51 protein-coding genes and 2 tRNA genes (1 of these 53 running past the window's edge) are annotated in these 57,671 nt (G+C 39.2%); 32 read left to right on the top strand and 21 right to left on the bottom strand.

The window, feature by feature from the left end:
- A protein-coding gene (gene treF, locus QZ738_RS15785) for an alpha,alpha-trehalase TreF (RefSeq protein WP_293788696.1) crosses the window boundary here: on the top strand, nucleotides 1-725 show its 3' end. 850 nt of this gene lie to the left of the window's left edge; only the last 725 of its 1,575 coding nucleotides appear in the window; its start codon lies beyond the left edge, outside the window; its stop codon occupies nucleotides 723-725.
- 127 nt (nucleotides 726-852) lie between these two features.
- Here the strand turns inward: treF and QZ738_RS15780 are convergent, their stop codons facing one another.
- The 6 genes from QZ738_RS15780 to QZ738_RS15755 form a co-directional block, all read right to left on the bottom strand.
- A complete protein-coding gene (locus QZ738_RS15780; protein WP_293788695.1) occupies nucleotides 853-2,361 on the bottom strand; it encodes a RagB/SusD family nutrient uptake outer membrane protein in 1,509 nt (502 codons plus the stop codon).
- Nucleotides 2,362-2,379: 18 nt separating this feature from the next.
- Nucleotides 2,380-5,406: a SusC/RagA family TonB-linked outer membrane protein gene (locus QZ738_RS15775; RefSeq protein ID WP_293788694.1), complete on the bottom strand. Its 3,027-nt coding sequence runs from the start codon at nucleotides 5,404-5,406 to the stop codon at nucleotides 2,380-2,382.
- Between the two features lie 105 nt (nucleotides 5,407-5,511).
- Nucleotides 5,512-6,405, bottom strand: a complete 894-nt coding sequence (locus QZ738_RS15770) for a carbohydrate kinase family protein (RefSeq protein WP_293788693.1) — start codon at nucleotides 6,403-6,405, stop codon at nucleotides 5,512-5,514.
- Nucleotides 6,406-6,410: 5 nt separating this feature from the next.
- The gene (locus tag QZ738_RS15765; RefSeq protein ID WP_293788692.1) at nucleotides 6,411-7,601 is read right to left on the bottom strand and encodes a hypothetical protein; all 1,191 of its coding nucleotides are present in this window, start codon (nucleotides 7,599-7,601) and stop codon (nucleotides 6,411-6,413) included.
- A complete protein-coding gene (locus QZ738_RS15760; protein WP_293788691.1) occupies nucleotides 7,594-8,949 on the bottom strand; it encodes an MFS transporter in 1,356 nt (451 codons plus the stop codon). Before QZ738_RS15760 ends, QZ738_RS15765 begins: the two co-directional genes overlap by 8 nt.
- Nucleotide 8,950: 1 nt before the next feature.
- The gene (locus QZ738_RS15755; protein ID WP_293788690.1) at nucleotides 8,951-10,714 is read right to left on the bottom strand and encodes an alpha-glucosidase; all 1,764 of its coding nucleotides are present in this window, start codon (nucleotides 10,712-10,714) and stop codon (nucleotides 8,951-8,953) included.
- A gap of 265 nt (nucleotides 10,715-10,979) precedes the next feature.
- On the opposite strand from QZ738_RS15755, the gene QZ738_RS15750 reads away from it, so the two are divergent.
- Nucleotides 10,980-11,969, top strand: coding sequence for a LacI family DNA-binding transcriptional regulator (locus QZ738_RS15750; protein WP_293788689.1), 990 nt, complete (start codon nucleotides 10,980-10,982; stop codon nucleotides 11,967-11,969).
- Nucleotides 11,970-12,023: 54 nt separating this feature from the next.
- Here QZ738_RS15750 and QZ738_RS15745 read toward each other — a convergent pair whose 3' ends face one another.
- On the bottom strand, nucleotides 12,024-14,159 hold the full coding sequence (locus QZ738_RS15745) for a S9 family peptidase (protein ID WP_293788688.1): 2,136 nt from the start codon (nucleotides 14,157-14,159) through the stop codon (nucleotides 12,024-12,026).
- A 215-nt stretch (nucleotides 14,160-14,374) separates the two neighbouring features.
- On the opposite strand from QZ738_RS15745, the gene QZ738_RS15740 reads away from it, so the two are divergent.
- Both QZ738_RS15740 and QZ738_RS15735 read left to right on the top strand, forming a co-directional pair.
- A complete protein-coding gene (locus QZ738_RS15740; protein WP_293788687.1) occupies nucleotides 14,375-15,379 on the top strand; it encodes an aldo/keto reductase in 1,005 nt (334 codons plus the stop codon).
- An 8-nt stretch (nucleotides 15,380-15,387) separates the two neighbouring features.
- Nucleotides 15,388-16,275 carry an AraC family transcriptional regulator gene (locus QZ738_RS15735; protein ID WP_293788686.1) on the top strand — a complete coding sequence of 296 codons (888 nt, stop codon included), beginning with the start codon at nucleotides 15,388-15,390 and terminating at the stop codon, nucleotides 16,273-16,275.
- A gap of 85 nt (nucleotides 16,276-16,360) precedes the next feature.
- Here QZ738_RS15735 and QZ738_RS15730 read toward each other — a convergent pair whose 3' ends face one another.
- Together QZ738_RS15730 and QZ738_RS15725 are read right to left on the bottom strand one after the other, a co-directional pair.
- Entirely contained in the window at nucleotides 16,361-16,639 is a 279-nt protein-coding gene (locus QZ738_RS15730; RefSeq protein ID WP_293788685.1) for a helix-turn-helix transcriptional regulator, read from the bottom strand.
- Between the two features lie 4 nt (nucleotides 16,640-16,643).
- Nucleotides 16,644-17,399, bottom strand: coding sequence for a hypothetical protein (locus tag QZ738_RS15725; RefSeq protein ID WP_293788684.1), 756 nt, complete (start codon nucleotides 17,397-17,399; stop codon nucleotides 16,644-16,646).
- Between the two features lie 9 nt (nucleotides 17,400-17,408).
- On the opposite strand from QZ738_RS15725, the gene QZ738_RS15720 reads away from it, so the two are divergent.
- On the top strand, nucleotides 17,409-18,218 hold the full coding sequence (locus tag QZ738_RS15720; RefSeq protein WP_293788683.1) for an NAD(P)/FAD-dependent oxidoreductase: 810 nt from the start codon (nucleotides 17,409-17,411) through the stop codon (nucleotides 18,216-18,218).
- Here the strand turns inward: QZ738_RS15720 and QZ738_RS15715 are convergent, their stop codons facing one another.
- From QZ738_RS15715 to QZ738_RS15700, 4 genes are all read right to left on the bottom strand, one after another.
- Nucleotides 18,219-19,112 carry an IS982 family transposase gene (locus QZ738_RS15715; protein ID WP_293788682.1) on the bottom strand — a complete coding sequence of 298 codons (894 nt, stop codon included), beginning with the start codon at nucleotides 19,110-19,112 and terminating at the stop codon, nucleotides 18,219-18,221. It lies immediately after the preceding gene.
- A gap of 312 nt (nucleotides 19,113-19,424) precedes the next feature.
- Nucleotides 19,425-19,511: transfer RNA gene (locus QZ738_RS15710), tRNA-Ser, on the bottom strand.
- A gap of 395 nt (nucleotides 19,512-19,906) precedes the next feature.
- A complete protein-coding gene (gene pyk / locus QZ738_RS15705) occupies nucleotides 19,907-21,337 on the bottom strand; it encodes a pyruvate kinase (protein ID WP_293788681.1) in 1,431 nt (476 codons plus the stop codon).
- A gap of 149 nt (nucleotides 21,338-21,486) precedes the next feature.
- Nucleotides 21,487-21,906, bottom strand: coding sequence for an IPExxxVDY family protein (locus QZ738_RS15700; protein WP_090984244.1), 420 nt, complete (start codon nucleotides 21,904-21,906; stop codon nucleotides 21,487-21,489).
- A 157-nt stretch (nucleotides 21,907-22,063) separates the two neighbouring features.
- On the opposite strand from QZ738_RS15700, the gene QZ738_RS15695 reads away from it, so the two are divergent.
- The 3 genes from QZ738_RS15695 to rnc all read left to right on the top strand — a co-directional run bounded on the left by QZ738_RS15695 (nucleotide 22,064) and on the right by rnc (nucleotide 24,398).
- Nucleotides 22,064-22,300, top strand: a complete 237-nt coding sequence (locus tag QZ738_RS15695) for an acyl carrier protein (protein ID WP_008508386.1) — start codon at nucleotides 22,064-22,066, stop codon at nucleotides 22,298-22,300.
- Between the two features lie 21 nt (nucleotides 22,301-22,321).
- On the top strand, nucleotides 22,322-23,575 hold the full coding sequence (gene fabF / locus QZ738_RS15690) for a beta-ketoacyl-ACP synthase II (RefSeq protein WP_293788680.1): 1,254 nt from the start codon (nucleotides 22,322-22,324) through the stop codon (nucleotides 23,573-23,575).
- A gap of 94 nt (nucleotides 23,576-23,669) precedes the next feature.
- Entirely contained in the window at nucleotides 23,670-24,398 is a 729-nt protein-coding gene (gene rnc / locus QZ738_RS15685; protein WP_293788679.1) for a ribonuclease III, read from the top strand.
- 209 nt (nucleotides 24,399-24,607) lie between these two features.
- Here the strand turns inward: rnc and QZ738_RS15680 are convergent, their stop codons facing one another.
- Genes QZ738_RS15680 through QZ738_RS15670 form a run of 3 tightly spaced genes read right to left on the bottom strand, consistent with a single transcriptional unit; the run spans nucleotide 24,608 to nucleotide 26,757 of the window.
- On the bottom strand, nucleotides 24,608-25,318 hold the full coding sequence (locus QZ738_RS15680; protein ID WP_293788678.1) for a hypothetical protein: 711 nt from the start codon (nucleotides 25,316-25,318) through the stop codon (nucleotides 24,608-24,610).
- A gap of 6 nt (nucleotides 25,319-25,324) precedes the next feature.
- Entirely contained in the window at nucleotides 25,325-26,041 is a 717-nt protein-coding gene (locus tag QZ738_RS15675) for a hypothetical protein (RefSeq protein ID WP_293788677.1), read from the bottom strand.
- The gene (locus QZ738_RS15670; protein WP_293788676.1) at nucleotides 26,038-26,757 is read right to left on the bottom strand and encodes a hypothetical protein; all 720 of its coding nucleotides are present in this window, start codon (nucleotides 26,755-26,757) and stop codon (nucleotides 26,038-26,040) included. Before QZ738_RS15670 ends, QZ738_RS15675 begins: the two co-directional genes overlap by 4 nt.
- 546 nt (nucleotides 26,758-27,303) lie before the next feature.
- On the opposite strand from QZ738_RS15670, the gene QZ738_RS15665 reads away from it, so the two are divergent.
- The 6 genes from QZ738_RS15665 to QZ738_RS15640 all read left to right on the top strand — a co-directional run bounded on the left by QZ738_RS15665 (nucleotide 27,304) and on the right by QZ738_RS15640 (nucleotide 32,036).
- Nucleotides 27,304-28,167 (top strand): YicC/YloC family endoribonuclease, encoded by an 864-nt coding sequence (locus tag QZ738_RS15665; protein ID WP_293788675.1) that lies wholly within the window; start codon nucleotides 27,304-27,306, stop codon nucleotides 28,165-28,167.
- 58 nt (nucleotides 28,168-28,225) lie between these two features.
- The gene (gene gmk / locus QZ738_RS15660; protein WP_293788674.1) at nucleotides 28,226-28,792 is read left to right on the top strand and encodes a guanylate kinase; all 567 of its coding nucleotides are present in this window, start codon (nucleotides 28,226-28,228) and stop codon (nucleotides 28,790-28,792) included.
- Between the two features lie 70 nt (nucleotides 28,793-28,862).
- Nucleotides 28,863-29,231 carry a four helix bundle protein gene (locus QZ738_RS15655; RefSeq protein WP_293788673.1) on the top strand — a complete coding sequence of 123 codons (369 nt, stop codon included), beginning with the start codon at nucleotides 28,863-28,865 and terminating at the stop codon, nucleotides 29,229-29,231.
- Nucleotides 29,232-29,262: 31 nt separating this feature from the next.
- Nucleotides 29,263-29,859, top strand: a complete 597-nt coding sequence (gene nadD / locus QZ738_RS15650; protein ID WP_293788672.1) for a nicotinate (nicotinamide) nucleotide adenylyltransferase — start codon at nucleotides 29,263-29,265, stop codon at nucleotides 29,857-29,859.
- Between the two features lie 112 nt (nucleotides 29,860-29,971).
- The gene (locus tag QZ738_RS15645; protein WP_367268601.1) at nucleotides 29,972-31,672 is read left to right on the top strand and encodes a glycoside hydrolase family 3 protein; all 1,701 of its coding nucleotides are present in this window, start codon (nucleotides 29,972-29,974) and stop codon (nucleotides 31,670-31,672) included.
- Between the two features lie 154 nt (nucleotides 31,673-31,826).
- A complete protein-coding gene (locus QZ738_RS15640; RefSeq protein WP_293788671.1) occupies nucleotides 31,827-32,036 on the top strand; it encodes a hypothetical protein in 210 nt (69 codons plus the stop codon).
- Nucleotides 32,037-32,129: 93 nt separating this feature from the next.
- On the opposite strand, the gene QZ738_RS15635 is transcribed toward QZ738_RS15640, so the two are convergent.
- Entirely contained in the window at nucleotides 32,130-32,663 is a 534-nt protein-coding gene (locus QZ738_RS15635; protein WP_293788670.1) for a thioredoxin family protein, read from the bottom strand.
- 219 nt (nucleotides 32,664-32,882) lie between these two features.
- Between QZ738_RS15635 and QZ738_RS15630 the strand changes: the two genes are divergently transcribed.
- The 7 genes from QZ738_RS15630 to QZ738_RS15600 all read left to right on the top strand — a co-directional run bounded on the left by QZ738_RS15630 (nucleotide 32,883) and on the right by QZ738_RS15600 (nucleotide 45,318).
- On the top strand, nucleotides 32,883-33,539 hold the full coding sequence (locus tag QZ738_RS15630) for a TatD family hydrolase (RefSeq protein ID WP_293788669.1): 657 nt from the start codon (nucleotides 32,883-32,885) through the stop codon (nucleotides 33,537-33,539).
- A 46-nt stretch (nucleotides 33,540-33,585) separates the two neighbouring features.
- Nucleotides 33,586-34,377, top strand: coding sequence for a tRNA threonylcarbamoyladenosine dehydratase (locus QZ738_RS15625; protein WP_293788668.1), 792 nt, complete (start codon nucleotides 33,586-33,588; stop codon nucleotides 34,375-34,377).
- A gap of 76 nt (nucleotides 34,378-34,453) precedes the next feature.
- Nucleotides 34,454-37,672 carry an exodeoxyribonuclease V subunit beta gene (locus QZ738_RS15620; RefSeq protein ID WP_293788667.1) on the top strand — a complete coding sequence of 1,073 codons (3,219 nt, stop codon included), beginning with the start codon at nucleotides 34,454-34,456 and terminating at the stop codon, nucleotides 37,670-37,672.
- 1 nt (nucleotide 37,673) lies between these two features.
- Nucleotides 37,674-40,535 (top strand): PD-(D/E)XK nuclease family protein, encoded by a 2,862-nt coding sequence (locus QZ738_RS15615; RefSeq protein ID WP_293788666.1) that lies wholly within the window; start codon nucleotides 37,674-37,676, stop codon nucleotides 40,533-40,535.
- 205 nt (nucleotides 40,536-40,740) lie between these two features.
- A complete protein-coding gene (locus tag QZ738_RS15610; RefSeq protein ID WP_293788665.1) occupies nucleotides 40,741-41,298 on the top strand; it encodes a GNAT family N-acetyltransferase in 558 nt (185 codons plus the stop codon).
- Between the two features lie 353 nt (nucleotides 41,299-41,651).
- Complete coding sequence (locus tag QZ738_RS15605) at nucleotides 41,652-42,638, top strand: pyruvate dehydrogenase complex E1 component subunit beta (RefSeq protein ID WP_293788664.1); 987 nt, start codon at nucleotides 41,652-41,654, stop codon at nucleotides 42,636-42,638.
- 385 nt (nucleotides 42,639-43,023) lie between these two features.
- The gene (locus QZ738_RS15600) at nucleotides 43,024-45,318 is read left to right on the top strand and encodes a Tex family protein (RefSeq protein ID WP_293788663.1); all 2,295 of its coding nucleotides are present in this window, start codon (nucleotides 43,024-43,026) and stop codon (nucleotides 45,316-45,318) included.
- Nucleotides 45,319-45,381: 63 nt separating this feature from the next.
- Here QZ738_RS15600 and QZ738_RS15595 read toward each other — a convergent pair whose 3' ends face one another.
- Both QZ738_RS15595 and QZ738_RS15590 read right to left on the bottom strand, forming a co-directional pair.
- A complete protein-coding gene (locus QZ738_RS15595; protein WP_293788662.1) occupies nucleotides 45,382-45,837 on the bottom strand; it encodes a hypothetical protein in 456 nt (151 codons plus the stop codon).
- A 251-nt stretch (nucleotides 45,838-46,088) separates the two neighbouring features.
- A complete protein-coding gene (locus QZ738_RS15590; RefSeq protein WP_293788661.1) occupies nucleotides 46,089-47,168 on the bottom strand; it encodes a mechanosensitive ion channel domain-containing protein in 1,080 nt (359 codons plus the stop codon).
- 145 nt (nucleotides 47,169-47,313) lie between these two features.
- Here QZ738_RS15590 and pnuC point away from each other — a divergent pair, with 145 nt between their 5' ends.
- The 10 genes from pnuC to frr all read left to right on the top strand — a co-directional run bounded on the left by pnuC (nucleotide 47,314) and on the right by frr (nucleotide 55,093).
- Nucleotides 47,314-47,976 carry a nicotinamide riboside transporter PnuC gene (gene pnuC / locus QZ738_RS15585; RefSeq protein WP_293788660.1) on the top strand — a complete coding sequence of 221 codons (663 nt, stop codon included), beginning with the start codon at nucleotides 47,314-47,316 and terminating at the stop codon, nucleotides 47,974-47,976.
- Between the two features lie 68 nt (nucleotides 47,977-48,044).
- Nucleotides 48,045-48,578: an ORF6N domain-containing protein gene (locus QZ738_RS15580; protein WP_293788659.1), complete on the top strand. Its 534-nt coding sequence runs from the start codon at nucleotides 48,045-48,047 to the stop codon at nucleotides 48,576-48,578.
- 186 nt (nucleotides 48,579-48,764) lie between these two features.
- Nucleotides 48,765-49,208: a 50S ribosomal protein L13 gene (gene rplM, locus QZ738_RS15575; RefSeq protein ID WP_039481184.1), complete on the top strand. Its 444-nt coding sequence runs from the start codon at nucleotides 48,765-48,767 to the stop codon at nucleotides 49,206-49,208.
- A 3-nt stretch (nucleotides 49,209-49,211) separates the two neighbouring features.
- A complete protein-coding gene (gene rpsI, locus QZ738_RS15570) occupies nucleotides 49,212-49,598 on the top strand; it encodes a 30S ribosomal protein S9 (RefSeq protein WP_039481187.1) in 387 nt (128 codons plus the stop codon).
- 18 nt (nucleotides 49,599-49,616) lie between these two features.
- Nucleotides 49,617-50,450 (top strand): 30S ribosomal protein S2, encoded by an 834-nt coding sequence (gene rpsB, locus QZ738_RS15565; protein ID WP_090982964.1) that lies wholly within the window; start codon nucleotides 49,617-49,619, stop codon nucleotides 50,448-50,450.
- A 112-nt stretch (nucleotides 50,451-50,562) separates the two neighbouring features.
- Nucleotides 50,563-51,408: a translation elongation factor Ts gene (tsf, locus tag QZ738_RS15560; RefSeq protein ID WP_293743265.1), complete on the top strand. Its 846-nt coding sequence runs from the start codon at nucleotides 50,563-50,565 to the stop codon at nucleotides 51,406-51,408.
- 189 nt (nucleotides 51,409-51,597) lie between these two features.
- Nucleotides 51,598-52,689, top strand: a complete 1,092-nt coding sequence (gene nagA / locus QZ738_RS15555) for an N-acetylglucosamine-6-phosphate deacetylase (protein WP_293788658.1) — start codon at nucleotides 51,598-51,600, stop codon at nucleotides 52,687-52,689.
- The gene (locus tag QZ738_RS15550) at nucleotides 52,676-53,662 is read left to right on the top strand and encodes an MBL fold metallo-hydrolase (protein ID WP_293788657.1); all 987 of its coding nucleotides are present in this window, start codon (nucleotides 52,676-52,678) and stop codon (nucleotides 53,660-53,662) included. The genes nagA and QZ738_RS15550 overlap by 14 nt, the downstream gene beginning before the upstream one ends.
- A gap of 123 nt (nucleotides 53,663-53,785) precedes the next feature.
- The gene (gene pyrH / locus QZ738_RS15545; protein WP_293788656.1) at nucleotides 53,786-54,490 is read left to right on the top strand and encodes a UMP kinase; all 705 of its coding nucleotides are present in this window, start codon (nucleotides 53,786-53,788) and stop codon (nucleotides 54,488-54,490) included.
- A gap of 39 nt (nucleotides 54,491-54,529) precedes the next feature.
- A complete protein-coding gene (gene frr / locus QZ738_RS15540; RefSeq protein ID WP_293788655.1) occupies nucleotides 54,530-55,093 on the top strand; it encodes a ribosome recycling factor in 564 nt (187 codons plus the stop codon).
- A 57-nt stretch (nucleotides 55,094-55,150) separates the two neighbouring features.
- On the opposite strand, the gene QZ738_RS15535 is transcribed toward frr, so the two are convergent.
- Entirely contained in the window at nucleotides 55,151-56,170 is a 1,020-nt protein-coding gene (locus QZ738_RS15535) for a LacI family DNA-binding transcriptional regulator (RefSeq protein WP_293788654.1), read from the bottom strand.
- A gap of 141 nt (nucleotides 56,171-56,311) precedes the next feature.
- A tRNA-Asp gene (locus QZ738_RS15530) sits at nucleotides 56,312-56,456 on the bottom strand.
- A 348-nt stretch (nucleotides 56,457-56,804) separates the two neighbouring features.
- Here QZ738_RS15530 and QZ738_RS15525 point away from each other — a divergent pair.
- Nucleotides 56,805-57,281, top strand: coding sequence for an Lrp/AsnC ligand binding domain-containing protein (locus tag QZ738_RS15525; RefSeq protein ID WP_025145395.1), 477 nt, complete (start codon nucleotides 56,805-56,807; stop codon nucleotides 57,279-57,281).
- The last annotated feature ends 390 nt before the right edge of the window (nucleotides 57,282-57,671 follow it).

Raw genomic sequence — 57,671 nt, 5'->3', positions numbered from 1 at the left:
CCACCAGACAAGTTCCAGCTACCTTTTTAAAAAATGTACGTGCAGCCGCAGAATCGGGTTGGGATTTTAGCAGCAGGTGGTTTGCTGATGGTAAAAGTTATAACCAGATTATCACTACTGATCTGCTTCCCGTTGATTTAAATACTTTATTGTATAATCTTGAAATGGCTATTGCTATGGCAAACAACGAAGCTGGTAACAAAATAAGAGCTGCTTCATTTAACCAAAAAGCCAGGCTGCGCAAAACCGCTATCATGAAATATTTCTGGAACAAAAAACAAGGCTTTTTTACCGATTATAACTGGAAAAACCGATCATTTTCTAATCAGCTCACGCTTGCAGCAGCATTTCCGCTGTATTTTAAATTGGCAACACCATTGCAGGCCAAAGCTGTGAAAGAAAAACTGGCAAGAAACTTTCTTAAAAAAGGTGGGCTAATTACGACATTGACCACTACGAAAGAGCAATGGGATGCACCTAATGCATGGGCACCACTGCAATATATCAGCATTGTGGGATTGCGCAATTATGGATACCATAAATTGGCCGATACGATTAGTACCAGGTGGATAAACCTTAATATTTCGGTATTTAAAGAAACCGGGAAATTGATGGAGAAATATAATGTGGTACAACCGAATAGCAAAGGCGGTGGCGGAGAATATCCGCTACAGGATGGATTTGGCTGGACAAACGGTGTACTGTTAAAGCTGATGGGGAAATAATTCAAATGATAGGTTCTCCTTATAATGCTTAACAGAAAACAGCTATTATCTAAAAAACAGAGGCTGAACCAAACAGACAGAAAAAATCGGTTAATGGTTGCAGCCTCTATTAAAAGAGTGTTAAATTTTAATACCCGGGATTTTGTATCAGATTAGGATTACCCAATTGATTATCCGGGATAGGGAAAAGCAGATATTTAGCTTCGCTTGCAGGTTTTTCCTGCCATGCGGCGAGAAATTTCCCAAAACGGATTAAGTCTTGCCTCCTAAAACTTTCCCAATACAGCTCACGGCCGCGTTCATCCAGCAGGATATCCAATGTGAGGCCTGGTAAAATCGAAGCACCCCTCATTGTCCTGATCGAATTTACAATGGTTAGCGCAGCTGCTGTTTGCGACGCCCTTAATTGTGCTTCGGCTTTCATCAATAATACATCAGCGTAACGGAAGTAAACCCAATCATTATCGGGTTTTCTTGAACCTGCATTCGCATAGTCTATCGGGTATTTGATTACCCTAATGCCTGCGACTTCCAGATGGTTCGGATCACGTTCAATAATTGATACTTCTGGTGTAAAGGCTAAAGGATTACCTTTTCTGTCTTTTAAGGCTACTCCGTTTTGGTTTACCTGTTGACCAACCAAAAAGCCAACCCTTATACCGGCAACGTTGGTTTGCCCGGCATAAGATCCGCCTCTTCTCTTATCGGCAGCTTCAAATTTATTGTAAAAGTCTGATAAGGTTGAAAAACCGTTATACCCACTTGGATCCTGGTTATAGTGTGTAGTACATTTCCATTGCCCATCTAAATCGCTCCCACTTACCCCCCCTAAATTTTGTGCGGTAAAAATATTTTCGGTTGAAAGCACATCGTTTGTTGGCGCAAAATTATCGAAATAGTTTGGGGTAAGCACATAACCGCCTGCTGCTATTTCATCAGCGAGTGAAATTACCTTCGCCATATCAGCAGCATCAAAAGTTGGTGTGCTACGGTTTAAAAAAGCACCTTTGTTAAGGTAAATTTTCATTAACAAAGTCCTGGCTGCATTTTTATTGGCCATATTCGCAGGACCAACCGGTAAATCGGGGATAATAGCATTTAATTCGCTGATTAAGTAGGCAATTTCGTCAGCGGCATTCCGAACACGGGATGGTTTGGTTACACCTTCTCCCGGATCACGGTATGGAACCTGCCCCCAGCCATCCAAAATTGAAAACTGGGCAAATGCACGTAGGAAACGTGCCTGTGCGGCCTGAACAGCATTCGGATTGGCATTTAAAACACTGGTGGCTACGTAAGAAATGCTGTTTAAATCCCTGAACACATCCGAAATACGGGTATGATCAGGTGCCCATTTATGCAAATGCAGCGCCCGCCAGGCACCATTATCATCCCAATCGCCTGCACGCGTAGGCACTATAATTTCATCGGAGGTTACTTCCTGCAACGCAGCCCAATTCCAGGGTGCCTGGTAAGGGCCAATCATGGCGGCATAAGTGGCCCCTAATACTCCTGCAACATTATTGGATGATACTGCGCCACTACCAACCTGGCCATTCAGGTTTTCATCCAGCTTGGTACAGCCAGAAAAACCTAAGGCAACCATAGCGAAAGTGAAAATATATTTATTTTTCATGTGATTATAGTTAAAAGATTAAAGAGAAAAATTAACACCAAAATTGAAGGTTCTTGCCGTTGGATAAGCTGTATAATCTATACCCGCTGATGGAACCCCGCTTACACTTTTGTTTACATTCACCTCCGGATCGAAACCGGTATATTTTGTAATTACAAATAGGTTTTGGCCATTCACATAAACATTAAGCGACTTTATCGATTTACCAATGTTGCCAATGTTATAGTTCAGTGTGGCATTGGCCAGTTTTAGGTAATCACCTTTTTCGATATATCTTGATGAAGCAGCGATCGGATTGGCAAGCGACTCTTGTATGGGCGAATTGATCAAAGCTGCAGAGATATTGCGCTGGGCACCCAGGTTGGATATGGCCAGCACCGAGTTTGCGGTGTTGTTATAAATATCCTGACCAAACGCACCGTTAAAGTTTGCTGTTAGCGAGAACTTCTTGTACCTTAAATTTGTACTTAAACCCAAAATCACTTTCGGATTGGGATTACCTACATAATAAGCGGTAAAACCATCGTCTGTATATTTCGAAAATCCACTGGCATCCAAACCATTATATTGGCGGGTGACCATGGCAAAAAGCGGTAACCCGTTTTGGATCACCTCGGTGGTTACACCACTCAACCCCTGCCCATTTAAAGAGCCTGTTTTGATAATGCCATTAATATTCTGCACTTTATTGTTTATAAAAGTAGCATTACCTCCTAAAGACCAGGTTAGGTTATCCTCATCGATAATGGTACCATTTAAGGTCAGCTCCAGTCCTTTATTGATGATCTGGCCCGGTAAATTTACCCATGTAGGAACATTGCCCCCAACTGCCGGAGAAAATGCAATTTGTGGGAACAGTAGATCTTTTGTTGTTTTATTGAAATAATCGACTGATCCGGTTAACCTGTTTTTAAACAAACCAAAATCGATCCCCACATTGGCCTGTTTGTCTGACTGCCATTTTAAATCGGCATTTTCATTGTTGATCGGTGTTAAAATTGGCGAACCATTTGCATTTCCGAAATCGTAACGGAGCTGAGCAGAACCTGAAGGGAAATCCTGATTACCGGTTTTACCATAACCAACGCGGAATTTTAAAAGATCCAGCCATCGAACATCAGACATAAAACTTTCTTTTCTGATATCCCAGGCAGCTGCAAAAGAAGGGAAATAACCATAACGGTTTGATTTACCGAATTTGGTAGAACCATCGGCCCTAAATGTAGCCGTTAAAATATACCTGTTATCATAATTAAAAATTGCCCTTGCAAAATACGACTGTAATTGTGTGGTAGGATTGTTGAAAGTAGAAAATGTACGGTTAGCCGGGGCTGTGGTCTGAAAAGCATCAGTATAATCAGCAGCTATATCACCAAATCCAGTCGCCGTATTGGTTGCACCTTTATTAATAAAGTTAGAATATTCGTAACCTAAAATGGCATTCAGATTCAATTTACTAACAATTTCCTTATTGAAATTTAAGGTGTTAGTAAACTGTTGCGTAATCAATTCATTGTTGGAATAGCTCGCATAACCGCCAAGGAAAGTTCCTGATGGCTGTATACCCTGCAGGTTTAAAGTACTCCTGGTAGAAGCCCTTCTGATCCCTGTGCTATAATTTACACTGGCCAGCATGCGATACTCCAGCCAGGGTGTGATTTTGTAATAGGGTGAAACACTTCCCAAAATGGTAGAAACTTTCGATTTATCGCTGTTTGCGGCTAAAGCAGCCAACGGATTAATCGTGGTAGAACCGTAATCTATAAATAAACTGCCATCGGGATTGTAAAAAGATTGGGTAGGGTTCCAGGATAGTGCCTGCGAAATCAAACTCCCTGTAAAACCGGCATCGGTGGTAATCGGCGCTACACTTTCGAGATACTGATTACTGATCATATTCACATCCAAACCCAGTTTTTTGCTCTCCAGGAATTTAAAATTGCCGTTGAACCCGACACTATATTTTTTAAAATCGGTCGTTTTGATAATCCCCTGCTGGTCCTGATAACCCAACGAGGCACGGAAAGTATTACCATTGGTGCCACCGCTGATACCAACCGAATAATTTTGGTTATAAGCAGTACGGGTAATGGCGTCTAATGCGTCAACACTGGTGCCAAAATTACCGGTATTCAGGTTATATTTCGATAATGCTGCACGGTACTCATCGCCGGTTAATACCTCTACTTTTCTGGCAATATTGCTTATACCTGCCGAGGCACTGACATCAATTTTAGTTTCTCCCGATTTTCCTCTTTTAGTGGTAATCAACACCACACCATAAGCAGCACGCGAGCCATAAATTGCCGTAGCTGATGCATCTTTCAAAATCTCCATCGATTCGATATCTGCCGGATTGATAAAGTTTAAAGGGTTTCCATCAGGGGCTGTTCCGATACCGGCGCTGGCAGATGGCCTCGCCGATCGTCCATCAAGCGCTACCCCATCCACCACATAAAGGGGCTGTCCGGTTCCGGTAATGGCAGAGTTACCCCTGATGCGAACAGTAGATGCACCACCTGGCTGACCACTGTTGTTGATCATCTGCACGCCTGCAACCTTGCCCTGTATTAACTGATCGGGGGCATTTAACGGGCCCTTGTTAAAATCTTTGGCCGATACCGTTGTCGCCGCTCCCGTCAGGTCATTTTTTCTTACGGATGCATAGCCAACAACCACAACCGCCTCTAAATTATTCAGCGAACTTAAGGTGATATTGAGCAAGGTTTGATTATTGATATTTACTGTTTGTGATTCATAGCCCACAAAACTTACGGTTAACCGGGATGTTCCGGTGGGAGCGGTAATCTGATATTTTCCCTCCACATCGCTTTGAGTTCTGGTATTAGTCCCGGTTACCTGTATAGTTGCGCCCGCTAACGGCGTTTTATCACTATCATATATTATACCTTTTACAGTAATCTGGGCAAAAGCTGCTGTGCTTAACATGAGCATCAGGAGATTTAAGCCTAAAAATTTCTTTAATGAATACAATTTCTGTTTTAGCGATAAAACAGACCAATTGCCTGGTAAAGTCATGTTCATAATGGATTTAATAATTGGTTAGAAAATAGGTGCATTTAATGGGTAAACTTTTAAGATCAGGGTGGTATATATTTCATCATTTCTGTTTTAGATTTGGTTAGTTGATTATTTATAAAGCGGATGGGGTTTTTCTATTTTTTGCCTGGCAATTAATAATGCATTGTCCATACTTTCCTCAATGGATTTACCCTGTATAAAATAAGTAAGGAAACCAGCCCAAAAGGCATCTCCGGCGCCGGTTACGCCAATTACCGATTCAACCTGGAGTGCCGGTTTGTATTGCCATTGATGGTTTTGTAACTTAAACCAAACACCATCTTTACCGCAGGTAAGGCATATCACTTTTGCATTAAAATGATTTAACCATTGCATGGCCTGTTCCGTATCCAGTTGCAGACCGGTAAAACGTTCCAGATCATCCGTACTTATTTTTAGTAGTATATTAAGCCTGCTTAGCATTCTGAATATATCTTGTCCATCATCCCCATTCCATATGGATGGCGCATAATTCCAGTCAACCGATAAATATTTACCTAGTTGATGGGCCTTTTCGAAAGCATGTAGAATATTGCTCCGTGCCGGTTCTTTGCTCAATGCGAAAGCAGTAGTATGCAGGATACCGCAGGCCGCAATGATGTTTTCATCCATCCTTTTAATGATCATATCGGCACTTCGGTAAGCGATAAAATCGGGTGTTCCAGAGTTTTTACCCACCAATACAATGCTGGTTTTTTCGTCAGAAGTACGGCTTATATAGGTATCAGCTATCCCAACAGATTTTAATTCACGAATGAGATAAGTACCCAGATTATCGTTACCTACCGTAGCAATAAGTTCAGCATCAACACCTAACCATTTTAAATTAGCACATAAGTTGGCTGAGCTTCCGCCCTGGCTGACCAGAAAACGTGATGGCGATGCAAGAGATTCTATATTGCCCTCTGATATGATGTCAGCAAGGAGTTCTCCTACTACTAAAACTTTTGCTATATTTTTCACAGGTCTTAGAATTTAAATGTAAAGAGTTTAGTAAATGCATCATTTTTAATCGCTTGCTCAGCAATTACAGCTCCCGCAGCACTCCATGTACAATTAGGGATGCCACAGGGCGATTGATTGATACCGTTAAGGCACTCATTAAATAAATCGCCGCTGCTGTTGGCACGATGGATATCAGCAGTAATTTTAAGCGCCATGTCATACTCCTGGTGATGATTTAATGAAGCCGCAAGCCAGCCGTTCCAAACTGGCCATAGGCCACCGTTATGAAAATAACCGGGTTTGTTGCGGAACGAGTAGGCATAGTTATCTTTCAGTTCCTGCATATCTGCGTCACTACATTCAATTGTTGGATGAAAAGAAGGAATCAAATCCTGGTTATCGTTGTACAGCATTTTTAGGTAGGCTATGGTATTGCTGGTTTGTTCTCTGTTGCCTATACCAAGCAGTAGACAAAAGGTATTGGCCTGCAGATCAAAATAATGATAAACCCTGGCCGGATTAAAGCCCATTAACCAAAAATGCGGAGAAACTGCCTCTAACTGATGGATAAGATGAGGCGAATAAAGCTGCTTTTGCGATTCGCTTTTCCAATAATTTAATTGTATCGCATTGCTGATGTTCAGCGCTTTTTCGCTCCAACTCTCATTCCCTGTTAAGGTTGATGCCAGTCTTAATGCCCAAAACCGCAAAAGCTGATCGAAAAGAACATACCCATGCTGAATATATTCATCTGCCCAATCTCCACTCTGCGGAACATAAATTAAATGTTTACCATTAAATTCCCAGGCATCCATTACACTAAAGCATCGCCCGATTTGATGTACATATTTTTCCCAGAGCGAATTGTCGCCTGTTAAAATAGTATAGGCCGATAAGCCAATCACTGCCCAAGATGGGTTATCGGCCCGGCCTGATGTGCCTCCAAAACTTACCGATCCATCGCTGGGCGAAACGTTGGAAGGCATAAAACCGCTTTCGTGCTGGTGGTTAAAAATGGTTTCGATAGTTGATTTGGCAGTACCTATAAGTGCTTTGTTACCGCTTAACAAAGCCGCTATGCTTGTAATTACTCCATCCCTCGTCCAAACCCGTTTATAATTGTCATGTTCCTCTACTGCAGCCACAAAACCGGAAGGTGTTGATGCCCGGTCCATCAGTTTTAGTGCCTGCTCATATCCGTTTTGATTAACCATTGGGATTACCTCCTATATCACGCTTGCTGATCAGTGAAACCATTATGCCTGCTGCTATAATCAATCCACCGGCAAACAGTATAGCATTTTCGGGCTTATGGCCTAAAAAATACCGGTATACATATTTAAAAGTGATGGTTTCTAAAAGCATGGGCAGCACAATAAACATGTTGAGAATACCCATAAAAATGCCGGTTTTTGCTTTCGGTATACTACCGGCAAGCATGGCATAAGGTGTACCCATCATGCTCGCCCAGGCAATGCCCAAACCAATAATGGGTATCAACAACAAAGCTTTAGTGTGGATTAGCGGCAAACAAGCCAAACAAACACCTCCTGTTAATAAACTGGTGAGGTGAACTTTCTTCGCTGTTATTTTCCTGGCGAAATAAGCAAGTGGAAAAGCAACAATGAAGGTAACCACATTATAGCCGCCATTTACGGTCCCGGTTAAAAGCTGGGCCGAAGCAAAACCATCAGCTGCTGCATTACTGGTATTATAAATGGTTTTTGCCAAACAAAGGGTTACAAACTGCCAGTACACAAACATGCCATACCAGTTAAAAAGATAAACCAGGCCAAGTTTTTTCATTGTTGCAGGCATTACCTTAAAGGCCTCGATAATATCTTTAAAAATATTGACAACACCCCGCGGCATTGCTTTAACCTTTTTAATTTCTTCAGGGCTTAACGGGGTTTCCTTTGTGGTAAAACAACTGTACATGATAGAGCCGATGGATACCAGCCCACCGATAAAAAATGCCGCGTAAGTGGTATACGGAATGTTGTTGCCACTGCGAGAATGTATGCCTATTAAACCTGCAGCAATTAAAATACCCGGAGTAAGATTAGCAAGCGTAATACCCAGGCCGGTAAAAAAACTTTGTGTTAAAAAACCGAGTGCGTGCTGCTCTGACGGGAGCTTATCACTAACAAAGGCACGGTAGGGCTCCATGGTAATGTTGTTGCCCGCATCCAGTATCCATAAAATTCCGGCAGCCATCCATATCGAACTACTGTAGGGCATGGCAAACAAACAAATACTGCATATAATGGCCCCAATTAAAAAATATGGTCTTCGCCGTCCAAATTTACTTGTCGTTTTATCGCTCATGGCACCTACTATCGGCTGAATAATCAGTCCGGTCATTGGTCCTGCGAGATTTAGCAGTGGAATCTGATCTGCATTTGCCCCCAGATAGGAATAAATTGGAGTCATGTTGGTTTGTTGCAGACCAAAACTATACTGTATACCGAAAAAACCCAGGTTCATGGCTATGATTGAACTGAAACTCAGTTTCACTGCCGATGAGATACCCTTGTGTTTTTCTGCTTGTGCAATTATCATATCAGGACCTTTTAAGTTGATAAACAATAGCCTGCCAAGGCTTCAGATTTAATTTATTATTTGCAATGCCCACTGTTCCGCTGTAGTTGTTGATGAGTTGTTTTGCAGAAAGCGTATTGATACCTTTATCCAGCTGATAGGTGACTTCGAGTTTAGAAAAATTTAACACAACCAAAACTTTTTCCTTACACAGGCTGCGTGTATAACAGTAGATACTGGGATTTTTAAGATCGAAAACCTGGTAACTGCCATAAACCAATACCGGGAATGCTTTACGCAAGGCCACTATCTTTTTAAAATAAGTAAGCTCACTTGCCGGATTTTTTTCCTCATCAGCAACATTTACTTCTTTATAATTTTGGTTTACTTTAATCCATGGTGTTCCGGTGGTAAAACCTGCATTTAATGTTGTATCCCACTGAAATGGGGTGCGTGTATTGTCCCTCGAAATGAATTTCTGTTTATCCATAAAAGCCGGCAGATCCTCGTTTTTGGCTTTTGCATTTTTGTAAGCGTTTATGGTTGCGATATCGCGATAATCTTCAATCTTGTCAAACCTGATGTTGGTCATACCTAATTCATCTCCATTAAAATAATAGGGCGTACCACGCATGGTCATAATCAGTGTGGTTAATAGTTTAGAAGATGCCGTTTTAAATGCTTTGCTGTCATTCCCATATTTGCTCACCATGCGGGGAACATCATGGTTACCCAGAAATATGGCGAGCCAGCCTTCATTCGCAAACGAATGGTCCCATTTGGTAAATGTCCTTTTCAGATCCGGCAGTTTATAACCTTTGGGATCGTTCCCGATATCCATGATCTCAAAATGGTAAGCCATATTTAACTCCTGCCGGTCTGCATCAACCAGCGAATGTGCATCGGCTAAGGTACTTCCCGCACCTTCCGCAACCGTCATAACATTGTACTTACTTAACACGGTGCGGTTCATTTCCTTTAAATATTGATGGAGGTGTGGTCCCATTCCATAATATTTAATGATGTTTTTTTCGTAGCCTTCGGGATATTTTTTCCAGGTGGTATCTTTCGAAACATATTGGAATGCGTCCATCCTTAAACCATCAATCCCTTTATCAAGCCAAAACTTCATGATATCATATACTTCTCGGCGGAGTTTTTCATTTTCCCAATTTAAATCGGGCTGTTTTTGCGAAAAGTAATGGAGATAATAAGATTTGGTTAAAGGCTCGTATTTCCAGGCATCATTATTTACATCAAAAAAGCTGTAACGGGGTGTGGGTTTTCCTTTTTCTGCCGGCCACCAGTGATAATAATTACGGTAAGGACTATTGCGCGAAGACCTGGCCTGTTTAAACCATTCATGTTCATCACTACTATGGTTTAGTACCATATCAAGCACCAGCTTGATCTTTCTTTCATGAAGACCACTAAGCAATTCATCAAAATCCTGCATAGTGCCAAATTCTTTCATGATACTACGGTAATCACTAATATCATAGCCATTATCATCATTTGGCGAAGCAAATATCGGGTTAAGCCATACCACATCAATCCCAAGACTTTTTAAATAATCCAGTTTTGAAATAATCCCACGTAAATCACCCACACCATCTCCATCGCTGTCTTTAAAACTCCGTGGATAAATCTGATAAACTACGGCCTCCTTCCACCAGGCCGGCTTGTTCGTTTCGCTGTATACATTATTCTTAGAAACAGGCTGCGTATAGCCCGCACTGAAATAGCAAAGAAGACTTAAAATGACAAATGGTTTCAGGGATCTCATATTTTTCGATAACAACAGGGCAGTTCCCAAATGAACGGGCCACTTACATGTTGTGCTTTAGTTTAATATTTGGTTAATGTAATTGCGAATTGGCAATGCTGAAAATTTAGTCCTACATGCTTCATCTGTTTAATGATATGAAGATAGGTTTATAAAAGATTTAAAACCATACAAACTAAATAATTACGACCGCAAACGTTTGCGGAAACATTTGCGAAAATGTTTGTTGTGGAAAACTTATATTTGGGTAACCAAATATTAAACCATGAAACAAAACGCAACTTTAAAAAAAATTGCAGAAAGGTTAAACGTAAGTATATCAACAGTTTCCAGGGCACTGAAAAACCATCCAGACATTTCAGAGGAAACCAAAAAAAAGATAAATGAGTTAGCCACATTGCTGGAGTACGATCCCAATCCCTATGCAGTTAACCTTCGTACACATAGCAGCAAGGAGTTTGCCGTTATTGTACCAAGTTTATCAAACTTTTTTTACCATTCATTTATCAGTGCAATTGAAGAAGATGCACGCATTGATGGTTATACCGTAATTATCTACCGTTCGGCTAACGATCCGGTGATTGAACAGGAGATCTTAAAAAGCTGCAGACACAAAAGGGTTTCGGGAATATTTATTGCCATAACTTCCGGAACAAAAGAAATAGCACCTTTCCTGAAATTGGATTTACAGGGGATTCCGGTTGTTTTTTTTGACAAGGTACCAAAATACGAATCCTGTAACAAAATCTGCGTTGGAGATGCACATGCGGCAACCATTGCGGCGAATGAAATATTAAAAAAGGGAATTACAAATGTCCTGGCTATTTTTGGTGATAAAAATATGTCGATTACGCAGGTAAGGTTGCAAAAATTCACCGAAATTATTTCAGGTTACGTAGAATTTAAGGCTGTACATGCTAACAATTCGGAAGAAGCAGAGCAAACTGCCCTATCAATGATTCCCGGATTTGAGAAAAAACGTTTTGCTGTTTTTTGTATGAGTGATGAGATTTTGGTGGGTGCAATGAAAGCCATCCAGCGGATGGGCCTAAAAGCGCCGGCCGATCTTGGAGTAATCAGCATCAGTGATGGAATGATCCCTTCACTTTTTTATCCTGAAATTACCTATGCAGAAACCAGTGGCTTTAAACTGGGCAAACTGGCCTTTGGCAGAATGATGAGATGTATTGCCGGAAGCTCTTTTGCACAAACCATTATTGATGAATCTATATTGATCGAAGGCGGATCTATATAATCACTTGAAATCAGCGGCTGTGTTCTTACTAAAAACAACACAGCCGCTAAAAAATTATCTTACCAATGATCCCTTCATCTGGTAATCTTTAGGTGGCTCTGCCCCCAAAAGATGTTGAACAAAATAATCCCAGCGGCGCCGCATCATATAAGGCGAGTAGGCGCCGTAACCATGTGCACTATTCGGAAAAATAACAAGATCAAAAGATTTATTCGCTTTTTCCAAGGCTTCCGCAACTAAAAGTGTATTGTATGGCGGCACATTATCATCCATCATACCATGCACCAACATCAGTTTTCCTTTTAAATTTTTAGCATAATTTTGGTTAGCCTGTGCTTCATAATCCGAATTTTCTACTAAACCATTGTAACGTTCGCCCCAATCGTCCTCATAGTTCCTATTGTCGTGATTACCCGATTCGGAAATGCCTACTTTGAAAAAATCAGGGTATCGGAACATCGCGGCGGCAGTGGCAAACCCTCCGCCCGAATGTCCCCAGATGCCTACCTTGTTGGTATCAATGGGATATTTTACCGAAAGTTGTCTGATGGCTGCAATCTGATCAGGCAGCGTATTCTCAGCCATATTGCCATAGCTCATATCATGGAAACTTTTAGAGCGGTCAGGATTACTGGTCCCTTCAATCACCACCACAATAAAGCCCAGCTCGGCCAAAGCCTGGTGATCGCCACGCGAGGCAATGAAGGCCCAACTGCCTACACTACCGCCCTGCGGACCCGGATAAATATAATCGATAACCGGATATTTTTGATTGGCATCCATTTTTGTTGGCGTAAAAACCAGGCCGTAAATATCGGTCTTACCATCTTTGGCTTTTACCGAAACCGGTGTGGGTGCTTTCCAGCCTGTAGCGGTTAACCTGGATACATCTGTTTTTTCCAACGTATTGATCAGTTTACCTTTGATACTTCTTAAAACGGTAACGGCAGGAACATCAGGCTGCGAGTAACTATCTACAAAATATTGGAAAGATGGCGAAAATACAACCTGATGATTGCCAACTTCCGGGGTTAGAAGCGTCAAATTCTTCCCATCGAAACCAATTTTATACAGGTAACTGAAATAAGGATTGCCTTTTTCTCTGCCATTGGCAAAGAAATAAAGTGTACGTGTCTTTTCGTCAACCTTAATTAAACGCGTAACTACAAAATTACCTTTTGTAATCTGGTTTTTCAATTTTCCGTTAGTCGAATCGTATAAATACAGGTGTCCCCAGTTATCCCTTTCCGAATACCAGATAATTTCTTTTGAGGCAGGAAGATAGCGCCAGTTGATGGCACCCTGACCAGATTCGTACTGTGTTTTTACGGTTTCTTCGAAAACTTCACGAACGGCACCTGTTGTGGCATTGGCTATGCGGAACTTTTCATTTTTATGATCACGGGAAGTAGACACAAATGCCACTTCAGTACCATCAGCTTTCCAGTCAATATCATCAAAAGTGCCACTGCTCGAGATATCATCGCTTAAGGTGGCCCGATGTGGATCTGCAGGAATATTAAGTGAAATTATTTTTGGATTTTCTACATCAATGATCACCCTTCTGATCGTTGCAATTTGTTTATCGCCAGGCAAGGGATATTTCCAGGCTTTTAATGTTGGTGCTCCAACATTGGTTGTTACAAGATACATATCTTTCGAATTCCGCTGATCTTGCTGAAAAGTGGCAATTTTTTTCGAATCAGGTGACCAGCGCAAAATTGGCGCATCGCTATGTTTCCAACCTGCATTATCGGTTGCGTAACCATAATCTTTAATGCCATCAGTAGTTAACTGAGTTAATTTTCCGGTGGCTAACTCTTTAACAAAAAGGTTGTAATCCTGAATTAAAATGGCTTTTTTCCCATCCGGAGAAACAACTTCATTCCGGCTGGCCCCACGGCGTGATGCTGCTGCACCACCTTTGTAATCGGTAGTTAAAGTTTTTGTATTCTTTACCGGATCAACCAGAAAAGTTTGTTCTGTATCATTGCTTTTAGTGCTGTACCAAAATTTATCGCCCTCGAGCCAGTTTGGTTGCGTGTTGGCATGATCGATGTACTTTGCCGTATTGTAGCCCATAAAACTTTCCGCTCTCTCGTAATCTTTAACAGTCAAAGCTTTCTGTTGAGCATCCGCTGTAATGGCCAAAGTACAAGCCACTACCGTAAGCCAATATTTATTCATCATGTTAGTTAATCTTGCGATAAAAATAAGACTGTTTTAGCAAACGATTGGTATTAATCGTGATACAAAATTAACAGGATTTTATCACCAGCGAAAAGTGCAAACGTTTATCCTTCTAACCAATCAAATTTACCATTAAAAAATTCATTCCTTGATTTGCTTACAAACTTCAGGGATTTGCATACATCTGCAAGATTTTGGCAGCTGATCTTTGGATTATGGAAATAAAACAAATGGCATTGGGCAACCAGGGTTTGGTGGTCCCAATAATCGGACTAGGGTGTATGGGCATGACGGGTTTTGAAGAAGGACACATGTACGGCCCTGCAGATGAGCAGGAAGCCATCGCGACGATTCACCATTCGCTGGAGCTGGGGGGTAATTTTTTAGATACTGCCGATCTTTACGGACCGCTAAAAAACGAACAGCTTATCGCTAAAGCTATCAGCGGTAAACGCGACCAGTATATTCTGGCCACCAAATTTGGTTGGGAAATCGACGACAACAATAAAGTAACCTGGGCCATTAACGGTAAAAAGGATTATGTAAAGAAATCTTTAGAGCGTTCATTAAGGAACCTGAATACCGACTACATCGACCTGTATTACCTGCACCGCCTGGATAAAAATACGCCGATTGAGGAAACAGTTGAAGCCATGGCGGAGCTGGTTAAGGAAGGTAAGATAGGCTATATCGGTTTATCAGAAGTATCGTCTGAAACGGTTAGGCGGGCGCATGCCGTGCATCCGGTTACCGCCGTACAAAGCGAGTATTCTTTATTTGAAAGAAGAGTGGAAGAACGAGGGGTATTAGCGACCTTAAATGAACTGGGTATCGGCTTCGTCGCTTACTCACCGCTGGGGCGCGGTTTTTTATCGGGACAGATCAAAAGTATCGACGACCTGCCTGAAAACGATTTTCGAAGAGCGATTCCACGTTTCCAGGGCGAAATGTTTAATAAAAACATCGAGTTAGTTAAAGCGATTGAAGACATGGCGAAGGCAAAAAACGTCACTTCTTCACAGCTGGCTTTAGCCTGGATCATGAGCAAAGGGATTTTACCAATTCCCGGAACGAAACGAAGAAAGTATCTGGAACAAAACATAGCAGCAACTAGCATTGAGTTAACGGCGGCGGATCTTTCACAACTGGAAAGCATAGTACCATTGGGTACAGATACCGGTGCCCCCTATGATGAGTTTAGTATGGGCTTAATTGATTAATTTTGTTTATGAATGCCATTAACTCCATATCAGAATTTCATCGTTTACTGTCGTTACCGGAACCCCGCCACCCACTGGTGAGCGTGATTAATCTGGCAGAAAGTGTTTTCTTAGAAGATGAAATCTGGAAGGGTTTCGTTAACCGCTTTTATTGTGTCGCGCTTAAACGTGAAGCTAAGGGTAAAATCAGGTATGGGCAGCAGCATTATGATTATGATAAAGGCGTATTGAGTTTTACCGCGCCCAACCAGGTGCAACAACTAGACCTGCAGAATATGGAATGCGGGTCTGGTTATCTCCTGATCTTCCATCCAGACTTTTTATTACAGCATACGCTGGCGGGTAACATTCATCATTACGGCTTTTTCGACTATGCAGTTAATGAAGCATTACACCTGTCGGCAGAGGAAGAAGCTGATCTGATCTCGATCCTCCATAAAATTGATCAGGAGTGCCAGCATATTGATAAACATACCCAAGACATCATTCTTACGCAGATCGAGAGCCTTCTAAAATATTCCAACCGTTTTTACGAGCGACAATTTCTGACCCGCAAAAATAATAATTTAGCCCTTTTGGCCAGGTTTGAGAAATTGATAGATGATTACTTTAACAGCGACATTAACAATTTACTCACGGTACAATATATTGCCGGACAGATGAACCTGTCGCCAAACTACCTGAGTGACCTGCTTCGGGTTCATACCGGGCAAAATACACAGCAGCATATTCATGAAAAACTGATTGCAAAAGCAAAAGAAAAACTTTCCACCACTAATCTTTCAGTTAGCGAAATCGCATACGCACTAGGCTTTGAACATGCGCAATCCTTTAGCACACTTTTCAAAAAGAAGACCAATTTATCACCAGTTGAATTTCGTCAGGGTTTCAACTGATCAAAGGGTGGAATTCAGAATTTTGTTCTTTTTTAACTGTTTATATCTATTAGCTCAAAGGAGAATGAAGTTTTGAACTTGTATATTAGTTTGATCCTTTTAATGCGTAATGTTTAGGGTTCATGCCAATATGCGCTTTAAATATTCTGGAAAAATGGCTGAGGTTTGTAAAACCCATCCGGTAACCAACGGCTGATACAGATAACTTTTCCGCCATCAATAAAAGGGCAGCTTCCTGCATTCTAAACTGCTGATAATAACTAAAAATGCTGTCGCCAAAAATTTGCTTAAATAAACGCTTCAGTTTAGTTGGGCTCATATGCGCAGCGAGTGCAAGTTCTTTAATCACCGGCGGTGTTTCCAAATGTTCAAGTATTTGCTTTTTTTATGCGGTAAATAGATTGTATATCATGATTGTTTAAAGCATGTAATTGCTTTTCATCGCGGTTTTCCAGTTCCATCAATAGCCTGCAAATCAGTTCTTCAGCCTTCACCCTTAAAAAGAAAAGTTTAAACGTTTCATTGGTTGGTCCAGCTATAATTTCGTCCACAATTTTTTGTAAAGAAGGATACATGATCTGCTCGAACAAAAGAGGGCGTTTATTTTGCAAAAGGCCTTTCAAAACTGATGATTCTTGTGAGGAAGTAAACAAACCGCTTAAATAATTTGCATCAACTTCTATATTAATGGTAGCCGTATTGGTATGGATGGAAATCATATCATCAGTATTGATCCGACTGGTTCCTATTAACACCAAGGGCACGGTATACTTGAGGGCTGATGACGTTTCTGCTTTTGAAAATATGTTTTGAAACTTGAAAAATATCATTCTCTTAGCAGGATCGACATCAGGATTTTGGACAATTACATCGTCATGAAGCTCATTATGGCTAACAAGCATACGGATGTATTCATTAAAAACAAAGCCCATGCAATATCCGCTACCAAACTGCGGCGGTATGTCTAATCTTGTATTTTTTAATGGAGTCCCCAATACGCTGGCTAATCTTTTCAGCACACCGGGAACTGCTTGATCTAACGTTTCCATAAAGTCTCTTACGACTATTTTTATGTCCAATATAGATATTTTGCACATAAACCGACTTATAACTTTGTGTATCAATTAAAGACAATGATACTAAAACAAAAAAAAGTGGCTATTATCGGTGCAGGACCTGTTGGCCTGACCATGGCCATATTATTACAGCAAAAAGGAATTGCAGTAACTGTTTATGAAAGAGATAAAGATCCGCAAGCCAGGATTTGGGGTGGTACGCTCGATTTGCACAAAAATTCGGGACAGGTAGTGATGAAGAAAATTGGTTTACTGGAAAGTTATTACGCTATAGCAAAGCCCATGGGCATGATGATGACCGATGAAAATGGAAAAATATTATTCACCAAACCGGTTACACCCGAAAATCAATACGACAATCCTGAAATTAACAGAAATGACCTCAGAAAAATATTGTTAAACCGCTTGAAACAGGATACCGTAATCTGGGACAGCAAATGTAAAGAACTTGAAGTTTGTGATGATAAATGGCATTTGCAATTTGAAAACGAAACATTAGCAACTGCCGACTTTATTATCGTAGCAAATGGCGGAATGTCCAAAATAAAAACATACATTACCGATACGGTCGCTGAAAACACCGGAACTTTTATCATACAAGGCGATGTACCTCAACCTAAATTAAATTGCCCTGAATTTTCCCGACTATGCAGTGGTAATCGATTAATGGCTGCCTGCGGAGGAAATTTATTGGTAGCAAATCCGGATAATAATGGTGTGTTAACCTATGGTGTTATTTTTAAAAAGCCTGAAAATGGCGATGATGAGCATACTGGATTAAACTTTCAGAATCAAGACAGTATTCGAACATTTCTTTTAGACAGATTTATGGATTGGAATGAACATTACAAACCTGAGTTCGATTAATCAGAATGCAAAAATCTGAGATGATTGTTTAGTTTGATAGTTAATAGCGGGCTTTTTAGGAAAGAACGAGTATGCGATTAGGCCTGCTATAATATTTGAGATAAAATTAGCGAATGACCTATGTCTTGAATGTTCTATCTGGCATATGTTTTTAAGCTCATCATTAACGGTTTCTATCACAGATCTTTTGCGGAGCATAATTTTATCATTCATGGTCATCAGGCTATTTTTCATATTGTTCCTGTTACTGGTAACCAGATGTATGTCGCTGACGAACAGTATTTTGACTAAATGTTCTGATATATACCCTTTGTCAGCGAGAAGCTTTCCGAACACAGCTTTTAAAAAGCTCTCGTTCTTCAGTGGCTCCCTATCGTCCACATTGGCCTGGGTGATGGCAAAATTTAATATCTCTCCCCTGTCATTGATTACGATGTGCAGCTTAAATCCATAGAACCAGCCCATTGTGGATTTTCCCACCTCCGCTATCCCCTTAAATACCTTGTTTCTTTTTATACGCTTTTTGTTGCAGCCCCGAATAGGGGTGGAATCCACAAATGAAATACCCGTACAGCGACCTAAACAGCAGGTTTTCAGGAAGATCGTCATTGGCATGAGCACGCTCTGGCTGAGTTCAACAAAGCGGTTATAGGATACAGTATTCGGAAATTCGCTTTGCATATGCTTTTGGAGATAAAACAGATAGAAGTGTTTAAAGCACCTGAACTCGCTCAGATGGAAGAACAGACAGATAGAGATCACTTCACTCTTAGACATGGTCGCAGGACGCTTGGAGGGCTTGCCCAAAAGAAAAGGACTTGTAGTTTGATCAAAATCTTTGCAGAACTCATCTACAAGACAAAAAATATCGCTAATTTTAGAGTAGTCAATCATCTGTTTTTATGTTTAAATATTTGAATGTCAGATACTTAAATATAAGCATAATTACTTTGATTGACTAATTTTTTTTCTAAAAATTATAATCGAACTCAGGTTATTAAATACAATCCAAGCTATTAAATAATAGAATAAAGAAAGGATATAAGCGTATTCTTGAGATAGGTATAAAATGTTTTAATCTGCGATACTCCTGTTTCAAAAATTAAATTTACGCAGTTCAGGTCGATGTCAGATTCGACATCATTAGGGATTTGCACTATTGGATGATACAAAAAAGCGGGAGAATTTTTCAATTCTCCCGCTCAGCGGAGAGAGAGGGATTCGAACCCTCGATACCGTTGCCAGTATACAAACTTTCCAGGCTTGCTCTTTCGACCACTCAGACACCTCTCCGTATCGGACTGCAAAAGTAATTTTTTTATTCATATCTCCATAAAAATTAATGACAAGAAATTCGGTCTGATGAATTTAGTCTTTTGTTAAGTTATATCCCATCTAACCGCTTGTTCTTTTTAAAGCTGAAGTCGTATAAAACATATTGCAAATATTTCTCCACTGCGGTCGAAACGACGGTTAGCAAAGAAGGCAGCCAGTGTCCTTAAACGGACTTTTGACGGACTTAATCCGGGGTTTCGTCGGACTTATGACAATTCCACCCGACCAAAATCTGAATTAAACCCCAAGTATATCTTTAGATAAGTATAAGCGGCTAGCCTGATGTTTAAAAGATCAGGCATAAAAAAAGCGCCTCATTTAAAATGAAGCGCCTTGTAATAAATTATATATAATTAATCTATAACGGTAATTTTTAACATATTGGTTTTACCTTTCGCTTCGATTGGAATAGCGGCAGTATTGATGATGATATCACCTTGTTTAACCAATTTTTTACTTTTTAAGAATTCGTTTACCTCAATAATAGTATTATCGGTACTTTCCCAATTATCATAATAGAAACCTCTTACCCCCCAAAGCAAACTTACCGCGTTTAACAATGCCCTGTTACTGGTAAAAATAAAAGTTAGGGCTTCCGGACGGTGACTTGAAATTTCGAAAGCAGTATAACCGCTTAAAGTCATGGATACAATACCAACTGCATTGGTTTGTTTCGCCAGGAAACAAGCAGAGTCGCAAATCGCATCACTTAAGAAAGAAGGCGATTTTGGTTTTAAAAACTTATCAGGATGGAAAGGATAGTTGTTTTCTTCGATGTTCTGGATAATTTTCTGCATCGTTTCGATCACAATCAGCGGGAATTCGCCAACTGAGGTTTCACCACTTAACATTACCGCATCAGCACCGTCCAAAACAGAGTTGGCCACATCATTCACCTCCGCACGTGTTGGGCGGGGTGTGGTGATCATACTTTCCAACATCTGGGTAGCTACAATTACCGGTTTTGAAGCCGCCCGGCACTTTGCAACAATCATTTTCTGTAATAACGGCACTTCTTCCATCGGACATTCCACACCTAAATCGCCGCGGGCAACCATAATACCATCAGTTGCAGCAATAATCTCGTCAATATTGGCAATAGCCTCCGGTTTTTCGATTTTGGCAATTACGCGGGCAGTTTTACCGCGCTCTGCAATAATATTTTTAAGTTCGGTGATATCTTCCGCTTTACGCACGAACGATAAACCGATCCATTCTACATCGTTCTCTAAAACAAACTCTAAGTTTTCGCGGTCTTCGGGTGTTAAAGAAGGAATAGAAACTTTAGTATTTGGCAGGTTAACACCTTTTCTCGACGTTAAAATTCCACCATGAACAACCTCACAAACTACTTCATCTTTTAAATTGGTAGAAATCACTTTCATCTGAAGCTTTCCATCATCCAAAAGGATAATTTCACCAGCCTGAACATCCTGAGGGAAATTTTGGTAAGTAATATAAATACGTTCTTCGTTACCAATACATTCATTCGTTGTAATTACGGTAGTAGTTCCGTTGATCAGGTTGATACCACCTTCTTTTACTAAACCAATACGGATTTTTGGACCTTGTAAATCGGCAAGAATACCTACATTATAGTCGTATTTTTTGTTTAAATCGCGGATGGTATCCAAAACCGCTTGATGATCTGCTTGTGATCCATGTGAAAAATTTAGACGGCAAACATCTAAACCTGCGTTAAACATACTATATAATACATCTGGTTTTGCTGATGCAGGCCCAAGCGTGGCAACAATTTTAGTTCTCGAATGAAAAGGTTTCATCTATTAATTGATTTTAGTAATGCAGTTTAAAGAAAGCATAATTATTATCTAAAATAATCAAACTGCATTAAATTTTATATATTTTGTTTTTTTGTTCTTTGTTTGTAACCGCCAAATATAGTGTATTTAATACACCATGTATATAATTTTTATATTACCAAATTTTCGCGGCTCTTTAATTTTGTCGGATCAATCTTTGCAGCCACTTGTATATCAGGCAGTTTATTCAATCCGTTGATTAAATAATCCAAATCCTCCTTATCGATAAATTCTTTTATGATAATAAAAAAATCTACTTTGCTCATTTCCGGAATGAGGAAGCCATCGCTACTTTTATTGCAGATTAAATAGTACTCTACTTCACCTTGCTCTACAAAAAAGTAATACTTAGAGAAAGACCAGGCTGGTTCATCGATATTAAAAAATATTTCATGATCCTCTATTTTTTCAAATTGTGTATTTAGCCGGGTATTAATTTTGTGGCAGAGCACATAGTCTTTTAGGGGTGCTGTAATCGCAATTAGTGTAAAATCAAGGTCTAAGGTAAGTTTTAGATAAGTCTTATTCAAAGCGAAATAAATTATTTACAGAACGAAATTAAAAAACTAATTCTATATTCGCTGTGTTATTGAGGTACCAAAATACGTATCGAAATAAAAACATTTGAAAATTGTAAGAATTTATTTTTCTTTGCACAGAATTATTTAACCATTAAATTATAAAATTATGTCTGATATTGCTTCAAGAGTTAAGGCTATTATCGTAGAAAAACTAGGTGTTGACGAAAGCGAAGTTACGCCAGAGGCTTCATTCACCAACGATTTAGGTGCAGATTCTTTAGATACCGTAGAATTGATTATGGAATTTGAAAAAGAATTCAATGTAGCTATTCCTGATGATCAGGCTGAAACCATCGGTACAGTTGGCCAGGCAATTGCTTATTTGGAAAAAAACGTTAAATAGAATTACGCTTTTTCAGTATAAATGGAATTAAAAAGAGTAGTAGTAACAGGGTTGGGTGCGCTCACTCCTATAGGCAATAATGTTCCTGATTTTTGGGAAGGGTTGACTAACGGGGTGAGTGGCGCTGCTCCTATTAAAGGTTTTGACACTGAAAAATTCAAAACTAAATTCGCATGCGAGGTTAAAAATTTTAATCCTGAAGACTTTTTGGAGAAAAAAGAAGCCCGTAAGCTAGATCCGTTTGTACAATATGCTCTTGTAGCAACAGATGAGGCTGTAAAAGATGGTGGTTTTGATTTTGAAAAATTAGATACCAACCGGATCGGTGTAATCTGGGGTGCGGGCATAGGTGGGTTGAAAACTTTCCTTGATGAAATTTCGAATTTTGCCAAAGGAGATGGTACGCCAAGATACAATCCATTCTTTATTCCTAAAATGATCGTAGATATTGCTCCAGGCCATATTTCGATTAAATACGGCCTGCGTGGGCCAAATTTTGCAACTGTTTCGGCTTGCGCTTCATCAACAAACGCCATGATTGATGCGTTTAACTACATCCGCCTGGGTATGGCTGATGTCATCATCAGCGGCGGTTCCGAAGCAATTATCAACGAGGCAGGTATGGGTGGTTTTAATGCCATGCATGCCCTATCAACACGTAATGAAGATCCGGCAACAGCCTCACGCCCTTTCGATAAAGACCGCGATGGCTTTGTAGCTGGTGAAGGTGCAGGAACCATTATCCTGGAAGAACTTGAACACGCTAAGGCAAGAGGTGCAAAAATTTATGCAGAACTTGTTGGCGGTGGAATGAGTGCTGATGCCAATCACATCACGGCACCACATCCTGAAGGTTTAGGCGCAAGAATGGTAATGACCAATGCACTAAAAGATGCGGGTTTAACAACTGCTGATATAGATTATATCAATGTACATGGTACTTCTACACCGCTGGGCGATATTAGTGAAACCAAAGCCATTGGTACATTATTTGGTGAAGATGCTTATCGTTTAAACATTAGTTCAACCAAATCAATGACCGGCCACCTTTTGGGTGCCGCCGGAGCTGTTGAAGCTATTGCAGCAATTCTTGCTGTTAAAAACGACATCGTTCCTCCAACAATCAATCATTTTACAGACGATCCTGCATTTGATCCGAAATTGAATTTTACTTTTAATAAAGCTCAAAAACGTACTGTTAGAGCGGCTTTAAGTAATACATTTGGTTTTGGCGGCCACAATGCTTCTGTAATCTTCAAAAAATACGAAGATTAATTTGAACAGCACTGGTATATAATTTTGTATGCTAATTAAAAATAGATAACTTAGTTAAATATGCTAATTAGCCGTTAATTGTGTTATTTATTTAATGCCGATATTAAAATTATATAAACTCTATCTCTCTCCTGAAAAGGAGTTTGTTAAAAAGCTGAAAAACATTTTAGGCTTTGTTCCAGGTAATGTCACGCTTTATAGAATGGCATTCAGACATCGCTCTGCAGCAAAAATCCTAAAAAATGGGAGCAGGAGCAGCAATGAGCGTCTGGAATTTTTAGGCGATGCTGTGCTCGGTTCGGTAATAGCAGAACTACTCTTTAAACATTATCCTTACAAGGAAGAAGGTTTTTTAACCGAAATGCGCTCTAAGATTGTAAACCGGGCCAATTTAAATCAATTGGCTAAAAAAATTGGTTTTGATAAGCTTATCCAGTTTGATCAGCGTTCCGTTAGCATACAAACCAAACACAACTCGATGCTGGGAGATGCTTTCGAAGCTATCGTAGGTGCCATTTACATGGATAAGGGATATAATTTTACTAAAGAGTTTTTATTGCGCAGAATCGTAAAACCACATATCGATATCCATACCCTCGAACTTACTGAAACCAATTTTAAAAGCAAATTAATTGAATGGTGCCAGCGCCATGGCAAAGATGTACTGTTCGAACTGGCTGAAAACGGTGAAGGTGAAAGCACTAAATTATTCACTATCAGCGCGGTAGTAGAAGGCGAAAAAGTGGGTACGGGCAGAGATTATAACAAGAAAAATGCAGAAAAACTCGCCGCAGAGAAAGCTTGTGAGGTGCTTAGTATCTGATGGTTCACTGGTCAGTAGTTCATTAGTAATTGCAAATTGATAACTGAAAACTGTATCTGGTTTAATCCACTAATGGTTTAACTAGTTATCTAAAATCCAAACTCAATATGTTGTAAGTAAAACTGGCAACTGTAAACTCCCAACTGCTTAGCTGACTCCGAACTCCGAACTCCCAACTTGCCTATTGACTCCCGACTAAGGACTAAAAACTACTTCCCTTTCCCCAGCGTATCAATAAATTTCTTAGAAGATTCTTTAATATATTTAATATAATCGTAACTGTTCCAGTACTGCGCTTTATCAAATTCAGGCCGACAATTGAGCATGTATCTTTCTAAAGTATCGCCTCTTAATTCGGTATTGTTTTTTATGATGCTTTGATTAAAGTATACATCAATCTGCGATTGTTTAATCTCATTATCGGCATACCTGCTAAATCTCCGGGCATTTTTAGGATCAGTACCAAAGAGGTTATAGAGCGCATTTAAAGGACTAAATATAGCAGATAGCAAAGTCGTTTTACCGCCGTTATATACACCCTTGTTCTTAAAATCCCGCTTAATCTCATTCAAATCCTGCTGTTTGGTGTTCCCCCTGATAGTTACATCAGCTAAAGTGGTGCTTCCCCTAACCAGATAAATGACAAGATCCTTTTCACTGCTTACCAGTACACGCTGATCGATTAGATCTCTTTTGGTTACCAGAAGTGTATCTCCCAATCTGGCTTTTAACTGGAACATGCCAATATCGTTACTGCCAACCCCTATTCCTGTACGCAGATTCGTAATTTCTGACAATGCAATTCTAACATTTGAACCTTTCTCAATAACCACACCCTTCAAAATAAAGTCTTGCGCCTTTGCCAAAAAGCTGATTACGGTAAAAACAAAGAGTGTAAAGGCGAATTTGAAGTTTCTCATGCTATGCTAATTTGTGTGTTTTAAAGTATCGGTATATTGTTTAGCCGACTCTTTAATGTATTTAACCGCGTCATAATTGCTCCAATTAAGGGTCATGCTGCGTGTTGGATAATAATCGAGTAGGAATTTGTCGAGCTCTTTTCCCGTTAATGTTGTATTACTTGAAACTAAATTTTTATTAAAAAATTTGTCTACTTCGATTAAGCTTAACTCCTTTTTGTAATAACGGTTAAATTTACGCGCTCTTGCTGGTGTTTTCCCAAAAAGTTCGTAAAAAAATGTCAGAGGGCTGCCACCAAGTGGATTTAACAGAATTAATGGCGGTTTACCAGCAAAGAAAGAACCATTGTGTTTCAAATCCCGCTTTATATCTTCCATCTCTTGTTTCCTGGTTTGCCCTTTAACCGTCACCTCCGCTAACATGGTGCTTCCCCTTATTAAAAAAACGACAAGATCATCAGTTGATTTAACAACTACTTTTTGATCGTTTAGGTTTTTCTTCCGGATTAAAAGCGTGTCACCGATTCTGGCATTCAACTGAAACAGACCGATATCATTACTGGTTGCGCCCATTTTACTTCGGATGTTGGTAACATTTGCCAGGGCAATCCGTACGTTAGAACCTTTTTCGATTACCACACCTTTCAAAATAAAGTTCTGTGCCTTACTATTAAGGCTTTTTGTTAGGATAATTAGCAAAAGAAGGAGTTTTAAATGCTTCATTGACTTAATGGCATATTTAAAGTATCTAAATAATGTTTTTCGGATTTTTTAATGTAATTGGCGGCATCATAAGTATTCCAATTTTTAATTTGTGCAAGCTTTGGCCTGTAATTTAACATAAACTCATTGCGCTGTTTGCCTGTTAAACTGGTATTCCTTTTAACAAGGCTTTGGCTAAAAAAACGGTCAATTTCTAACTCCTTTTGCTCACGATCATAATAGCGGTCAAACCGCCTGGCACTTTTGCGCTCTGCACTAAACAATTCCATTATGGCCGATAAAGGATAACGGATATAGTGGAGCGGGTTTCTGTTATACCCGTAAAAATAGGTTTTCTTTCTGTGCGCTAACCTTACAACCGATAGATTTTCTTGTTTGTTTTCTGCCCTGATGGTTACATCTTCCAGCAGCATATCTGCCCGAACGAGATTTACGATCAAGTGATTATCATTTTTAACAATCACTATCTGATTATCAAACCTTCTTTTCTGCACCAATAAGGTATCACCAATTTTTGCGGCAATTTGGAAAAACCCCATGTCGTTGGTACCAACTCCCTGCCTGGTGCGCATATTGGTAACTACTGCCAGGGCAATTCTGATATCAGTTCCTTTTTCAACAACAACCCCTTTGGAAACCTTAACCTGTGCTTTAACGCTTATTGAAGCAACTAGAAAGCAGAGCGAAAGAAAAATGAGCGTAAAAAATGCTTTCATATCTCTAGGAGAATTTTTGTAAAATTAACATTTGTTGCACATTCAAGTTGTTAATAAAACGTTAATAGTCATAAGGAAATTAACAGGCAGCCTTTTATAATATGCGGCAAGAATAGTTTTTACCAGGGCAATAACCTTTCTTTTTTTAGATACGGCTGCATCTTTTGTTGATTTTGAAATTAACTTCATATTGATTAGAAAATGAATGCTCCGGTCCTTTTGGCTTAATCAGTCCTGCCATCCACTGTAGCTCCGATAGAAGAAATCGGAGGCTGCCGTTCCTGTCAGGTTTAGGAATAGAGGTTCTACACACTGTAGGGAACAAGCCTTTGCCAAGAACTACTTCACTTTGTACTTAAACCCGATTGCAGCGGGCACGTAGTGTAACGGAGTAAAGCGTAAAGCGGGGCTGCAATCACCTAAGAAACACTGAACGCTGGTTTTCTAAATGCAAAGTATTTATCTGGAACCCTACAGCCCTGGCTCCTTGGTTATTATTATTTCTCCTTTCAGGTTAAAACCCTATCTTTGCGCATGATAAAATCCATGACAGGATACGGCTTAGCAACAGCCGATTATGCAAATGCAAAGTATAGTGTCGAAATCAAATCGCTCAACAGTAAGTTCCTGGAGCTCAATTTAAAATATCCTAAAGCTTTCTCCGATAAAGAATTAATCCTGCGCAATATCTGCAGCAAAGATATCGAACGCGGAAAGGTAAGCTTAAGCATCACGATAGAACGCACCAATGGTGAAGTTACCGGTGCTACCATTAATACCGCTTTATTGAGCCACTACTACCAGCAGCTTGTTGCAGTTAATGATGAATTGGGTGCAGATAGTAGTAACCTACTACAAACCGCCCTAACCTTTCCTGATGTAATTAGTTACAAAGAAGAAAGTGTTAGCGAAGATGAGTGGAACCACCTATACCAGATCTTTACCGAAGCCCTGGCCAACTTTAACCAGTTCAGGGAAGATGAAGGCGCTGTTTTAAAGGCGGATCTGGAACTGCGGATAAGGAATATCCTGTCGTACTTTAAATCGGTGGAAGAATTGGAACCGAAAAGGATTTCGGCCATCCGCGATAAATTTAACCAGTTTTTAGAAGATGCGGTGGGCAAGGTCAATATTGATCAAAACCGTTTTGAACAGGAATTGATCTACTATATCGATAAAATTGATATCACGGAAGAAAAAACACGTTTAAAAAGCCATTGCGATTATTTCTTGCAAACTTTGGCAAGCAAAGAAGCAAACGGTAAAAAAATGGGTTTCATTTCGCAGGAAATAGGTAGAGAAATTAATACCATGGGCGCTAAAGCGAACGATGCTCAAATGCAGCAGTTTGTGGTAGGAATGAAAGAAGAACTAGAAAAGATAAAAGAACAATTACTGAATGTGTTGTAGCGTTAAGCGGAGAGCGATAAGCGCTCAACGCCAGACGCCAATCGCAAAACTTTTAAAAATGCAAGGCAAATTAATCATATTTTCAGCACCATCAGGAGCAGGTAAAACCACCATAGTACATCATTTATTAAAGAAATTTCCTGAGCTGAGCTTTTCTATTTCTGCAACCACCCGCGAATTGCGGGGTGACGAAACACATGAAAACGATTACTATTTTATTACGAAGGAAGAATTTTTACACAAAGTTGCCCACCAGGAATTTGTAGAGTTTGAAGAAGTTTATAATGGCACCTTTTATGGTACTTTACGCTCAGAAATAGAACGCATCTGGAATGAGGGCAAGCATGTTATTTTCGATATCGATGTTGAAGGTGGTATCCGTTTAAAGAGAAAGTATGAAGATAACGCCTTAGCTATATTTGTTCAGCCACCATCATTAGAGGTGTTAAAGGAACGTTTAAGTGGCCGCGGAACAGATAGTCAGGAAAAGTTACAGGAACGCTTTATTAAAGCTGAGAAAGAACTGCTATATGCAGATAAGTTTGATGTGATTTTAAAAAATTATGATCTGGCTACCGCCTGTGCAGAAGCAGAACAGTTGGTAGGGGATTTTTTAAAAAGTTAACAGTCTGTAGTTTTCAATTTTCAGTCCAGGGTGCATAGGATAATTATTCTTTAAATATAAAAATCAATCTATGGGCGATTTTTCTGATCTATTAGTATATAAAAAGTCGTTTGAACTAGCGATGGCTATTTTTGAGCTTAGCAAGTCTTTTCCAAAAGATGAAATGTACTCTTTAACCGATCAAATCAGAAGATCTTCGCGATCTACCAATATTTGTTTAATTGAGGCCTATAGGAAACGACGATATAAAGCGCACTTTATTAGCAAACTTTCAGATAGCGACATGGAGAATAGTGAAACTAAAGGCTGGCTAAAGTTCGCATTTGAATGTAAATATATTACTCAAGAACAATACGAAAAGCTAACAATACAAAGCGACGAAGTAGGCAGACTACTAAATCACATGATCAATAATCCTGATAAATATGGTGTGGTTTAATTGTTCATTAATCAATAGAGCGAACTGAAAAATGTCAACTGAAAACTATAAGCTAAAAACCGGTCTTTTCTTCGGTTCTTATAATCCTATCCATACCGGACATTTAATAATCGCCAATTATATGGCTAACCATACCGAACTTGATGAAGTATGGCTGGTGGTTTCGCCACATAATCCTTTGAAGGATAAAAGCGGTTTAACCAATATGTACGATCGTTTGGAAATGGCTAAACTGGCTACCGAAAATGCAGAGCATATCCGCGTGAGTGATATTGAGTTTGCATTGCCCCAACCGTCCTATACCATTGATACCCTAACCTATCTCCACGAAAAATATCCGGAAAAGGAATTTGTACTGATTATGGGTGCTGATAACCTGGTTTCTTTAAAAAAATGGAAAAATTATGAGATACTGTTAAAAAACTATCATATTTATGTTTATCCCCGCCCGGGAGCCAATGTGAGTGAATGGGAAAATCATCCCGCAATAACTTTTACCAGTACCCCTTTAATGGAAATATCCTCCACTTTTATACGTAAGGCTATTAAAGAGAAAAAAAGTGTACAGTTTTTTTTGCCCGATAAAGTAATCGAATTTATTGAAGGCAAAGGGATGTACAGATCTTAATCTGCGGCGTAACTTTTTTTAAACTTACTGTATTAAATTGATTAGTTGGACGGATTTTTGTTTAATACGGCTTTGGTTTATTAATTTAGCTAACCTGATACAACAAAATTAAGTGAAAAAAAAACTTCTTATCCTTATTGCTTTTTGCGGAACTGCGTTTTCCAGCAGCGCACAACAAAAATCCTATTTAGAAATGTTAGCCAATCAACCCAAATGGGTGGACTCGGTTTTTAATAAACTCAACCGCAGGGAGCGCATTGCACAGATGTTCTTTGTACGTGCCCATACCAATTTAGGCCAAAAATATACCGATTCCGTTGGCCAGGTCATTAAACGCGAACAACTAGGTGGGGTGATCTTTTTCCAGGGAGGTCCGGTAAGGCAAGCGCTTGCCACCAATGCCTATCAAAAACTGAGCAGAGTGCCGCTTATTGTGGCAAACGATGGAGAATGGGGCTTAGGTATGCGTTTAGATAGCACCATTTCTTATCCTTACCAAATGACCCTGGGTGCTATTCAGAACAGAGAACTGCTGTACAAAATGGGCCTTGAAGTAGCCAAAGATTATAAACGATTGGGGATGCAGATGAACCTGGCTCCAGATGCGGATATTAACAATAATCCCAAAAACCCGGTAATTAACTATCGTTCTTTCGGCGAAAACAAATATAATGTGACAAACAAAGTTGCATCCTATATGAAAGGAATGCAGGATGGTGGTTTATTAACAACGTTGAAACATTTTCCTGGCCATGGCGATACTGATGTGGATTCACATTACGATTTGCCGCAGCTTACTTTCTCTGCCACACGTTTGGATACTTTAGAAATGTATCCATTTAAAGAGTTGATCAAACAAGGAGCGTCTGGAGTAATGATTGCGCACATGAACATTCCTTCTTTAGATAATACCCCGAATTTACCTTCTACCCTCTCCAAGCCTATTGTTACTGGTATTTTAAAGCAGAAATTAGGCTTTAAAGGACTGATTATTTCAGATGCCATGGATATGAAAGGCGTGGTAAAATACTTTAAAAACGGTGAAGCTGATCTGATGGGGATCATTGCAGGCAATGATATTATCGAACTTTCGGAAAACAGCGATAGGGCCATTAAACTGGTACGTAAGGCGGTAAGGCATAACCGGGTAAGTATGGCTGAAATTGACCAAAGTGTGCGTAAAATCTTAACGGCAAAGTATTGGGCCGGGCTATCAAAACGCGATACCATTGTAACCAAGGGCATTATTGCAGGAGTTAACCGCAATGCAAGCAGTGCCCTGGTACAGGAACTGGCCAATGCATCGGTAACTTTGCTTAAAGGTAAAGATTATATTAAACGGCTGATCCCGATCAGAAGAACCGCAATTATCAGTATCGGCGTATCTTCGGTAACGACTTTCCAAAAAGAGATCTCGAAAGGTTATTACAACTCTGTTTATTATGTGTTGGATAAAGATGCCAGTGCCGCACAAATTTCAAATATTGCACGTGAAATCAGCGCTTTTGATCAGGTTATTGTAGGTATTCATGATAGCAGATCAAGGCCTGCAAATAATATACCGCTTAATGCAGGTGTTAAGAATTTTATTAGAGAACTGTCGACTAAAAATGCTGTTTTTGCCTTATTTGCCAATCCCTATAACTTAGCAGGCTTATCCGGATTGGAGAATAGCAAAGGTTTAATAGTCGCCTATCAAAAAGAAGATTTTATGCAAATTTCAGCTGCGGCTGTAATAAACAACCGATTAGTACCTACAGGTAAGTTGCCTGTAAGTGTGGCTCCGTTTTATAAATTTGGTGATGGACTTTAATTGTTAAGCCACAAAACAAGAATAGATATTTATCACAGAGGGCAGTTTTAAATTGAATATTTCCCGGGTCTTTCAGCTTTAGTCTTTGGCCTTAAAGCTTTTCCCAAAACAATTTCACCATCAAAACGATTATCTAATATAAAACCTTAAAGTTATGATAGATCCAGAAGATGACAATTACGCGAACGATCCTAACGATGCGCTGCGCAGAGAGGATGATGTAGAAAATATCAATGAAATTAGCGGTGATGACACCAGTATCGAACATGATAAAGATCTGCTGGAACAAGCCGATGAAGCTTCAAGAGCCTCTTATGAGTTAAACCTTGATGATGAGGTGGATGAAGATGAATTAGAAGATTAACAAGAAAGCCTTTCAGATGTGAAAATCTGAAAGGCTTTCTACTTTAGGCTCCATTTTGATTCAGCCTTAAACCTTACACCCTCAACCTTAAACCTACTTAGCTTTAGCTTCATAAGTTTCAGGATCAACAGCCGCTCTTGTCCATCCTTTTAAAAATGAGGTAATTTTTTTTACATCATGCCCTACTTTCTTTTTACCGTTCGCGCCAACTTCTTCCGTTTCTAAATAAGATGAATTTTCAATATGCAATACTTTGCCTTTTCCGTCGAGAATCACGAAGACCGGAAAACCAAAACGTTGAGGATAGCCTAAACCAGCCAAAACACTTTCATTCTTATTTTCAGGACTATAATTAACCAGCACGGTTTCAAAATTATCGTTGATGTATTTCTTTAATGTGGCCGTGCTATCAACCAAATTGTGGAAAGCAATACACCAGGTACACCAATTACCGCCAACCTGTAACAAAACATGTTTATTTTCTTTGGCTGCTTTTGCAACTGCAGCAGCAATATCCGCTTTAGCATCTGCCTGTGGCTTATAAATCTGAACGCCTTCTTTTTTCGCCTGACCAAATGCCGTGGTCGAAATGAATATGGCGGTGAATAAAATAACTAATTTTTTCATGATCTTTAGAATAATAAACAAAAGTAGTAAAGTCTACCATTTCAATAGGTTATTCACTATTTCTTTACAGAAGCGCAACATTTATTGGTCATTGGTCATTGGTCATTGGTCATTGGTCATTAACGGAACCTGGTTCTGCTGAAAGGTTTAAATCCATTTGGGTTTTTCCTTGGTAGCTGTTACATCGCCCGTCTTACATTTAACTATCTTTGTATAGAAATGGATTTCTTAGACATACATACCCACAAAGTTGCCACTAAAAGTGGGGTAACCAGCATTCAAAGCCTGTCGTTAACCCAGGATATCTTTTTAGCCATGCCGAAAACAAAACCCATTTCAGTTGGTCTACATCCCTGGTTTGCCAAAATTGACCATCTTGACCAGCAGATGAAATATCTGAGTGTTGTAGCCAACCAAACAAATGTAAAACAGATCGGCGAATGTGGTTTAGATCGATTAAGAGGCGAAAACGTGGAGAATCAGATCAAAATTCTGGAAAAGCAGATTGAATTGGCAGAAAAGGTCAAAAAACCTTTGATTTTACATTGTGTTAAATGTTTTGCTGAATTAATAGCGATTAAAGGCCGTTTGAAAGTCAACGTACCTATGATTATCCATGGCTTTAACAAAAACGAAGAGCTTGGCAAGCAAATGATGGACAAAGGATTTCTACTTTCGTTTGGTTTGACTGCCTTGAAAGAAAACGCTGGTGCAGCAAAGCTGATTCAAAATACCGATAATTTTTTCCTCGAAACGGATGATGCTGATATTTCGATTGAGGAAATTTACCAGGCAGCAGCCATTTTAAAAAAATGCACGGTAGATGAACTTAAAGCTCGTATTTTTACCGACTGGAATAAATTAAGTTTAATATAGCGCTGTCATTCTGAGCCTGTCGAAGAATGCAGCTAAATACACAAATATGTCTGATGTAAGCTGGCTTTCGCGCTCTGCCCTTCTTGTGGGTAATGATGGGATAGATAAACTCCAATCAAAACATGTTCTGGTAATCGGTTTAGGTGGAGTGGGTTCTTTTGCTGCCGAATTTATCTGTCGTTCAGGAATTGGAGAAATGACCATCGTTGATGGTGATGTGGTTGACCCCACCAACCGTAACAGGCAGTTACCAGCTTTGGCAACCAATCATGGTGTAAGCAAAGCTGCCATTATGCAGGAGCGTTTATTGTCTATCAATCCAGAATTAAAGCTGCACGTCGTAAATACTTTTCTTACTCCAGAAAAATGCAGGGAAATTTTAGAAGCTGATTTCGATTATATTATGGATTGCATTGATAGTGTAATGCCTAAAATTACCTTATTAGGAACGGCTTTGGAGAAAAACATCCCCATTGTAAGTTCAATGGGTGCCGGAGGCAAGATGGATCCTACACGTTTAAGAATTACCCTGCTGCCTGATACTTATCAATGTGTTTTTGCCAGTTATGTGCGTAAACGGCTGAATAAACTTCCCAATGCGGCCAAAATAAAAGCTGTTTTCTCCACCGAAGAAATGGATAAAAATTCTATGATTATGACCGATGGGAGCAATTTCAAACGTTCCGCTTATGGCACGGTTTCCTACCTGCCAGCAGCATTTGGTGGCGCATGTGCCTCGGTAGTGATCCGCGATTTGCTTGGGCTTCCCATTGAAATGGCCGAACGACCTGCCAGGATCAGCCATAAAACATTAGCCAAAAAGAAGAAAAAACCGTAAACAGGTGTATTGTTGATATCATGATTTCGGAAAAATTTTAAATTGTCGTAAGTTTAAATTTCCGAGAAATATCATTATGCCCCAGCCCCTCAAAATTCTTCAAGCCTCAGCAGGTTCCGGTAAAACATTCAGTTTAACCGCACATTATCTTAAACTGCTTTTTAGCGGCGATAATAAATACCGCGAAATTTTGGCCGTAACCTTTACCAATAAGGCAACGGAAGAAATGAAAACCAGAATACTGGAAGTATTACTCGGACTGGCAAAAGGTGATACATCAAAAAAGATAGACGATTATCGGAAAATTATATTGGAGGCCTATCCGATATTAAGCGTGCAGGAGCTACAGTTTAAAGCAGATAAAATATACCGTAAAATCCTGCATGACTACAGCCGCTTTTCGGTAAGTACCATCGACGGTTTTGTTCAAAAAGTAATCAGGGGCTTTGCCTTTGAGCTAGGCCTCAATGCAGATTATAATTTAGAAATGAATTATGATAAGGTGAAAGACGATCTGGTAAACAAACTGGATGAGGCGTTAGATCATAACAAACAGCTTTTGCAATGGATTATTGATCTGGCCATCGAACGCATCAGCGATAACAAAAGCTGGAACTATAAATTTGAACTTTATAACCTGATCGGCGAAATATTTTCTGAACGTTTTCAGATTTTTGAAGATGCGGTAAATACGCTTGGCTTAGAAAATATCGATGAGCTATTTAAAAAATACATCAGCCTTACCAAGACAGAAATCAAAAATTTTGAGGAAGAACTGGTTTCACTGGCAACAGAAGCAAACGAAGCGCTGAATGTAATTGGTGTAGAAACAGAACACCTGAAAGGAAAATCCAGAAGTCCGCTGGCTAAAATGATCCTCGTTGCCAGGGGCGATTTTTCAAAAATCGAACCCCTTTTCAACCTGATTGACGAACCAGATGAATGGTTTCAGAAAAATGCAAATTTCGCTGAAGCTTACGATACGGTAAATCCGATATTAAAAAAGTTAAAAACGCATTATCTAACACATTTGCCAAACTATAGCCTGGCTATCGCCTTTAATAAAAACCTTTATTATCTAAGGCTGATGCAGGAAATCGCCGTGCTCTTAAAAGAGTATAGGGCCGAAAATGATAACCTGCTGATCAGTGATGCACAAAAGCTGATTTCGGGAATTACGGAAGATGCAGGAGACAACCCGTCCTTTATCTGGGAAAAAGTAGGCAACCGTTACCGTAATTTTTTGTTCGATGAATTTCAGGATACTTCGACCAGTCAGTGGGGGAGCTTTAAATCACTGTTGACTAATGCAATGGCCACACCGAGCCAGGATCTGATTGATCATCTGATTGTTGGCGACACCAAGCAATCTATTTACCGCTGGCGTAATGGCGATTGGAACATCTTGCATAAACATGCCAAATTAGATGTTGGCGCAGAAAATGTTTTGGAAGAAAGTTTAGCAGAGAATTATCGGAGTGCTGAAAACATCATCACCTTCAATAATTTTCTGTACAAGGCCATCCCCCTCACCTTGCAGAACGAACTGAATGAAAATCTGGCGACCAAACCTGAAAGTATTTCCCGATGGTGGCAAGAACAAAATTACCAGCAGATTATAACCGATATTTACAATGGCTCTACACAGAACTTTGCAACCCATACCCTAAAAGGCGGAACGATTAAGATTAAAAAATTTGGTAAAAACCATGCGCCAAATGAAGCCCGTTTTACCGAAACTGTTTTTAGGGATATTGCATTAGACGATATTGTTGAAGAAATAAATTATCTTAAAAATGAACAGCAATATGCACTAAAGGATATTGCAATCTTAGTTCGATCGAATAGTGAAGCTTTATTAACTGTTAAAAAATTAATGGAGCATAACTTACCTGTTTTGTCTGGCGATGCGTTATTGATTTCTAACAACTCGGCCATACAGCTTATAATTAACACATTAAAGGTGCTGATCGGTTTGGAAACGCAAACGGCGCTTTACAAAGCCAATTGTATAGCCCTCTACCATGCGCTGCACAACAAAGAGATAGATGCCGGTTATTACCTCAACCTTACCAATAAACCTTTAAGCACGCTTACTTCCGTTTTGCCGGTAACTTTGTGCGAAAACTGGCAAAGTTGGTTACAGCTTCCCCTACCCGAACTGGTAGAAATATTGATCGAAAGTTACGGATTAAAAAATCTCACCACCAACTTACCCTACCTGCTTGCTTTTAGAGATTTGACAGCCTCTGCCGCAAAACTGGGCGAAAAAGGGATCCTTTCATTTTTGACCTGGTGGGAAGAAGATGGTATTAAAAAATCATTACCTTCCCCAGAAGGTGCCGATGCCATACAGATTATTACCATTCACAAATCGAAAGGTTTAGCTTTCAGGGCTGTTTTTGTGCCTTTCTGTAATTGGGAAATTAAAGGTAAACCTAATGGCACTTTCTGGGTGTCTTCAGCAGAAACGGCTTATAGTGAGCTAAAGGGCATTCCATTAAAATACAATGAAGCACTGGCTGATTCAACAATTTCAAAGGCCTATTACGAAGAGTTGCTTTACAATAACATGGATGCATTAAATATGCTTTATGTGGCCACTACGCGATCCAAAGATTATCTTTACATCGCTACCATGGCAAAAAAGGAATTGAAATTATCCAATATGGGCGATGCCATCAATTTCACTTTTGATGAGCAGTTTGATGAAAACGGCGTGTACGAAATTGTAGAACCTGTAACGATTGAAAATAAGGTGGAAGATTCGAATTTGATCAAACTTGATAGTTATCCAACTACAACGCGCTTATCCGAACTTTACATCCCTTCAGAAGACAAACACTTGAAACATCTGGTGAATATTGAAAAATCAGGAAGAAAAGGTTCTTTGCTGCACGATATCCTCGCCAGCGCCAGTACACAAAAAGAAGTTGATGACTATACCTCCAACCTGGTTTTGCAAGGCGTGATCAAGGAGGAAGAAATGCAAAAATTAATTTCATCCGCACTTGAAGTATTGGAACACCCCGAATTAAAAGAGATTTTAGATAATGCCAGCGAAAGCATTGTAGAAAAAAATATTATCGATGCCAATGGAAAACTACACCGTCCTGACCGGGTTTTGATTAACGAAAATGAGGTGATTATCCTTGACTATAAATTTACCATTGAAGAAAGCGAAAAGCATATCGAACAGGTCAATAATTACAGGGTTTTGCTGACTGAAATGGGTTACCAGAATATTAAAACCTATCTTTTTTATGCAGTTAAAGGCAAATTAAAATTAGTATAGTATGCAGATGAAACCATTTTTACAGGAAGTTGCCGAAGATTTAGTTGCCCGGTTTGGAAACCAGCTGCAAAACTGCGCCATCGTTTTCAACAATAAAAGGCCATCGGCATATCTGCAGAAACACTTCGCAGATATTATTGGTAAACCATTTTTTAGTCCCGCATTTTTTACCATACAGGAGTTCTTTGCCAGTTCTACCAGTTATAAAATAGCCGATTTTTACCTGCAGTTTTTCACTATACATCGCATTTATAATCAACTGCTTGTAGAAGAAAAATTAGAGACTATTTCCAGTCATAAGTTTTTCCCATTGGCAAAAATTATCTTAAGCGATTTTAATCAGATTGATTCCGACTTGGTAGATGCAGAAAAACTTTATCGCGATCTGGAAGATATATCGGTCATCAATAAAGATTTTGATTATCTAAGTCCTGAGCAATACGAATTTCTTGCCCAGTTCTGGACTTCTTACTCCGAAGGAAAACATAAAAAACAACAGGAACTTTTTATCAAGATGTGGCGCAGGATGCCCAAACTTTATCATAAATACCACGCAACACTTAAATCGCAGGGCTATTTAACCAATGGTTCTGTTTATCGGCATCTGTCTGATGACATTACCAATCACCAGGAATTCATCTCGAATTTTGATAAGGGCAAAATTGTTTTTGTTGGATTTAATGCTTTGAGCAGTGCGGAAGCAAAAATATTTACCCAGCTACAGGAAGCCGGTAAAGCCTTGTTTTACTTCGATGCCGATCCGTATTATTTAGACGATACTTCGCAGGAAGCAGGCCTGTTCCTCCGTAAAAACATCAGTCAACTTGGTTTGAAGAATGAATTTGCCGACCAGGAAAGTCTTATGAAATCGGCCCCGCACCAGGTAAATGTTTTTAAGGTTCAGGGACAATCTGCACAGGCTAAAATCCTGAACAATATCTTAGAAGAGGATTATACTGCAGCCGAAACGGTTGGAAAAACAGTGGTAGTTTTGGCAGATGAAAGTTTATTAATCCCCACTCTTCAAACGATACCAACCAACCTAAACGGAAAAGAGATTGACCTTAACGTAACCATGGGTTTTGCTTTGTCAACCTCCAGTATTTTTGGTTTGATTGATTTGTGGTTGGCGAGTCAACTCGAGATTTTACAGCGCGATAAAGTAAGTTACAAAAATGTAGAAGCTTTTTTAACCCATCCCCTAACCGGTCTTACCCAAAAAATGCGTGATAAAATTTTAACGGCATTATTGGAGGAAAACCAGGTAGAGATTGATCACAAACGCCTTTTACGTCAGAGCGGACTGTTTGAGGCATTTTTTAAGAAAATCGACGATCCTCAGCACGTGGTTACCCATCTTTTAGATGTCCTGGATTATGTACTCACCCGATTATCAAATGCAAAAACGCTCAAAAAAATCGATGCGGAACTGTTTGTAAAAACCATTCAGGAATTGAACCGTTTGCACGATACTTTTAGTTACCACATCGGTAAAGAAGAAATTCCGTTTGTCATTTATCTTGTGCAAAAATCACTGCAAGCCATTGCAGTACCACTTTCAGGCGATCCTTTAAATGGAATCCAGGTAATGGGATTGCTCGAAACCCGAAACCTGAATTTCGACAAAGTGGTAATTTTAGGTTTTAATGAAGGAATTATTCCCAAGTCATCTATCGGTAACAGCTTTATCCCAGACTCAATACGCCGTGTTTATGGACTGCCGGTTCTCGAAAACCTGGATGCCATTTCAGCCTATATGGTATACCGTCTATTACAACGGGCCAAAAATATCAATTTTGTCTATAACAGCTTAACCGATGAAACTACTTCCGGCGAAGCGAGCAGAATCTTAAAGCAACTGGAGTATGAAAGTGGCTTCGAATTTACCTATAATGAACTAAATCTGGAAGTAAAAACGGAGCCCTTTAAAGAAGTAAAAATTGACAAAACGAATAATACTTTTATCCAGGAAACACTTCAAAAATACCTTGATAAGAAAAAGGTGCTTTCACCTTCAGCCCTTACCCAGTACATTTCCAATCCGATAGATTTCTTCTTCAATTACATTGCGGGCATTAAAGAGCCCAAAGAAATCAGCGCAGTGGTAGAAGCTAATGAGATTGGTTCCATTCTGCATAAAGTGATGGAATACTTTTACGAAGATTTAAGATCTGCTGAAATTACTGCTGCGCTGATTAAAGAAAAACGTAAACAGGTTCCTAAACTGATACAAAAAGCCTTTAACGCGGTGATGTTCCAAAACCCCGATCTGATTATGGAATACAAGGGCATGCAGAAAGTTATTTTATCTATTGTAGAAGCTTATGTGAATATCATTTTAAATCAGGATGAAGCGCAAACCCCTTTTACGATAATTAGTCTCGAGCAAAAGGTAGAGGCCGAGATCAGTTTCCCGTTAAGAGGAAAAGAAGCCAGCGTTAAAATTTTTGGCTTTATCGATCGTGTTGATGTTAAAGACGGCGTGACTAAAATTATTGATTATAAAACAGGTAGCGACAAACTAACTTTTAAAGATATTCCGGAATTATTCAATTCTGATGGTAAACATATTAATAAAGCACTAATCCAAACCTTATTATACACTTATGCTTACGAACAATTTTCGGGCAAAAGTTTTGTAGAACCAAATCTTTACGTGGTAAAAACCATGAGTGCAGATGGTGTTTGGTTTAAATCGGGCAGGCAAACGCTATCTGGAGCCTATCTCGAAGAAATCAAGCCGGAATTTCTTGCCGAATTAAGAAAAAAACTAACCGAACTTTTCGAAGCCCCATATTTTATGGCCAGCAAAGTAGAGGATAACTACAAATATTCTATTTATAAAACTTTATTTGGAAAATAGTTACAACCGCAAAGGGTGCTAAATCCAAACTAAAATAACCACCGAGCACACTGAGGAAAAAGCACCGAGCACACCGAGCCCGATTGAAAAACGTCAACTTAGTGCCCTCTGTGATAATCTCTTTGCTTCTCTGTGGTAAAATAAAACTTTGTATACTTCGCGAAAAACTTTGCCTGCTTTGCGGTTAAATCTCTTAAATTTAAAAATGCTAACCTTAAATTTTACAAATTTCCCCATACTCGAAACCGAGCGACTAATCCTCCGCGAACATGATCTTGCCGATGCCGAAGCACTCTTTGCTATGCGTACCAATGAAACGGTGATGAAATATATTGACAGGGAAAGACCACAAGATATTTTTGAAGTCAAAGATTTTATCTCACGGATTAGAAATGGCTATGAAAATGGTGATAGTCTCGCGTGGGTAATTGCCTTAAAAGATCAACCTGAACAGATGATTGGCTCCATAGGATACTGGCGTACCGACTTTGCGAATCACCGGGCAGAAATAGGTTATATGCTCCATCCTGATTACTGGCGGCAGGGAATTATTTCTGAAGCGTTAAAACGTTCAATTGATTTTGGTTTCGATAAGGTCAACCTGCATACCATCAGTGCAAACATTAATGTAGAAAACAATGCTTCCAGGCAGATGCTGATCAAACACGGCTTTGTAAAGGAAGCGCACTTTAAACAAGACTATTATTTTAGGGGCCAGTTTCTGGATAGCGAAATTTATGGTTTATTGAACCCTAATCATTAAATCTAAACGATTAGATCATCTATCTCGACTGAAACGAAACGGGATGCCCGCCTGTGCTGGTAGAAAGATCTAAATAGATTTAACTGAACACCAAATGGTTCTTGACTGCGTAATTCCACACGAAATGACAGCAGGTGCAAGGGGTGGTTATATTTTGGAAAAAGCCTAGGCATTGACATAAAACGCTTAACAAAAACCCAATTGCCCAATAATATTTTTCCTTACAAGGAATTAACAAAAAATACATTAAATAATCGGTCAAAACACTTATAATTATTACAAAACATAGGCATTTTAGCCTTTGGTTTCAAAGCGATTAATAATTATATTTGCCACCGTTATTAAAATTTACAATGAGAGAAATCCAATTTAGAGAAGCACTTCGCGAAGCCATGAGCGAAGAAATGCGTAAAGATGACCGCGTTTTTTTATTAGGTGAAGAAGTAGCAGAATATAACGGTGCGTACAAAGTAAGTCAGGGTATGCTTGATGAATTTGGTGCAAAACGAATTATCGATACCCCGATTGCCGAATTAGGTTTCGCAGGTATTGCAACTGGTGCAGCTACAGCTGGACTTATTCCGATTGTAGAGTTCATGACATTTAACTTCTCTTTAGTTGCGATCGATCAGATTATCAACGGAGCGGCTAAAATCTTATCCATGAGCGGTGGTCAGTTTTCATGCCCGATGGTTTTCCGTGGCCCAACAGGTAACGCCGGACAGTTAGGGGCACAACACTCTCAGAACTTCGAGAACTGGTATGCTAACACTCCTGGCTTAAAAGTGGTCGTTCCGGCTACACCTTACGATGCTAAAGGTTTATTAAAGCAATCAATCCTTGATCCGGATCCGGTAATTTTCATGGAATCGGAAGTGATGTATGGTGATAAAGGCGATGTTCCGGCAGAGGAGTACTATATCGAACTTGGTAAAGCTAAAGTAACAAAAGAAGGTACAGATGTAACCATTGTAACTTTTGGTAAAATGTTAACCCGCGTGGTAAATCCTGCGGTAGAAGCGTTAGCCAAAGAAGGAATTAACGTTGAAGTGATCGATTTACGTACTGTACGTCCTATCGATTATGCGACCATCATTGAATCGGTTAAGAAAACAAACCGTTTGGTTGTGGTAGAAGAGGCATGGCCATTGGCTTCGCTTTCAGGCGAGATTGCCTTCATGGTACAAAAACATGCATTCGATTATTTAGATGCACCGGTTTTACGTATTACCTGTGCAGATGTTCCACTTCCATACTCACCAACTTTAATCGCAGCAAGCTTACCTAATGCGGAGCGTGTAGTTAAAGCGGTAAAAGAAGTAATGTACGTTAAAAAATAAAATGACACCCGATAATTATCGGATCTGAGCATCGCGATTTTTTTTAGATATCAATCCTCCAAAGTAATTTGGGGGATTTTTTTATTCGCGTACGATGAAGTAGTCCCCTAACATGTTGCAGTGTATGGATGTTTAAACCATGGAAAATAAAAAAAAGAAGCCATAATATTGCTGTTTTTTTTTGCTAAATGCGGTTAGGTTATGAAAAATAACTTCGTTAATATCTGCCGGTTAAACCCTTAAAAATGATCGGACGCTGATCATTAGCTCACTTAATTTTTTCAAAAACTTACTCACAAATTTCGGTGGAAAACTTCATTTTAAAAATCATTAAATCCCGCAAATCCTGATTAGCTTTGCTTCTTTCAATTTCACCCTTTAGGATATGTTAACCCACCATAAAATAATTGCAGCCGAGTTAAAAGTTGCAGAAAAACAAGTAACCGCAACCATAAATCTATTAGATGAAGGCGCAACCGTTCCATTTATTTCCCGTTACCGTAAAGAGGCAACCGGCAGTTTAGATGAGGTTGAGGTAGCTGCCATCCGCGATCGGGTTTTACAGTTGCGCGAGCTGGATAAACGCCGCGATGCGATTTTAAAATCGATGACCGAACTAGGTAAGTTAACACCCGAGCTAGAAAAACAGATCAACGAAGCCGAAACCATTTCTCTTCTGGAAGACATTTATCTGCCTTATAAACCGAAACGTAAAACACGTGCATCGGTCGCAAAAGAAAAAGGATTAGAACCTTTGGCTCTGCAGATATTTGAACAAAATACTTTTGATTTAGATGCATCAGCTCATAAATTTATCGATGCCGAAAAAGGAGTAAACTCGCTTGATGAAGCTTTAGCTGGCGCAAGGGATATTATTGCCGAAATGATTGCTGAAAATGTGGAGGCGCGGACAAAAATGCGTACTTATTTTCAGGAAAAAGCCGTCTTTAAATCGGAAGTGATCAAAGGAAAAGAAGAAGAAGGCATTAAATATAAGGATTATTTCGAATGGAGCGAGCCGGTTAAAACAGCTGCATCTCACCGTGTGTTAGCGATGCGCCGTGGCGAAAAGGAACTGATTTTAAGATTAGATGCACTTCCACCTGCCGATGAGGCCATTACTATACTGGAAAATCAATTTATTTTAGGCAATAATGCGGCTTCTAAACAGGTCCAGCAGGCTTTAGAAGACAGCTACAAGCGCTTACTGGAGCCAGCAATGGAAACCGAACTTCGGGTTTTCACCAAACAAAAAGCAGATGAGGAGGCCATCCGGGTTTTTGCCGAAAATGCGCGTCAATTGTTATTGGCAGCACCAATGGGACAAAAAAACGTAATGGCAATAGATCCTGGGTTCCGTACAGGCTGTAAGGTGGTTTGTTTAGACAAACAGGGCCAGTTATTAGAGAACACCGCAATTTATCCGCATACCGGACAGGGCAACATCAAAAATGCTGAATTTACGATCCAACAGCTTTGTGAAAAGTATGAAATTGAAGCGATTGCCATTGGTAACGGAACTGCCGGAAGGGAAACTGAAGCTTTTGTGCGGGCATTAAATTTACCACACATTACAGTTGTAATGGTTAACGAAAGTGGCGCGTCAATTTATTCCGCATCAGAAGTGGCCAGGGAAGAATTTCCTACGCATGACATTACGGTGCGTGGAGCAGTTTCAATTGGTCGCCGTTTAATGGATCCATTGGCCGAACTGGTTAAAATTGATCCAAAATCTATCGGTGTTGGCCAATATCAGCATGATGTTGATCAGAATAAATTGCAGGCAAGTTTAGATGATACCGTAATCAGTGCAGTAAATTCGGTTGGAGTAGAATTAAATACGGCTTCAAAACAGATCCTGGCTTATGTTTCTGGTTTAGGACCAACTTTAGCGAAAAACATTGTTGATTACAGGAATACACATGGTGCTTTTAAAAACCGCGAAAGCTTAAAAAAGGTACCCCGGCTGGGTGATAAAGCTTACGAGCAGGCAGCAGGTTTCTTACGTATACGCAATGCAGAAAATGTTTTGGATACCAGCGGCGTACATCCTGAACGTTATGCCGTAGTGGATCAAATGGCTAAAGACCTGGGAACCACTGTTTCTGCGTTAATGAAAGACACACAATTGCAAAAACAGATAAAACTACAGCAATATGTAACAGATGAAATCGGCTTACCAACATTGAGTGATATTTTAAAAGAACTGGCTAAGCCAGGCCGCGATCCACGCGAACAGTTTGAGGCTTTCAGCTTTACCGATGGTGTGAATGAAATTTCTGATTTAAGAGTGGGTATGAAACTACCGGGAATTGTAACCAATATTACGAATTTTGGAGCCTTTGTTGACATTGGCGTACATCAGGATGGCTTAGTTCACACCAGTCAGCTGGCTAACCGTTTTGTAGCTAACCCAAATGACGTGGTGAAAGTGCATCAAAAGGTAGAAGTTACGGTAATGGAAGTTGACGTTGCCCGCAAAAGGATTTCCCTATCGATGAAAACCGAAGTTGGTCCGAAGTCTGAAGTACGTTATAGAGAGTCGAAAGAGCAGAAACCCAGGCAGAATTTTAAACCAAATAATACAAACAAACAAAACGTCAAGCCGCGTAATGAACCAAAAGATGCTGATGGCGACTTGCAGGAGAAACTAGCAAAGCTAAAAAGGATGTTTAAATAGTATAATTACTGAGCGGCACAAAGCTAATTGTGCCGCTTCAGCTAGAGAATTACTAAAGAGCAATTAATAATCGAATTGATGGGTATAATCTTTATTAACATCAACAATAACACCCTCATCATTGGTAACCACTTTACCATCTATCTCCGCTTTATAGCTAATCTGATAACTGGCATTAAAGTTAATACACTGCGTACTGGCAGAAATTACATCAACTGGTAATATCGTCTCAATTACGTATGTTTTGGTACTTCCGGTGAAGTCGTTTTTCCCTAAAGAGATAGCAGCTTCATTATTTCTGGTTACGCCATTTACCTTCCAGATCGTTTTAGTACCTTTGGTATCACCGCCTACGATTACAAAGGAGACATAGTCATCGGCTGGATTGACACCATTAGCGGTGATAGTAAATTTTGCGGTTTTGCCACTTTTTGAAGGGGTAGTTTCTGAATCTTTTTTACAAGAAAACAATAACGAAAAAACAAGAGCAAGAGATAATAATGTTGAAATTTTTTTCATAGATTTTTAATCATTTTCTTAGCGCATATGCTAATAAAATGCCAAAACCCATAGCTATAATTAAAATACTATATTTCAGGTAAACACGACTACCTGTTTTTAAGTAGTTTTTAGATTTTATAATGGCTGGCTTGATAAACAATGTCCTAATTATTGTTTTCAGGAAAGATCAGAACTGATAACATCTCTAAAAAGCCCTTCATCTTCCTATAAAAATCGGATAGCGGCTTAGCCGTATCAGACTGTGGATACTACGAACCCGCAAACCTGTCTCTAAGTTCAAATCTCTTTTTAGGTAAACTATCAGGATAATTATTCTGAATAAACGCAATCATAGCCTCTCTTACGTAACACCTCAAATCAAAGGCTCTTGATGAATTGGAGGCGCTCATCAGAAAACGTACCTCAATGTTCCCATCTTTAGTACTGTCCGTTACCTGAACCACATTTACCCTTTTATCCCATAAAGGGTTTGCATTCAACAACCTGGTTAATTCCTGTCGCATCGGTTCAATAGGAATAGTATAATCAAGATATAAAAAAACTGTACCAAGCAGATCAGCAGAAACACGTGTCCAGTTTTGGAAAGGCTTTTCAATAAAATAGGTAATCGGCAGAATTAACCGTCGTTGATCCCAGATATTCACCACAACATAGGTCAGGGTAATTTCCTCCACCTTACCCCATTCGCCTTCCACGATCAACACATCATCAATTCTTATCGGCTGGGTAAAGGCAATCTGGAAACCCGCCAGTAAATTACCAAGTGATTTCTGCGCAGCAAAACCGATGATAATTCCTCCTATGCCGACACCGGTAAGCAGCCCCGCTCCAATTTTACGCATACTTTCAAAACTCAATAAAATAATGGCAACAGTAATTAAAATAATGAGCGAAACAATAAATTTTCGAACAAATTGCAATTGTGTTCTGATTTTACGCTCTTTTAGATTATTTTCTTTATTTAAATCATATTTCAGGTAGAAATAATCTTCCAAAACGTTAATCACTCGAACTAAAATAAGCGCAAAGACAATAGTTAAGGCTATTTCCAATGCTTTGCTCATTGGAAGCCGATATGTTGGAGACATCTCCATCAGCGTTAAAGAGAAGTTGAGGAACAACAAGGGTATCAGAAAAGCAACAGGCCTCCGCAAATGCTTAACTGTCGATTTTATAATGATAAAATCCCACCAGCGGGAAAGCAGGATAAAAGTTTTGTGAATGATAAACCTAATCAAAATACCAAGAGATATCGCTATCAAACCAATAATGAGGTTTTTAAAAAACAAAGGAATAGGATAACCGAAAATCTGGTCGAGATATTGCATAAAAGAAATTTGCTGGTTACTAAATGCGGTGTTTGGCCATTTGACATTTTTATAACAGCTATATTTTGGGATTGTTTGTCAGTACAAACCGTAGCCCTGAAAAAATTATTTAAATTAGCTTTTACAGCATACCTAAAAAGAAGAAATGGATTTTTTTGATGCCCGATACCTATTTTTTACAGTTCTTGGCTACAAACTGAGCTATCTGGAATTTTTTGCCGTAATTACCGGAATTACTTCCGTTATACTTTCAGCAAAAGCCAGCATTTGGAGCTGGCCAATGGGTATCATAAATGTATTTTTATCAGCTTTTTTATATTATCAGAATCAGCTCTATCCAGATATGTTTTTAATGGTTTTCTTTTTTGTAACCAACATTATAGGCTGGTGGCGATGGACAAACCCAAAGCGCGGGGAGGAAGATAAAAATAAGGAGCTTAAAATCAGTTTTATGCCGGTAAGGCAATTTCTGTATTTATTGTCCACCGGCATTATTGGCACATTATTGATCGGTACTCTGGCCGCCCGGCTTCACAACTGGCTGCCCCTATTATTTAATTTACCGAGTGCCTATCCTTTTATTGATTCATTTATTTTTGTAATGAGCATAATCACCACTTTTTTAATGATCCAGAAAAGAGTGGAATGCTGGATAATCTGGTTGATTATTGATATTGTAGCTACTTATCTCTATTTCCTAAAAGGAATTAAATTTATGGGAGTCGAATATTTCATTTTTACCATTATTGCAGGCTTTGCTTTATGGAATTGGGTTAAGGAATACAGAAGTTACAGTAAAGCTATGTGAAGAGAATAAAATGATATTCTGGTTTTAAATAAACAATTATAGTATATTTAACCTAAATCCTAAATGATATGACAGCGAAACAGATGCTTCCTATCATCCCTGATAATATTGTAGTTAATAAAATTTACGAGCTGAGAGGCCTAAAAGTGATGCTGGATAGCGATCTGGCGGGGTTGTATGCCGTAGAGACTAAACGTCTTAATGAACAGGTTGGCAGAAATCCTGATCGGTTCCCGGAAGATTTCATGTTTCAACTCACTGAGCAAGAGTGGTTAAACTTGAAGTCGCAATTTGCGACTTCAAGTTGGGGCGGAAGAAGAAAACTTCCCTTTGTTTTTACCGAACATGGCATCCTCATGCTTTCAAGCGTATTAAACAGCAAACAGGCCATTCAGGTCAATATCCAGATTGTCAGGATTTTCTCTCGCATACGCCAGTTTATTATTGATAGCGGAGAACTTAAGCTTGAAATCGAAGCTATAAAACAACAAGTGAGTAACCAGGATAAAAACATCGAACTGGTTTTTACTTATCTGGATAAACTCATTGATAAGAAAAGTGAGCCAAGAAAAAGGATTGGTTACATGCCTGACGACCTGTAAAGGAAGTAAGAAGAATATAGGCTCAACGAAACATTATTTCCTACTTCAGCATGAGGCTCACCTCATTTAAGAATTTCTATCAAAAATTTTCTTTCCAACTATTTGATAATAAAAGTATTCTCTCTATCTTTGCAGTCCCAAATTTAATGGGAATAATAAATTGTTTAATAAATTAAATACAAGCAAGTGAATACGTTAAGTTACAAAACTGTCTCGGCCAATGCTAAAACTGTAAACAAACAGTGGATTGTTGTTGATGCGGAAGGCGAGATTTTGGGGCGCTTGTCATCGAAGATCGCTATGATCATCCGTGGTAAAAACAAGCCTGAGTACACCCCACACGTAGACTGCGGTGATAATGTAATTGTTATCAATGCAGACAAGGTTAAATTGACAGGAAACAAATTCAGCGAAAAGCAATATGTTTCTTACACTGGTTATCCAGGTGGTCAACGTTTTATTTCTCCTAAGGAGTTAATGGCGAAACACCCTCAACGTGTAATCGAGAAAGCGGTACGTGGTATGTTACCGAAAACTAAATTGGGTAAAAAATTATACACCAATCTTTTTGTGTATGCTGGTGCAAACCACCCTCATGCAGCTCAATCTCCAAAAACCATTAAACTTTAAGAAATGTCAGTTACTAACACTTCAGGAAGAAGAAAAACAGCTGTTGCACGTATCTACTTAAAAGATGGTGCTGGCGCAATTACCGTTAACGGTAAAGATCATAAAGAATATTTCCCTACTTTACCTTTACAATATATCGTAAACCAAAGTTTAGAAGTTGCTGAACTTGCTGGCCGTTACGATATCACTGTAAATGTACAAGGTGGCGGAGTAAAAGGACAAGCAGAAGCTGTTCGTTTAGCTATTGCTAAAGCGATTGTTGAACTAGATGCGGAGAAAAAACCTGCATTACGTGCTAAAGGCCTGATGACGCGTGATATGCGTATGGTTGAGCGTAAAAAACCAGGACGTGCTAAAGCCCGTAAGAAATTCCAATTCAGTAAACGTTAATCACAGGAGGCAACAACAATGGCAAGAACAACTTATCAAGACTTATTGGATGCAGGTGTACACTTTGGTCACCTTACCCGTAAATGGAATCCAAAAATGGCTCCTTACATTTTCATGGAGCGTAATGGTATTCACATTATAGATTTAAATAAAACTTTAACTAAAACTGAAGAAGCTGCGGCTGCGATTAAACAAATCGTAAAATCAGGTCGTAAAGTATTATTTGTTTCAACAAAAAAACAAGCAAAAGGAATCGTAGCTGAACAAGCTAAAAAAGTAAACATGCCTTTCGTAACCGAGCGTTGGTTAGGTGGTATGTTAACTAACTTTGCTACTGTTCGCAAGTCAATCAAAAAGATGTCTAACATCGATAAAATGACTAAAGACGGTACTTATTCGATCTTATCTAAAAAAGAGCGTTTAATGATTCAGCGTGAGCGTATTAAATTAGAATCACTTTTAGGTGGTATTGCTGATTTAAACCGTTTACCTGCAGCTTTATTCTTAATCGACGTTAAGAAAGAGCACATCGCGGTAACTGAAGCGTTAAAATTAAACATCCCTACTTTTGCGATGGTTGATACTAACTCTGATCCTTCTAACATCGATTTCCCAATCCCTGCGAATGATGATGCTACAAAATCTATCTCTTTAATTACTGATGTAATTATCAAAGCGATTGAAGAAGGTTTAGAAGAACGTAAACGCGAAAAAGATGATGAGGCTGAAAAAGAAGCAGTAGCCGCTAAAGCAGCAGCTGATGCTCCTGAATCAAAAGAGCCTAGACGTAAAAAAGCTGCCGAGGCAGAAGTTGAAGCGTCAGCATCAGAAGAAACTAAAACAGAAGAATAGGCCCCTAACCCCTGAAGGGGGATGACATGGTCTAAAAATCTAAATTCATTAAATCAATTTAATCATTTCCAAGCCCCCTTCAGGGGGTTTGGGGGTAAAAAAAGGAAATAAAATGTCTACAGTACAAATTACTGCCGCAGATGTAAATAAACTACGCCAACAAACTGGTGCTGGTATGATGGATTGCAAAAAAGCTTTATTAGAAGCTAATGGCGATTTCGAAGCTGCTGTTGATTTATTACGTAAAAAAGGTCAAAAAGTATCTGCTGCCCGTTCTGGTAATGCTACTTCTGAAGGCTTGGTATCAATCGCTGTTTCAGCAGATGGCACTAACGGTAAATTAGTTGCTTTGGCTTGCGAAACTGAACCGGTTTCTAAAGTGGAAGATTTCCGTAATTTAGCTCAGGCTGTTTTAGCTGCAGCAGTTGCAAACAACCCTGCTACTACTGAAGAATTATCAGCGATTACTTTAGAAGACGGACGTACAGTTGCTGAAACCATCACTGAATTAACCGGTAAAATCGGAGAGAAGATCGTTATTCAGGAATATGCAAATATCTCTGGCGAAAAAATCGTTTCTTATATCCACTCTAACGGTAAAATGGGTGTTTTAGTCGTATTTGAAGGTGCTAACGGTGCCGATATTACGGAAGCAGGTAAAGATGTTGCCATGCAAATTGCTGCAATGAACCCGGTTGCTGTTGATAAAGACGGTGTTGACCCGGCTACTATCGAACGCGAAATCGAGATTGCTAAAGATGTTATCCGTCAGGAAGGCAAACCAGAAGAAATGGTGGAAAAAATTGCAGCCGGTAAATTGAATAAATTTTACAAAGACAGCACTTTATTAAACCAGGAGTTTGTTAAAGATAGCTCAATGGATGTGCGTAAATTTTTAGATAATACTGCTAAAGGTTTAACCGTATCTGCTTTCAAACGCGTACAATTAGGCGCTTAAGCATTGATAAAAACATATTAGAAGCCTCAAGAAATTGGGGCTTTTTTTTATGCACTGTGGTTTCAAATGATGCATATCAACCGGCTGATAATTGTGTTTTAGGCAACCATCAAGAATTAAAAGGCTTATTATATCGTTACAATATTTAACTTTGACCGTGTAAGTTAACTCCATTCAAAACATTTTGATATGCCGAAAGTAATCTCGAACGCCTCTTATTTCAAAGACAGCGAATTAATAAAAAATCAAGACATCACAATCGATGGCGCTATCATTTCAGGCATTAACGAAAGCAGCGACAAAGAAAACGGACATTCCTTTGTAGTACCTGGTTTCATAGACTTGCAGATCTATGGTGCAGGCAATAGATTGTTCTCTGCAGATCCGACTGTAGAATCATTAACCATCATGGAAGACGACCTGCTCAAAAAAGGGACAACAGGTTTTCTGGCCTGTATAGCAACAAATTCTCAGGAAGCTTTTGATGCATGTATCAAGACAGCTAAAGCGCACCGGTCAACTGCAAAAAATTGCCTGGGGTTACATCTGGAAGGGCCATTTTTAAATCCAAAACGCTTAGGCGCACATGTGCCTGCGTTCGTACGGAAGGCGTCGCTTGATGAGATTAAGAGATTAATTGATTTTGGAGATGGTGTAATCAAAATGATCACCATTGCACCAGAAGTACAGGATGATGAAGTAATTCAGTTACTGCTAGATAATGGCGTAATTATTTCGCTTGGCCACAGCAACGCAACATTTGATGAAGCTACTGTTGCCTATAACAAAGGCATTCAGTCCACTACACATCTTTTTAACGCCATGAGTCCGATCCATCACCGTGAACCAGGCATACCTACTGCTGTTTTTAGTCATGATAAGGCAATGGCCAGTATCATCGCCGACGGGCAGCATGTAGATTTTGAAGTTGTTAGATTTTCACAAAAAATATTAAAAGAACGTTTGTTTCTTATTACAGATGCTGTTACAGCCTGTTCCATAGGGCCATATCAACATCTTAAAGAAGGGAATAAATTTGTTATGCCTGACGGTACACTATCAGGTTCCTCACTAACGATGCTGGACGCCGTTAAAAATTGTGTATTGCATTGTGGTATCAGCTTAAATGATGCAATAAAAATGGGAACCCAATATCCGGCCAAATTAATTGGCATCGAAAACCTAACCGCAAGCATAACAATTGGGCAACAGGCAAACTTATTGATCGTTGATGATCAGTTAAATTTACAAGAGGTTATTTTTAAAGGTGAAACGATATAATTTATCCAACACGTTTAAAAGAATTCTTACGGCAATCATCTTATTAACGGTAAACGCCATTAATCTCCGGGCACAGGAAACAAAAGAAGCTTTTAATATCATTCCGCTGGGCGTAAAAGGCGGTGACGATGAAAGCAATTTGTCATCTTATATGATTGCTCCAAAAGGAAGTGATCACTACGTGTGCCTTGATGCTGGTACCATAAACGCCGGCATCCAAAAAGCAATCGACCATCAATCGCTCAAAGGCATAAGTGAAAATGTTCAACGTAAACAGATTAAAGGATATTTGATTTCACATGCGCATTTAGATCATGTGGCAGGTTTAATAATCAATTCGCCAGCCGATACCGCAAAAAATATCTATGGCATGCCTTCTGTTCTCAACATTTTAAGGGATAAATATTTTACCTGGGATGCCTGGGCTAATTTTGCCGATGAAGGTGAAAAACCACAGTTAAAAAAGTATACTTATTTCCCTCTGATCGAAGGCAATACTTACCCGCTGGAGGGAACAGAAATGAAAGTGAAAGCTTTTGAATTAAGCCATGGCAATCCCTACAAAAGTACTGCTTTCCTCATCAGCCATGCCGATAGTGATGTACTTTATCTGGGAGATACCGGTGCTGATGAAATTGAACAGTCGGACAAACTCATTAAGTTATGGCAAACAATAACACCTCTTATTAATTCTGGGCGGTTAAAAGCTATATTTATGGAGGTATCTTTTCCAAATGAACAGCCTGACAAACAATTATTCGGACATCTGACACCGAGACTTTTCTTTAGCGAACTGTCCAGACTTGAATCTTTGACCAATAAACAGGCATTTAAAAAAGTTTCTTTTATTGTAACTCATATCAAACCTCCACAGCATCAAGCAGAAAAAATAAAACAACAACTACTTTCCGGGAACCTGAAAAAACTAAAGTTATTCTTCCCAGAGCAAGGGAGGCGCTTCATAATCAATTAGAACGGAGACAACATTTAAACGTATTGCTCCTTTTTTATAGAATCGGTATATCTATTTAAATATTTACATCAATTATTAAAAACCATAGCCAGGTATTAAAAAATTGTTAATATTTTTGGGGCCATGAAATATAAACGCATCCTACTTAAGCTTAGTGGAGAATCACTAATGGGCGATAAACAGTATGGAATTGATAATGAACGTGTTAAACAATACGCTGAAGATATTAAGACTGTACATGATAAAGGCTTAGAAATCGCAATTGTAATTGGAGGAGGAAATATTTTTAGAGGCCTGAGTGCTGAAAAAAGTGGGATGGACAGAGCACAGGCCGATTATATGGGCATGTTGGCTACGGTCATCAATTCTATGGCCCTGCAAGATGCGTTAGAGAAAGTCGGCATTAAAACACGTTTACTAACTGCCATTAAAATGGAGCAAATCTGCGAGCCATTTATCCGCAGAAGAGCCGTTCGGCATTTAGAGAAAGGCCGTGTGGTTATTTTTGGTGCAGGAACCGGAAACCCTTATTTTACAACCGATTCTGCTGCAGCTTTACGCGCTATAGAAATTAAAGCTGACGTGGTGCTGAAAGGAACGCGTGTTGATGGAATTTATACGGCAGATCCTGAAAAAGATCCGTTGGCCACTAAATATGAGGAAATTTCTTTTAGAGAAGTTTACGATAAAGGTCTTAATGTAATGGATATGACAGCCTTTACCCTGTGCGAAGAAAACCAATTGCCAATTATTGTGTTTGACATGAATAAACATGGCAATTTCATGAAAATAGCCAGTGGTGAACCTATCGGAACCCTCGTTAAATAAGGAATAAAATTTATTATTTTTGTAGAAATACACACAATTATGAACGACCTCATACAATTACAATTAATGGATGCGCAATCTGCAATGGAAAGAGCCATCGATCATTGTGAATCTGAATTAACTAAAATCAGGGCTGGTAAAGCATCAGCTGGAATGTTGGATGGTATTTTCGTAGATTATTATGGCACAGCTACAGCATTATCGCAAGTAGCCAGTATCAATACGCCCGATGCCAGAACAATTGTCATCCAACCTTGGGAGAAATCACTTTTAACGGCTATTGAAAAAGCTATACAGGTAGCAAATATAGGTATCAACCCACAAAATGATGGTATTGTTATCCGCCTGGTTGTGCCACCTTTAACTGAAGAACGCCGAAGGGAATTGGTAAAAAAAGTAAAGGAAGAAGCTGAAAGAGGCCGAATTACCGTTCGCAATATCCGTAAAGATGCCAATACCAAAATTCAAAAATTAAAGGGAGAAGGCGTTTCTGATGACGAAATTAAAACAGGTGAGGGTGAAGTGCAAAAATTAACCGACGCTTATATCATCAAGGTTGACAAACATGCTGAGGCTAAGGAAAAAGATGTAATGACAGTTTAACCGGTATCATATAAAAAATCAGGGAATAGATTTATTCTATTCCCTTTTTTAATGTTCTTATTTTTTTGCGCTTGAACCTCTAACGTTTAGTATGGTAGGTAACGAAACCTGCATATTTTCGATAGACTTACCACCCTTTTTGAGTTTGCTCAATAAAATTTTCATCACGTTTTCTGCAATAGCCTCCAGTGGCTGAGCTATAGCCGTAACCGGAGGGTCACAAAATTCAAGAATTTCAAAATCATCAAAGGAAACAACGGCTATGTCCTTGTGGATTTGAATCCCCGATTTTCTAAAAGTTCTCAGTCCATCCAAACAAATATAGTTAGCTGCGAATACCACGGCATCAAGCTGCTGCTCCTTTTGGAAAAACTCGATCATTTCCTCAATTGATTCAGCAGAGTTCACATATTTTATTTTCTTTACAATTGCCTGCAGTTTATATTTTCCGATAGCCTTTTCATAACCAGCAAGGCGGTCAACCATCTGTTGCTGAGCGGTATCAATAGTTACAAAACCTATATTTTTATAATTATTTTTGATGAGGTGCTCAGTGGCATTATACGCGCTGTTCTGATTATCGATGATAACATAATCTGTTTTAACATCCTGTACATACCGATCAAATAATACTACGGGAGCTTCTGTTTGAATCAATTTTTTAACTTCTTCTTCCAATCCTTCGGGCAAGGCCATGATATAGCCATCAACATGCCTGTCTTTAAAAATATGCAGCAATTCTATTGCTTTTTCGGTATCATTTCTGGTACTGCTGAACAGGATTTTATAACCAAGGCTCGAAGCAATTTCATCGATCCGGCGTGCTATACCGGCAAAAAATGGCTCAGAAATATCATCAACCAGGAAACCTATGATTTTCGTTTTTCCTGTTCTTAGACTTTTAGCAAGAGCATTGGGTTGATAATTTAGTTCAGCCACCAGATCTAAAACCTTTTTGGTAAGCGATTCACTGATATTCTTTTCCCTTGCCTTTCCATTAATTACAAAAGATACAGTAGTGATGGAGATATCTAATTGTTTAGCGATATCTTTAATTGAAATGCGTTTCTTGATCACGGGCTTTAGACGAATAAATTTGATTGAGTAATATAATAATATATCACATAAATATATGATGGATATAAAAAATAGTCCTAAAAAAAAAGAGCAACCTATCCAGGATTGCTCGATTAACTAACTTATTATTCATAAAAAATGCTGTTGGGGAAGGAGTCGAACCTTCAAGGGGTAGTTAGCTACAGTTCAAAAAATTAATTTGTGGTCAACCCAATAAACTGCGTTTGTCCCATTATTCCCCACCACCGAGACAAGGAGGCGTGTCTGCCAATTTCACCACCCAACATTTTAAAAGTTATCAGCAAGCAGTTTTCAATTCTCAGTTATTGCTAACTGTATACTGGCTACTGCAAACTGAAACCGCTGTAGGGGAAGGAATCGAACCTTCAAGGAGTGGTTAGTACCGAAACCGGTATATTCCCATTACTCTCCGCCACCGAGACAAGGAGGTGTGTCTGCCTGTTTCACCACCCTACAGTATGTTCCACAATTTTGAAAGAACGTTTCCTTTTTTGTTAATTGCTTGATACAAATGTAAAGGAACAACCAATACCTTGCAAATATTTTAAACATTTAATTTTATTTTTATAATATTGATAAATTTTATTAAATTCGCTTATCATAATTCAAAAATATGCTTAAAAAAGACAATTCCAATTTAGAAATTGACAACCTCGATATTGATATATTAAAGCAATTGATGCAGGATGCCACTAAACCATATACAGAAATTGCCAAGGATTTGATTGTTTCCGGCGGAACCATACATGTTAGGATGAAGAAACTGCAAGAAATGGGCATTATAAAAGGTTCTCACCTCATCATTGATCCACAAAAGGCAGGATATGATATTTGTGCGTTTCTGGGTATTTACCTCGAAAAAGGAATCCAGTATAAAGATGCAGTTGCGCAGTTGAGCAAAATTAAAGAGGTGGTAGAATTACATTACACTACCGGCGCCTACAGTATGTTTGCCAAAATTATCTGTAGGGATACTAATCATTTACGGCATGTTTTAAACGAGGAAATACAAGCTGTGAATGGTATTCAGCGTACAGAGACTTTAATATCATTGGAAGAAAGCATTAAACGACAGATCGAATTGGGGTAAGCGAAAAGGCTAAAGCTGAAAGGCTATAATCTTCGCAATCACAATTGAGCATGCGTAACCTTATGTGATAAAATAATCTGTTTTGTTTGAAAATTAACGTTCAGCAGTGTTTCGGAACCAGCAGTCCCGTTATTCGCTATAGTCCCGATGAAAAATCGGGAGCTGCCGCTTCTACCGGGTTTAGAAACAAAGGCTTGTAAAATAAATAGCATGTTGCCCATTAACTCTTCTACTACGCTACCATTGATGTTAATTTTTAATTATTTGATAATTAGTCACTTATGAAATATGCATTTCCATCCAACAAGGCCTTCGCACTGGGTCTCCGTTCTACTTAAGTCCGGCCTAACAAATTTTTCGGACTCCACCGACCAAGCCCTATTACTGGCT

The organism is uncultured Pedobacter sp. (assembly GCF_913776295.1).
Classification (GTDB): Bacteria; Bacteroidota; Bacteroidia; order Sphingobacteriales; family Sphingobacteriaceae; genus Pedobacter.
This window is presented reverse-complemented; position numbering and strand designations above follow the sequence as displayed.

Bases quoted from the DNA above. Each gene is read 5' to 3' on its own strand.
- QZ738_RS15780 (WP_293788695.1), bottom strand. From the start codon at position 2,361: ATGAAAAATAAATATATTTTCACTTTCGCTATGGTTGCCTTAGGTTTT.
- QZ738_RS15775 (WP_293788694.1), bottom strand. From the start codon at position 5,406: ATGAACATGACTTTACCAGGCAATTGGTCTGTTTTATCGCTAAAACAG.
- QZ738_RS15765 (WP_293788692.1), bottom strand. From the start codon at position 7,601: ATGGTTAATCAAAACGGATATGAGCAGGCACTAAAACTGATGGACCGG.
- QZ738_RS15760 (WP_293788691.1), bottom strand. From the start codon at position 8,949: ATGATAATTGCACAAGCAGAAAAACACAAGGGTATCTCATCGGCAGTG.
- QZ738_RS15755 (WP_293788690.1), bottom strand. From the start codon at position 10,714: ATGAGATCCCTGAAACCATTTGTCATTTTAAGTCTTCTTTGCTATTTC.
- QZ738_RS15750 (WP_293788689.1), top strand. From the start codon at position 10,980: ATGAAACAAAACGCAACTTTAAAAAAAATTGCAGAAAGGTTAAACGTA.
- QZ738_RS15745 (WP_293788688.1), bottom strand. From the start codon at position 14,159: ATGATGAATAAATATTGGCTTACGGTAGTGGCTTGTACTTTGGCCATT.
- QZ738_RS15740 (WP_293788687.1), top strand. From the start codon at position 14,375: ATGGAAATAAAACAAATGGCATTGGGCAACCAGGGTTTGGTGGTCCCA.
- QZ738_RS15735 (WP_293788686.1), top strand. From the start codon at position 15,388: ATGAATGCCATTAACTCCATATCAGAATTTCATCGTTTACTGTCGTTA.
- QZ738_RS15720 (WP_293788683.1), top strand. From the start codon at position 17,409: ATGATACTAAAACAAAAAAAAGTGGCTATTATCGGTGCAGGACCTGTT.
- QZ738_RS15715 (WP_293788682.1), bottom strand. From the start codon at position 19,112: ATGATTGACTACTCTAAAATTAGCGATATTTTTTGTCTTGTAGATGAG.
- pyk (WP_293788681.1), bottom strand. From the start codon at position 21,337: ATGAAACCTTTTCATTCGAGAACTAAAATTGTTGCCACGCTTGGGCCT.
- QZ738_RS15695 (WP_008508386.1), top strand. From the start codon at position 22,064: ATGTCTGATATTGCTTCAAGAGTTAAGGCTATTATCGTAGAAAAACTA.
- fabF (WP_293788680.1), top strand. From the start codon at position 22,322: ATGGAATTAAAAAGAGTAGTAGTAACAGGGTTGGGTGCGCTCACTCCT.
- rnc (WP_293788679.1), top strand. From the start codon at position 23,670: ATGCCGATATTAAAATTATATAAACTCTATCTCTCTCCTGAAAAGGAG.
- QZ738_RS15680 (WP_293788678.1), bottom strand. From the start codon at position 25,318: ATGAGAAACTTCAAATTCGCCTTTACACTCTTTGTTTTTACCGTAATC.
- QZ738_RS15675 (WP_293788677.1), bottom strand. From the start codon at position 26,041: ATGAAGCATTTAAAACTCCTTCTTTTGCTAATTATCCTAACAAAAAGC.
- QZ738_RS15670 (WP_293788676.1), bottom strand. From the start codon at position 26,757: ATGAAAGCATTTTTTACGCTCATTTTTCTTTCGCTCTGCTTTCTAGTT.
- QZ738_RS15665 (WP_293788675.1), top strand. From the start codon at position 27,304: ATGACAGGATACGGCTTAGCAACAGCCGATTATGCAAATGCAAAGTAT.
- gmk (WP_293788674.1), top strand. From the start codon at position 28,226: ATGCAAGGCAAATTAATCATATTTTCAGCACCATCAGGAGCAGGTAAA.
- QZ738_RS15655 (WP_293788673.1), top strand. From the start codon at position 28,863: ATGGGCGATTTTTCTGATCTATTAGTATATAAAAAGTCGTTTGAACTA.
- nadD (WP_293788672.1), top strand. From the start codon at position 29,263: ATGTCAACTGAAAACTATAAGCTAAAAACCGGTCTTTTCTTCGGTTCT.
- QZ738_RS15640 (WP_293788671.1), top strand. From the start codon at position 31,827: ATGATAGATCCAGAAGATGACAATTACGCGAACGATCCTAACGATGCG.
- QZ738_RS15635 (WP_293788670.1), bottom strand. From the start codon at position 32,663: ATGAAAAAATTAGTTATTTTATTCACCGCCATATTCATTTCGACCACG.
- QZ738_RS15630 (WP_293788669.1), top strand. From the start codon at position 32,883: ATGGATTTCTTAGACATACATACCCACAAAGTTGCCACTAAAAGTGGG.
- QZ738_RS15625 (WP_293788668.1), top strand. From the start codon at position 33,586: ATGTCTGATGTAAGCTGGCTTTCGCGCTCTGCCCTTCTTGTGGGTAAT.
- QZ738_RS15620 (WP_293788667.1), top strand. From the start codon at position 34,454: ATGCCCCAGCCCCTCAAAATTCTTCAAGCCTCAGCAGGTTCCGGTAAA.
- QZ738_RS15615 (WP_293788666.1), top strand. From the start codon at position 37,674: ATGCAGATGAAACCATTTTTACAGGAAGTTGCCGAAGATTTAGTTGCC.
- QZ738_RS15610 (WP_293788665.1), top strand. From the start codon at position 40,741: ATGCTAACCTTAAATTTTACAAATTTCCCCATACTCGAAACCGAGCGA.
- QZ738_RS15605 (WP_293788664.1), top strand. From the start codon at position 41,652: ATGAGAGAAATCCAATTTAGAGAAGCACTTCGCGAAGCCATGAGCGAA.
- QZ738_RS15600 (WP_293788663.1), top strand. From the start codon at position 43,024: ATGTTAACCCACCATAAAATAATTGCAGCCGAGTTAAAAGTTGCAGAA.
- QZ738_RS15595 (WP_293788662.1), bottom strand. From the start codon at position 45,837: ATGAAAAAAATTTCAACATTATTATCTCTTGCTCTTGTTTTTTCGTTA.
- QZ738_RS15590 (WP_293788661.1), bottom strand. From the start codon at position 47,168: ATGCAATATCTCGACCAGATTTTCGGTTATCCTATTCCTTTGTTTTTT.
- pnuC (WP_293788660.1), top strand. From the start codon at position 47,314: ATGGATTTTTTTGATGCCCGATACCTATTTTTTACAGTTCTTGGCTAC.
- QZ738_RS15580 (WP_293788659.1), top strand. From the start codon at position 48,045: ATGACAGCGAAACAGATGCTTCCTATCATCCCTGATAATATTGTAGTT.
- rpsI (WP_039481187.1), top strand. From the start codon at position 49,212: ATGTCAGTTACTAACACTTCAGGAAGAAGAAAAACAGCTGTTGCACGT.
- rpsB (WP_090982964.1), top strand. From the start codon at position 49,617: ATGGCAAGAACAACTTATCAAGACTTATTGGATGCAGGTGTACACTTT.
- tsf (WP_293743265.1), top strand. From the start codon at position 50,563: ATGTCTACAGTACAAATTACTGCCGCAGATGTAAATAAACTACGCCAA.
- nagA (WP_293788658.1), top strand. From the start codon at position 51,598: ATGCCGAAAGTAATCTCGAACGCCTCTTATTTCAAAGACAGCGAATTA.
- pyrH (WP_293788656.1), top strand. From the start codon at position 53,786: ATGAAATATAAACGCATCCTACTTAAGCTTAGTGGAGAATCACTAATG.
- frr (WP_293788655.1), top strand. From the start codon at position 54,530: ATGAACGACCTCATACAATTACAATTAATGGATGCGCAATCTGCAATG.
- QZ738_RS15525 (WP_025145395.1), top strand. From the start codon at position 56,805: ATGCTTAAAAAAGACAATTCCAATTTAGAAATTGACAACCTCGATATT.